Here is a 57098-nt window from a genome sequence, read left to right as displayed (position 1 = left end):
GGGGCCCTCGGCGAGCACGCGACCCTGCTGGAGCACCGTGACCTGATCGGCGAGGCTGCCGACCACGTGCATGTTGTGGTCGACGAACACGACCGTGCGGCCGACGGCGACGCGGCGCACGAGCTCGATCGTGCGACTCACGTCCTCGATCCCCATGCCGGCGGTGGGCTCGTCGAGCAGGAGCAGTCGCGGCTCGAGCGCGAGCGCGATGGCGAGCTCGAGCGCGCGCTTGCGGCCGTAGGCGAGCGCGCCGGCGGGCTCGTGCGCCTGGTCGGACAGGCCGACCTCCTCGAGGAGCTCGGCAGAGCGGTCGGCGAACCGGCCCATGAGGACGTCCGACCGCCAGAACTTCAGGCCCTGGCCCGTCGAGCTCTGCAGCGCGAGCTCCAGGTGCTCGGTCGCCGTGAGCTGGTCGAACAGGCTCGTGATCTGGAACGAGCGTGCGACGCCGAGGTGCGCCATCTTCTCGGGCGGCAGACCCGTGACGTCCTGGCCCGCGAGCGTGACCGTGCCCGACGACGGTGCGAGGAACCCGGTCAGGAGGTTGAACAGCGTCGTCTTCCCGGCGCCGTTGGGCCCGACGAGCGCGTGGACCGAGCCCTCCCGGACCTGCAGGTCCACGCCGTTGACGGCGGTGAACCCGCGGAACGACTTCGTCAGGCCCGACGTCGTGAGCAGGGCGCCGCCCAGCGACGGCCGATGATCAGCACGTGTGCTCGTGTGGTCCGCGTCGGCAGCCTTCACGCCACTCCACCTCCATACCGAGGCGCACCGTGCGCCATCGCCGTGTCCCGCAACGCTAGGGACCTGGGCAGCAGGCATACATGGGTCGTCGGGACATAGTCCAACCGAGGTCCATGGGCTCGACCACCATGTCCGGCGCGATCTCGCGCGATTCGCGCCGTATCTGCAGCCGGGGGGTGGGGAGCCCGCAGGCCCTACCCTGACGGGACCGACGCCGCCGGCGCCGGGTCGGTGGAGGGATGCGGGATGCGCGTCGGGATCGTCGGTCTCGGGGACATCGCGACCAAGGCGTACCTCCCGGTGCTCACGGCGACCCTCGGCGTCGTGCCCGTGCTGGTGACCCGTGACCCCGCCAGGCTCGCGGCGACAGCCGACCGGTACCGCGTCCGCGACCGGTTCCGCTCGGTCGACGAGGCGCTCGTGGCCGGCCTCGACGCGGCCTTCGTGCACACGCCGTCGCAGACGCATCCCGCGATCGTGACGACGCTGCTCGGTCACGGGGTGCCGGTGCTGGTCGACAAGCCGATCGCCACGGACCTGGCCTCGGCGCGCGAGGTCGTCGAGACCGCGACACGGCTCGGGGTCTCCCTGGCGGTCGGGTTCAACCGGCGCCACGCGCCCGCGATCCGTGAGCTCGCCGACTGGCCGGACCGCGACGTGGTGGTGCTCCACAAGCACCGCCAGCTCGCGCTCGGGTCGGCTCGCGCCATGGTCTTCGACGACTTCATCCACGTCGTCGACACCCTGCGGTTCCTCGTCCCGCGCGCTGACGGCGCGCTCGAGCCCGACGACGTGGAGGTCTCCGTCCGCACCGCCGACGACGGCTCGTGCCGGCGCGTCGCGGTCCGGTTCACAGGAGCCGGTCGGCTCGCGATCGGGGTCATGAGCTGGACCGCCGGGACGGCGCACGAGGGGCTCGACGTGATCGGGGACGGGCGGCGACGTCAGGTCGTCGACCTCGCCGACGTCGTCGACTTCGACGGCGGCGAGGTGGTCCGCCGTCGGGACGGCTGGGCGCCCGCGACCCGGCTGCGCGGGTTCGAGGCGATGTGCGACGCGTTCCTCACCGCCGTCCGGGACGGCCACCACCTCGACGCCACCGACGCGCTGCGCACGCACGAGCTGTGCGAGCACGTCGTGCGGCACGTCGAGCAGCACGCCGGCGCTCGGGGCACCGGCGGGACCGGTGGCACCGACCGCACCGGAGGGACCGGTGGCACCGACGGGATGGACGGCACCGACGGGACGTCGTGCCGATGATCCTCCCCGACCGCCCGGCATCGCCGCTGCCGGCAGCGCGCCGCTGCCGGCAGCGCGTTCCGGCCGTGCGTTCCGGCCGTGCGTTCCGGCCACGCGTTCCGGCCACGCGTTCCGGCCGCGGGTGGCGAGAAGTCGTCGGAGAGCGCCGCCGAGGTCGTCGTCGAACGGGTCGGCGTCGGTGGCCGCTGGGGCTCGTGACGCGGACAGCGCGGAGCAGGGACCTGGGTCCCAGGTGGACGGCAGTCCGGCGTGGTGCCCTGGGGGCATGGCCCTACCCGCGCACGTCCTCCCTCGCCCGCGCCGTGCACGTGCCGCAGCCGGTGCTCCCGTGCACGGTCAGGCACGGGGTCGACGACGCCGCGTCCGGCCCGCGATCCCGTCCGAGTCCGCGGTGCTGTGGACGCTGCACCGGGCCCTGGTCGACGACGCGTGCGCGTTCGAGACCTTCGTGGCCCCCGGCCCGGAGCCGGTCGACGGGACGGCCGGGTTCGTGCTCGTCTGCGAGGTGCGGGACGCCATCGTCGGCTACCTCTCCCTCGTCGAGGTCGACGGCTCCCGCTGGGAGCTGCGTGCCCTCGGAGTCACCCCCGAGCACCGCCGCACCGGCGTCGCGGCCGCCCTGCTCCACGATGCGCTGCGCCGGCTCCCGGCGAGCGTGTGCGGGCTCGAGGGCACCGCGCCCGACGAGCGGTCCGCCGCGTGGGCCGAGGCGCTCGGGTTCACCCTTGACCGGACGGGAGGGGCCGTTCGCGCGCGGGGCGACGTGACGCACCTGCGCGAGCGGACCTGACTCGACCGGCACGGTCACCGGCTGCGAGCGGGTCGCGCACGCACGAGCCGGTCGAAGCGTCCACGGTTCCCCGGTGACGCGGGCCGGATCCGCGCGTAGCGTCGTGGTCCGCGGCGCCACCTCCGACGCGCGCCGGTCGATGCAAGGAGGGCTGTCATGTCGCAGACGCCGGACCAGGGGGCGCAGGACGCCGGGGTCTCGCCGGGGAGCTCGCCGGAGCCCCGTGACGATTCGCCGGAGCCCCGTGACGAGTGGGCACCGAACCCGGATGACATCACCGACCCGCTTGCCGAGGCCGACGCGGGCACGACGGCGGGGGGGACGACGGCGGGGGGGACGACAGCGGCGGGGAATACAGCGGCGGGGACGACAGCGGCGGGGACGGCCGGCGCAGGGACGGCGGACCCGGCCGACGACGTGGACCTGCCCGATCCGCCCGTGGTCGAGCCCACGGACTGACGCGACGCCGGGCCTACCGACCGACGCGACGCCGGTGACCCGGCGAGGCGCGCCCGACCTCAGGCGTCGCGGGCCTGCTCGAGCACCTCGAGGATCGTCGGCACGAGCGCAGGGTCGCTGAGCACCCGGAAGTGCCCGGGCGTCGCGAGCTGGACGTTGGTCGCGCCGTCGAGCGCGCTCCCGCCGGGGATGTGCGGGTCGAACTGGCTCGAGATCGACGTGATGCGGGAGTTCACCTCGAGCTCGGCGGCGAGCCCCGCCAGCACCGTGTCCGTGGGGACGAAGGCGCGCACGGCGGCGAGCGGGACCCACCGCGCGTACGGCGAGCCCGCGAACGGGGTGTTGATCGTGACCATCGCCCGGATCCGGTGCTCCGGGTCGAGCCGGAGCATGGCGTACTTGCCGATGAGGCCGCCCTTGCTGTGCCCGACGACGACGACGTCGCGCAGGTCGGCCTCGGCGAGGTGCTCCGTGGTCAGCGCCGCCATGTCCGGGATGGTGCCGCGGTTGAACCCCAGCTTCTGGATCACGTGCACGTCGTGCCCGTGCCCGTGCAGCGCGCGGGCCAGCGGGCGCATGAACCGCCAGCTCTCGTAGACCCCCGGCACCAGCACGACCGGCGGGCGTACACCGCCCGACGGCACGCGGAGCTCCTGGGCCCCCCCGGGGACCACGAGCCCGACGACCTGCCACCACGTGACGTAGGCGTAGTCGGCGAGCCACCACCACGCGCGGCGGGCGAGGGTGGGCAGACGCCCGCGGCGAGCCGGCGTCGTCGTCGGCAGGACCGGGCGTCGGCGCGACGCGGCGGGCGACGCGGATCGTGGCCGCGGCGCCGTCGTCGGGCGCCGGAGCCGCCGGCCCACGGTCAGCAGGTCACGCCGCGGCACAGGTCCGCCACCACTGCCGGCTCGGTGTACATCGCGACGTGCCCCGAGTCAGGGACCTCGGCCACGCCGACGGTGGGCGCCGCCGCGGCCAGCTCGTCGAGCCAGTAGCGCGGAGCGATCGGGTCGTTCTCCCCGCGCACCAGCACCACGGGCGCGGTGGCATCACCCAACCGCTCGGCGAGCGGGTAGTCGAGCATGTGCGGCAGCGTCGCCGCGTACCGGCGCGGACCGCACCGCACGTAGTCCGCGGTGATCATCGCGTTGACCCGCATCGGCTCGTGGGCTCCGTCCTGCAGCAGTCGCATCCCCTGCCGCACCGCTGTGCGCTCGCGGGTGTTGGTGACGGGCCCGACGAGGACCCCGCGCGCCGCCGTCCCGGGGTGTACCGCGAGCAGCTCGGCCACGATCTGGCACCCCATCGAGTGCCCGACCACCACGGGGGCGACGAGGCCGTGCTCCGCGACGAGCGCAGCGACCACGCGAGCGTGCGCCGCGATCGACAGCACCTCCCGCGGTCGCGCGCTGCGGCCGAACCCGGGGAGGTCGGGGACGAGCACGTCCCCGACCTCCGCCAGCTCATCCGTCAGCGGACCGAAGTAGCGGCCCGACACGCCGATGCCGTGCACGAGCACGTACGCCGGCGCACCCGGCGTACCGGCTCTGGTCGCGACGACGTCGTGGCCCCCGGCGCGCGAGCGCACTGTCCGATGCCTGCGAGAGCTGTGCATGCAGGCAACGTACGGTCCGGGGCCCGGCGCCGCCGGTCGAGTGACGTCGTGGGCGCCGAGCGGGGTCCGGGCGAGTCGCCGGCCGCGCGTGGCGTGCCGCGACGGAGCGGCGCACGTCAGAGGCGCACGTCAGAGGCGCACGTCAGAGGCAGAGCCACACCCCGAGCCGGACCCTTCCATCATCAACGTCAGAGGCGCACGTCAGAACGGTGGCGGACCGTCCCGGTCGAACCGGGCACCAAGCGCGTCGGACCGTGGCGGATCGGCGTCGGGAGGCGGGCCGTGCGGACTCTCACGAGGAGGGGCACCTGGTCGCTCGGGCACGGCTCCCCCGAGCGGCATCGCGTGGGAAGGCACCACGGTGTCCCCGGCGAGGACGTGCCTGGCCTGGTCGGTGACGAGTCGGGCGGGGTCGGCGACGAGCCTGGCCTGGTCGGTGACGAGTCGGGCGGGGACGGCGACGAGCCTGGCCTGGTCGGTGACGAGCCGGGCGGGTTCGATCGGCACCGGCTCTCGAATGTGGGTGTGCCCGGTCGGCGCGGTCCACAGGGTCCTCCCGGTCGCGTCGTCACGGGTGACCGACCAGCCGGCGTGGGTCTTGAGTCGGTGGTGGTGGCGGCACAGCGCATGGAGGTTCTGCGTCGTCGTCTGCTCGGTACCGGCTGAGGCGCGCTCGTCGCTGCGCGCCGCTGAGACGTGGTCGAACGGGCGGATGTGGTCGAGGTCGCAGCGGGCCGCTGCGACGCGGCAGCCAGGGAAGGTGCAGGTGACGTCCCTGGCCAGCACGGTCGAGGTGAGGTCGGCCCCGGCACGGTAGCGGCGTGGTCCGATCCCGGTGAGCTGCCCGGTCGCGGGATCGGTGAAGATGCGCCGCCACGTCGCGTCGGTCGCGATCCTGCGAGCCATCGCGGCCGGAACCGGGCCGTACCCCGCGAGCTCGGCGGGCGTCTCGTCCAGGCCGAGCAACGTCGTCGCCGCCGCAGTGACCTGCAGGTGCGGGCGCCGCCCGTGCCGCGTGCGCAGCGGCGTCCCGACGTCGCCGCCGACGCCCGCCGGGACGACGCCGGTGTCGAGCACGTGACCGAGCACCCCCGTGAGCACGTCGGCGCGCCTGGCATCGATCCCGCGGGCGTCCTGTGGGGACGCGCAGCCCGCGACGGCGTCGAGCGCGGTGTACACGCACATCGCGTCGTCGGCCGGGAGGTAGGCGGTGAGCCATGCCATCGCATCCGGCGCAGGCGTCAGCCGTACGAACCGGTCGCTCGTCGCGCGCTGGTGACGCTTCGTGGCCGCCTCGGGGTCGGCGGCGAGCTCGAGCTGCCGGATCCGCGCCCGCAGCTGCGGGACCGTGAGCCCCGGGGCATCGGGGAGCAGGACGCGATGGGCGGCCCGCGCATCCGACACGTGGGTGCCCGGGAAGCCCTCGGACAGGACCGTGGCCTTGCGTACGTCGAGCGCGCCGGTCGCCAGCCCCGCGCGCAGCTCGGGCATCTCCTCCAGGTGCAGCGCCAGCACCACCTTCGCCTCGGCCGCGGCGCGGGTGACACCGAGCCGTGCGCCGACCTCGTCCACGACGAACTCGACACGTCCGGTGGCGGCGGAGCGCCGGTGGGCCAGCTCGGCGACGGCGGCGCTCTGCCGTCCGGCGACCCACGACCCCACCCGCTCCCACGCGGCGACCACCTCGACCAGCGCGGCGTCGTGCAGCTCGGCAGGGTCGAGCGCGATCAGGGTCTTGACCAGCTCGACGCCGGGCAGGTGCTCGTCGAGCAGCTCCGCGAGCGCGACGCCACGAGGGACCGAGCGGCCGCGGGCCGTCACAGCGGGATGGCCGACCCCCGTGGCCAACGCGCGCACCAGCTCACGGAACACCACGTCGAGGGGCGCCCCCGCGCGGCCCTCGACCGCGCGGCCCTCGACCGCGGACCCCGACCTCTCGCTCCCGAGGAACGCGTCCACGGACCGCGACGCGTCGGCGGACAGCGGCGCTTCGACGCCCACGTCGCCGTCGGACAGCGGCACATCGACGCAGCCGCCGCGTCGCACCTCAGCCCTCGATTCGAACACGTGTACGACTCTACGCTGCGCCACCGACATCACCCGGGCCCGGCGCACCTCGAGTGGCGGTCCTGGGGCTGCGGCGTAGCGTCGGACGCACCGGACGAGGAGGGGCTCCGGCCCGGCGACCCGGTCCACCGCGAGCCCGCGAGCCCGGGGGGTTGCGAGCCCGCGAGCCCGCGAGCCGATGACGCCGGCGGGCCGACCAGACGAAGCACACATGACGAAGCGCAACACGACGAGCACACCCGACGAGACACGGAGGTCACCGATGAGCGAGGACGCGACGAGGCCCGACGACGAGCTCGAGCCGATCCCCGAGACGCCGGTCGAGGTCCCCCAGGACGCCGACCTCCTCGAGCCGCGCGCGGACGACCTCGGCCTGACGGACCGGCAGGACGCGATCGACGGCACGGGGTTCGAGCTCGAGGAGGAGCGAGGATGAGCGAGCAGCCCGGGCCGCACCCTGACCACGAGCCCGAGGACGCGCCGTCGACCCCCGGATCCGACGGCGACGGCCCGGAACCCGGCTACACCTCGCCGTCGCAGCTGCGGCAGGAGGCCGGCCCGCGGCCGGGTCAGGAGACCGAGGAGACGGGCGCCGACGAGTAGCGCGGCACTGCCGGCCTCTGGGGGCACGTGTGCCGCTGTGGGAGGATCTGCCGCATGCCGCAGACGGCTCTCGACCTCCTCCGCCTCCTCGCCGAGGACGCCTCGGCGGACGCACTCGAGGAGCGCGCAGCCACCATCCAGGAGGTCGACCCCGAGACCGGCGCGGCCGCCCGCTCGCTCGCGCTGCGGGTCCGGACGGTCCTCGACGCGCGCCGGCGGCGCGAGGCGCAGCTCAGCGCTCTCGTCGACACCGCGCGCGAGCTCGCGTCGATGCGGGACACGCGCGGCGTGCTCGACGCGATCGTGCGTCGCGCGCGTGCGCTGCTCAGCACCGACGTCGCGTACCTGACCGTGCACGACCGCGAGGTCGGTGACACGTACATGCGCGCGACCGACGGCTCGGTCTCCGCGCACTTCCAGACCCTGCGCCTGCCGCTGGGGGCCGGGCTGGGCGGGCTCGTCGCGCAGACCGCACGCCCGCACTGGACCGCCGAGTACGCGCTCGACGAGCGCTACCGGCACACGACCGACATCGACACCGCCGTCGAGGAGGAGGGCCTGGTCGCCATCTGCGGCGTGCCGCTCCTGGTCGACGGCGACTTCGTCGGCGTGCTGTTCGCGGCCAACCGCGGCCCCCGCCCGTTCACGCCCGAGGAGGTGTCGCTGCTCGGCTCGCTCGCCGCCCTGGCCGCCGTCTCGCTGGCCCAGGCGGACGCCGCAGCGGATACCCGGGACGCTCTCGAGGCGCTGTCGGCTGCGCACGAGACCGTCCGGCGGCAGGCCGAGTCCGCCGAGCGGGCCGCGGCCGCCCACGACCGGTTCACGGAGATCGTGCTCGGCGGCGGCGGGGTCGACGACATCGCCGGGGCGCTCGCCGTGCTGCTCGGCGGCTGGGTCGTCGTGATCGACGCCGAGGGGCGACGGACCGCGACCCAGGGGACGCAGGCGCCGCTCGCACCGACCTCGGGCCCCGACCCGCTCTCGCAGGCCCCGGCGGTGCGCACCTCGGAGTCCTCGGGCCGGCTCGCGTCGGCCGACGGCGTGTGGGCCGCCGCCGTCACGGCGGCCGACGAGCGGATGGGGACGCTCGTGCTCGGCGGTCGCGGCCCGCTCGACGCCGGGGACCAGCGGACGCTCGAGCGCGCCGCGGTCGTGACCGCTCTTCTCCTGCTCTTCCGCCGGCAGTCCGCGGAGACCGAGCACCAGATGCGCACGGACCTCCTGGCCGACCTGCTCACGCAGCCCGAGGGCCGGCCGCAGGACGAGGCGACGCTCGCCGCGCGGGCCCGCGCGGTCGGGATCGACCTCACGGCGCCGCACGTGGTCGCCGTGTGCCACCCCGCGACCGGTCGGCCCCGCCGGAGCGTCGTGCTCGCGGCGGGCGCCGTCGTCGCCGGTGGCTCGCTGCTCGGCAGCGGGCCGGGCACCTCGACGCCGGGGTCCGTCGGCGGCGGCCTGGTGGCGGAGCACGCCGGCGACATCGTGGTGCTCGTGCGCGGCGAGGACGCCTCGGGCGTCGCCTCGCAGCTCGCGAGCAGGCTCAGCCACCAGGGCCCCGTGACCGTCGGCGCGGCGGGCCCCGTGACGCCTCGTGAGGGCCTGCGGCGCGCGTACGAGGAGGCGCGCCGGACCGCGGACGCGCTCGTCGCGCTCGGGACGCCCGGCACCGGCTCGACCGCGGCCGACCTCGGCTTCGCGGGCCTCGTCGTCGGCGGCGCTCCCGACGTCGGCCGGTACGTCGCCGACGTGCTCGGCCCCGTGCTCGACTACGACGCACGACGCCGCAGCGACCTGGTCGGCACGCTCGAGGCCTACTACGCCGCGGGGGCAAGCCCCAGCCGGGCCGCGAGCACGCTCCACGTCCACGTCAACACGGTGACCCAGCGGCTCGAGCGCGTCACGGGCCTGCTCGGCGCCGACTGGACCGAGCCGTCGCGCAGCCTCGAGGTCCAGCTGGCCCTGCGCCTGCACCGGCTCAGCCAGCGCGCCGCCTGATCCGACCCCAGACTGAGGCGGTGACCCCGCCCGACGCCACGCGCGACAGTGAGCGCCGCCCGCTCGCGCTGGTCACCGGGGCGACGGGCTACATCGGCGGTCGCCTCGTCCCCGAGCTGCTGGCCGCTGGCTTCGGCGTCCGGGCGATGGCGCGCCACCCCGAGCGTCTCGACGGCCGGCCCTGGCGGCCCGAGGCGGAGGTGGTCGCCGCCGACGCCCAGGACCCGGACCAGCTGCGGGCCGCGCTCGACGGTGTCGACGTCGCGTACTACCTCATCCACGCGCTCGGCTCGGGCCCGCGGTTCGAGGCCTCCGACCGTCGGACCGCCCGCGTCTTCGCGACCGCGGCGCGCGAGTCCGGCGTCGGGCGCGTCGTCTACCTCGGCGGCCTCCACCCCGAGACCGACGACCTCTCGCCCCACCTCGAGTCGCGCACGGAGGTCGGCGAGATCCTGCTCGCGAGCGGCGTGCCGACCGCGGTGCTGCAGGCCGCCGTCATCATCGGCTCGGGCAGCGCGTCGTTCGAGATGATGCGCTACCTGACCGAGCGACTCCCGGCGATGGTCGCGCCGCGGTGGCTCGACAACCGCATCCAGCCGATCGCCGTCCGCGACGTCCTGCGCTACCTGGTCGGCGCGGCCCGGCTGCCGGCCGAGGTCAGCCGCACGTTCGACATCGGCGGCCCGGACGTCCTGACCTACCGGCAGATGATGCAGCGGTACGCGGCCGTCGCGGGGCTGCCGGCGCGCGTCATCCGGACCCTGCCGGTCCTCACGCCGCGGCTCGCGAGCCTGTGGGTCGGCCTCGTGACCCCCGTCCCCTCGGGCCTGGCCCGACCGCTCGTGGAGTCGCTCATCCACGAGGTCGTGGTCAAGGAGGACGACCTGCGCCGGTACGTGCCCGACCCGCCCGAGGGCCTGCTGGGCTTCGACGCCTCGGTCGAGCTCGCCCTGCAGCGGGTCCGCGAGTTCGAGGTCAGCACGTCGTGGAGCTCGGCCGGCACGGCGGGCGCCCCGAGCGACCCCTTGCCCGAGGACCCCGACTGGGCCGGCGGCAGCCTGTACGTCGACGAGCGCGAGACGGTCGTCGACGCCTCGCCCGCTGACCTGTGGCGCGTCATCGAGGGCATCGGCGGCGCGCACGGGTGGTACTCGTGGGAGCTCGGCTGGGTCGCGCGCGGGCTGATGGACCGGCTGTTCGGCGGTCCCGGCCTGCGGCGCGGTCGCCGGCACCCGCACGAGCTGGCCGTCGGCGACGCGCTCGACTGGTGGCGCGTCGAGCGGATCGACGAGGGCCGGCTGCTCCGGCTGCGCGCCGAGATGCGGCTGCCCGGCCTCGCGTGGCTGGAGCTGGTCACGGACCGCGACGACGCGGGACGGACCGTCTTCCGGCAGCGCGCGATCTACCACCCGCACGGCCTGCTCGGCCAGGTGTACTGGTGGGGCGTCCTGCCGTTCCACGGCCTGGTGTTCGGCGGCATGCAGCGCAACATCGCCGCGGCGGCCCGGGAGGCAGCGCACGAGGCCGCGGGCGGGCGTCGCTGACCCGCGCTCAGGCGCGCGGCGTCCGCGGAGCGAGGGGGGCGGGCGGGACCTCGGCGTCGAGCAGGGCGGCCATCGCCCGCAGGAAGTCGACGACGGCGGCCCGCGCCTCGACCGGGACCCCGCCGGCGACCTCCGCCATCCGGGCGTGCATCCCCGCGAGCCGCTCGCGCACCTCCTGGTGAGCGTGGGCGGTCGGGACGACGACGAGCGACCGCCGGTCGGTCGGGTGCGGCGCGCGCGTGAGATGCCCGGACGCGGTCAGCCGGTGAAGCAGCTTGGTCGTCGAGGCGGTCGAGATCGCCAGGTGCGCGCTCAGCGCTCGCGGGGTCACCGCGTCGCCGCGTGCCTGGGCTGCGATCAGGAGCTGGAGCGCGTGGAGATCGGTGCCGTTCATGTCCATCTCGGCACCCAACCGGCGCCGCATCCCCGCGTCCGCGCGGCGGAACGTGCGGACCGCGGCGAGGAGGCCGACGATGGTGTCGTCCCCGATGTCGGGTTCGTACCAGTAGCCGCCCGGTTCCGGGCTGGTCGGGTCCATGCGGGGCATGCTAGCGTGAATCGCTAGCCTGGCTAGCAAAACACCTGTCCCGATGAGGAGTGGCCGATGTCGACACCCCCACGCCTCGTCGCGGACCACGTGGTCCTGGTGGATCCCGCGGGCGACCCGATCGGGACGGCGCCGCGTGCCACCGTGCACGGCACGCACACGCCCCTGCACCTCGCGTTCTCGTGCTACCTGTTCCGGGCCGACGGCCTGGTCCTCATGACGCGCCGGTCGCTCGCCAAGCGGACGTGGCCGGGCGTGTGGACCAACTCGGTGTGCGGCCACCCCCGGGTGGACGAGGACATGGCGGACGCCGTCGCGCGGCACGCGGCCCACGAGCTCGGTCTCGTGGTCGACGACGTCCGGACCGTGCTGCCGGGGTTCCGCTACCGCGCGGTGGACGCGGCCGGCGTCGTCGAGAACGAGATCTGCCCCGTCCACGTCGCGACCACCGACGGGTTGCCCGCGCCCCACCCCGACGAGGTCATGGACCTGCGCTGGGTCGAGCCGGACGACCTCGCGCGCGCGGTCGCCGCGGCACCGTGGGCCTTCAGCCCGTGGCTGGTCGAGCAGCTCGAGCAGCTGGCGCCGCTCGGCGGTCTGCGGGTGCTCGCCGCGGGAGCGGCGCGATGAGCCCGCCGGCGAGCGACGACGCGCTCACCCGGTACTTCGCCGAGGGGCTGGCCCGCTCGGTCCCCTTCGACCCCGACTACCAGCAGCTGTGGGCGAGCCTCGCGGAGGCGGGGTCCGGCGGGAAGCGGTTCCGGCCCGCGCTGGTCGCCGCGGTGTACACGTCGCTCGGCGGCACCGACAGCGAGCTGTGCGGGTGCGTGGGCGCCGCGATCGAGCTGCTGCACACCGCGTTCGTCATCCACGACGACGTGATCGACGGCGACGACGTGCGGCGCGGGCGGCTCAACGTGTCCGGCACGTTCGCGGCCCGGGCGCTCGCCGCCGGTGTCGCGCCCGACCGCGGTCGGGTGTTCGGACACACCGCCGGCATCCTCGCGGGCGACCTCGCGCTGGTCGGCGCGACCCGGCTCATCGCGCTCTGCGGCGCACCTGCGACCACGACCCGTCGGCTGCTCGACCTGCTCGACCACGCCGTCTACGTGACGGCCGCGGGCGAGCTCGCGGACGTCCGCCTCAGCCTCGGCGTGGGCGAGGTCTCGCTCGGCGACATCGTCACGGTCGAGGAGCACAAGACAGCCGTCTACTCCTTCGAGCTGCCGCTCCAGGCGGGCGCCATCCTCGCCGGCGCCGACGACGACGTCGTCCTGGGCCTGAGCGAGCTCGGCCGCCTCGTGGGCATCGCGTTCCAGCTGCTCGACGACCTGCAGGGCACCTTCGGGGACGAGGCGGTGACGGGCAAGAGCGCGCTCACCGACCTGCGCGAGGGCAAGGTCACGCCGCTGATCGCGCACGCGCGGACGACCTCGGTCTGGCCCGAGGTCGCGGCCTCGCTCGGGTCCCGCGACCTCACCGAGGCCGAGGCCGACGGTGTGCGCGCGCTGCTGGTCGCCGCGGGCTCGCGCCAGTTCGTCGAGGAGCTCGCCGACGCGTACGTCGACGCCGCGCTCGACGTGGCGACGCGGCTCGAGCTGCCGACCGCGTTCCTCGACTGGATCACGGCGATGACCGACGAGCTCACCGACCGGGCTGCCTGACGCGTGCCGCCCCTGCCCGGCCTCCCGCCCGCCGTCCCGTCCGCATCTCGGTCCGACGTCCCGTCGCTCTCCGTCGTGATCCCGGCCAAGGACGACGCCGTCGCGCTCGACCGCTGCCTGCGGCTCGTCGCCCGGCAGACCCACGCCCCGCTCGAGGTCGTGGTGGTCGACAACGGCTCGACCGACGCGACCGCCCGCGTCGCCGCCGCGCACGGAGCACGCGTGGTCCCCGAGCCGCGACCGGGCATCCCCGCCGCCGCGGCGACGGGCTACGACGCGGCGCGCGGCGACGTCGTCGTGCGCTGCGACGCGGACTCCGCCCCGCCGCCGGACTGGCTCGCCCGCGTCGCCGCCCGCATGAGCGCCGACCCGACGCTCGACGCGCTCACGGGCACCGGGTACTTCTACGACCTCCCGCGCTGGGCCGAGCCGGTGCTGCGGCGCGCCTACCTGGGCTCCTACTACGCCCTGGTGCACCTGGCCCTCGCGCACACCGCGCTGTGGGGCTCGAACCTCGCGTTCCGGCGGGCGACCTGGCACGAGGTCCGCCACCTCGTGCACCGGGACGACGCCGAGCTCCACGACGACATCGACCTCGCCTTCCAGCTCGGCCCGGCGCGGCGCACCGCCTACGACGGCGCCCTCAGGGTCGGCGTGTCCGCTCGGTCCCTGCGCGGCGGGGCCCAGCTGCGCCGCCGGTTCCGACGGGCGTTCCGGACGCTCGCGGTGAACTGGCGGGTCGAGCCGCCGTGGGAACGCTGGCGACGCCGCCTCGAGTAGACGCCGCCCCGGGCAGCAGCCGGGGGGGCCACGAGCATCGGTCTCGAGCTACCGCGTCGGCGGCGTCGGCGGCGTCGGCGTCCGCAGGAACCGGCGTACCGCTGCGTCGAACGCCGCGGGCTGCTCGACCATCGCGAGGTGCGGCGCGCCCGGCAGCACGACGAGCTGCGAGCCCGGGATCTGCGCGTGCAGCGCGCGGCCCACCTCGACCGGCGAGCGCGTGTCGAGCTCCCCGTAGAGCAGGAGGGTCGGCACGGCGATCGACGGCAGCACCGGACGCAGGTCGGCGGCCCCCATGGTCAGCGCCGCGTGCCGCATGCCGGCGGGGTGGAAGTCGGCCATGATCGCCGCGACCTCGTCCGCGGCCCCGGCGGGAGCCGCGTCGGTCAGGAGCCCGGGCAGCCAGTCGGGGATGAACGCCTCGGCGGGCAGCTCGACCTCACGCAGCACCTGGGCCACCCGCCGCTGCACCTCCTCGGCCGGGAGGGAACCCGCCCAGCCCGCGTAGGCGGACGCGAGCACGAGCGAGTCGACGGCCTCGGGGTGGCGCGACACGAGGTCCAGCGCGAGCATCGAGCCCCACGACAGACCGAGCACGTGCGCCGAGGAGAAGCCCAGCTCGGCCAGCAGCTCGACCGCGCACCGGGAGTAGTCGGCGGTCGTGAACCGGTCGGGCGGGTCGTCGGACGTGCCGCAGCCGGGCGCGTCCCACGCGAGCACCGTGAACTCGTCCGCGAGACCCTCGAGCTGGCGCGACCAGATCCGGCTGTCCTCGTAGGCGCCGTGGAGCAGCAGCAGCGCCGGGCCGCTGCCCGCGCGCCGGTAGCCGAGCCGCAGACCGCCGGCCGGTGCATGCCCGACCTCACCGACCGTCGCCATGCGCCCACGTTCTCACAGGGTGGGACCTAGGACCCTCGTGCTGCCAGAGGCCTCGCCCGACGCTGGGAGCAGTGGACCGATCGGCGGAGGTGGGACCCGTGCGAGCTCTCGTGGTGTTCGAGTCGATGTTCGGCAACACGCTGCACGTCGCGAAGGCGGTCGCCGAGGGGCTGCGCAGCTGGACCGAGGTGGACGCCGTCGAGGTGGGGACCGCGCCTGAGCTGCTCCACCCCGCGGTCAGGCTCCTCGTGGTCGGCGGGCCGACTCAGGCGTTCGGGATGAGCCGCCCGAGCACGCGCGCGGACGCGCAGCGGCAGTCGACCGTCCCGGTGCTGTCCGACGACATCGGGATCCGCGAGTGGATCGACGGGCTCCGCACGATGCCGGACGGCGTCGCCGTGGCCACCTTCGACACGAAGATCGCGATCGCCCGGCGGCTCGGCTCGGCGGCACGCGGCGCGCACGAGCGCCTCGCGGCACGGGGGTTCGAGCCGATCGCGCCTCCCGAGACCTTCTGGGTGCACGGCGTCCGTGGGCCGCTCGAGCCGGGAGAGCTCGACCGCGCCTGCGCGTGGGGCTCGGAGCTCGGCCGGCTGCTCCTGGGCGACCCGGCGCCGGTGCACTGACCCCGCCCGGGCGGTCCCGACCGCGGTCAGCTGCGGGCGCGGCCGACCAGGAGACGGTACGCAGGCAGGGACCGGCGCAGCATCACGAGCCCGACCAGCACGACGGGCACCTGGACGAGCAGGGCCATCGTGAACCCGGCGTCCGTGAAGCGGTCCGGCGTGCTCTCGCCGACCACGTCGAGCACCACGCCGATCCCGAGCACGACGACGAGCGACGACACGAAGCCGCCCATGTTGACCATCCCGGTCGCGAGGCCCAACGAGGACAGCGGGTTGGTCGCCCGCGCGAGGTCGAAACCGATCAGCGACGTCGGCGGCCCGCCGGCCAGCACGAGCGCCAGCACGAACAGGGTCCACGCGGGAGCGGTGCCGGGCCACGCGAGCACGACCGCCCACGCCACGACCTGCGCCGCCACGACCACGAGCACCGTGCGCAGCCGGCGGTGCGGGTGCCGGCTCGTGACGAGACCGATCAGCAGGCCGAACCCGACGCAGCCCAGCACGAAGACGCTGAGCGCGGCGAGGGCGAGGGGCGCCGAGAGCCCCTGGGACCGCGTCATGAACGGGAAGCCCCACAGGAGCGCGAACATGTACGCCGAGAACGGGGTCGTGAAGTGGACCCAGAACCCGGCCCGCGTGCCCGCGTTCCGCCACGTCCGGACCAGGACGCCCTCGACGTCGTCGGCCGAGAAGGTCGTCGTGCGGTGCGGCGGGGGTCCGCCGGCCGGGAGGTGCACCTCCACGACGTGGTGCCGCCGACCGTCACGCACGAGGAGCAGCGCGAGCGCCGCGACGAGGAGCGTGACCGACCCGGCGAGCACGAACGCGGTCGTCCAGCCGCGCGAGTGCACGACCCAGACGAGCGGGCCCAGGCTGAGGAGCTGGCCCAGCTGGCCGACCAGCCCCGTGAGCTGGGTGACGAGCCCGACCTGCGGCCCAGGGAACCAGGCGGGCAGGAGACGCAGCACGCTGATGAAGCAGAACGCGTCCCCGGTCCCGACCAGGACGCGCGCGGCGATCGCGGTGGGCACGTCGCCCGCGAACGCGATCGCGATCTGACCGGCACCCACCAGGGTGCACCCGATGGCGATCGCCTTGCGCGACCCCAGGCGGTCGATCGTGGCACCTGCCGGTACCTGCATCCCCGCGTACACCGCGAGCTGGAGCACGGTGAAGAGCGACAGGACCGAGGAGCTCGCACCGAAGCGCACCGCGGCCTCGACCCCGGTCGCGGAGAGCGACGTGCGCGCGAACACCGCGACGACGTAGCCCGCGACCCCGACCGCCCAGACGACCATCCCCCGGGCCGACGCCCGCTCGACCAGCGGCAGGGCAGGGCTCGACGTCACAACGGGACATCCTCCCACCGGGCGGGTGGGTTCAGCGCACGCCTCACCAGCCGCGGGACTCCTCGCGCCAGTCGGCGACCGTCTCCCGACCGTCGGTGACCGCGGCCGCCCCGGTCGACGCCTTCTCGCCGGCCGCCGCGAGCTCGCGCGACGCCTGCTCGCGCACGGCCTCGGCCACCGCCTCGGCGACCCGGGGGTCGAACACGCCCGGGATGACGAACGCGGCGTTGCGCTCGTCGTCGCTCACGACGTCGGCGATCGCCACCGCCGCGACCCGCAGCATCTCGTCCGAGATCCGCGACGCCCCGGCGTCGAGCAGGCCGCGGAACAGGCCCGGGAACGCGAGCACGTTGTTGATCTGGTTCGGGTAGTCGCTGCGTCCCGTCGCCACGACCGTCGCGTGCTCGGCGGCCTCGATCGGGTCGACCTCGGGGGTCGGGTTCGCGAGCGCGAACACCACCGCGCCGTCGTTCATCGTCGCGACGTCGTCGCCCGTCAGGATGTCCCCCGCGCTCACCCCGATGAACACGTCCGCACCCACGAGCCCCTGCCTGAGCGACCCCTGGAAGTCGGTCGGGTTCGAGCTCTCGATGATCGCGGCGCGGTGGGCGTCGCTCTTCTGCGCGCCCGAGTGCAGCGAGCCCCGCCGGTCGAAGCCGATGATGTCGCGCGCGCCCTGGGCGAGGAGCAGCTTGATGATCGCCGAGCCCGCGGCGCCGACGCCAGAGACGACGATCCGCACGTCCCCGAGGTCCTTCCCGACGACCTTGAGCGCGTTGATCATCGCGGCGAGCACCACGATCGCCGTGCCGTGCTGGTCGTCGTGGAACACCGGGATGTCGAGCTCGTCGCGCAGGCGGGCCTCGATCTCGAAGCAGCGGGGCGCCGAGATGTCCTCGAGGTTGATCCCCCCGTACACCGGGGCCATGGCCTTGCAGATCAGGATGATCTCCTCGACGTCCTTCGTGTCGAGGCAGACCGGCCAGGCGTCCACTCCTGCGAACGTCTTGAACAGCGCCGCCTTGCCCTCCATCACGGGGAGCGCGGCCGCAGGGCCGATGTCGCCCAGCCCCAGCACGGCCGTGCCGTCCGTCACCACCGCGACCGTGTTGCGCTTGATCGTGAGCCGCCGCGCGTCCTCGGGGTGGTCGGCGATCGCCATGCTCACGCGGGCGACGCCGGGCGTGTAGGCGCGGGACAGGTCGCGGCGCGTCTTGAGCGGCACCTTCGGGGTGACCTCGATCTTGCCGCCGAGGTGCATGAGGAACGTCGAGTCGCTCATCTTGAGCACCCGCACGCCCTCGAGCGCGTTGAGGGCGTCGACCACCCGGCCACCGTGGTCGGCGTCGACGGTGTCGCAGGTGACGTCGACGATCAGCGTGTCCTTGTGCGAGTGGGCGATGTCGACCCCCGTGACCGATGCCCCGGTGGCGGCCACCTCGTGGACGAGCTCGCTCGTCGCACGCTGCGTCGCAGGGGTCTCGACCCGCAGGGTGATGGTGTAGCTCGGGCTCGGGAGCGCCATGGTCGGTGTCTCTCTCTCGCGTGCGGCGCCCGGTGCGTCCTGCGCGCGGGCGGTCGTCCTGCTCGTGGTCGGTCGGAGCCCGGTGCGGCGCCCGGTGCGGCGACGACGAGGCTGGACACGTGAGAGCACGCGATCGCGAGCGGCACGAAGGTCCGACGGGTCGACCGGTCGGTCGTCCCGCGACGCATCATGACGGATCGAGGGCCTCGAGTCCGAGTCGGCGCACCGGTGCCGGGGTGCGCCGAGGCGTCAGGTGGTCGGGCAGCCGTCGCAGTGATCGGTGGCGGCCGGCTCGTCGACGACGTCCAGGAGGTCACCGATGCGCGTCACCTCGAGCAGGAACCGGACCTCGGGCGGCGGCCCCACGAGCCGCACGCGCGTGGAGTTCCTGATCGCGAGGCGGGCGAGGAACGCCCCACCCGTCGAGTCCATGAACGTCACCGCGCGTGCGTCGACCTCGATCGGCAGGCCCGGCCCCTCCGCCCGGGTCGTGGCCGCCCGCAGGTCCTCCGCCAGGTCCGTGTCGATCTCGCCGGCCAGCGTCACGCGCGTGCAGCCGGACCCCACGCTCACCTCGACCGACCCGCTGCGCCCGGCCACGATGCGCACGTGGCCCAGCAGCGCCGTCGGGGGCGGCAGCGTGCCGACCTCCGCACCGCGGCTCGGGCCGTGCCGCCGGATGCCGCTCTTCATCGATCGCCGCTCAGCGCGACCCGGACCACGTCGTCCGGCTCCTGTCCGACCGCCACCACCACAGCACCGTTGCCGTCACTCACGCCCCCACCCCCTGACGAGCCGGGACGACCATCTGGGGTGGTTCGTCCCGTGTGGGCGAACGTAGCCCAGGTGGTGGCGCGGAGGCCAGCACCGGGCGAACGGGTCGTCGCGCCGGGACGCGAGCGGTCCGCGCCTGCTGTGGCACCGCCTCGGGTCGGGGGGATAGGTTGCTGAGGTTGGACCGGGGATCTGCTGTGATCCCTCGAGCTCGCCCGGACTTGGGAGAGCGGGTCCGGACGCGAACTGTGCGCCGTCGCCCTGCCACCCCCACGCCGGAGCCGCTCGTGCCTGCGCCTCACCCTCACCCGCCCGTCCGGCGCGCCACCGTCCGGCGCGCCCCCGTGGTGCTCGCCGCCGTCGCGGTGCTGCTCGCTGCGTGCTCACCGTCGAACGGTGCGGCCGACCCGGCGCCGTCGGGCACCACGGGCGGGGCCGAGGCCGGCGCTGCGGCGGGTGGGTCCGGCTACCCCCTCACGCTCGACAACTGCGGCGTGGCCGTGACCGTCGAGGCGCCGCCCGAGCGCGTGCTGACGATCAAGTCGAGCACGCTGGAGATGATGCTCGCGCTCAAGGTCGGCGACCGCGTGGTGGGGGCCGCGTTCCTCGACGGCCCGGTGCCCCCCGAGCACGCCGCCGCGGCCGCCGACATCCCGGTCGTCTCGGAGAAGCTCCCGGGGCCCGAGGCGGTCCTGACGCACGAGCCCGACCTCGTCTACGCCGGCTGGGAGAGCAACTTCTCGGTCGAGGGCGCAGGTGATCGCGCCGCGCTCGCCGGTCTCGGTGTGCTGACGTACGTCTCGCCGTCGGCGTGCAAGGCCGCCGCCTACCAGCCCGACCCGCTCACGTTCGACGACGTCTTCGCCGAGATCACCGAGGCGGGCGCGATCTTCGGTGCCACGGAGGCCGCCGAGCGGCTCGTCGCGGAGCAGCGGGCGCAGCTCGCGGACGTGCCGGTCGACCGCGCGGGGCGCACGGCTCTCTGGTACTCCTCCGGCACCGACATCCCCTACGTCGGCGCGGGCATCGGGGCGCCCCAGATGCTCATGGACGCCGTCGGCCTCGAGAACATCGCCGGGGACGTGCGGGACACGTGGACGTCGTTCAGCTGGGAGCAGGTCGTGGCGGACGACCCGGACGTGATCGTGCTCGTCGACTCGACGTGGAACAGCGCCCAGAAGAAGATCGCGCAGCTCGAGGGCAACCCGGCGACCGCGACGCTCACCGCCGTCCGCGAGCGCCGGTACCTGACCGTGCCGTTCCCGGCCACGGAGGCCGGGGTCCGGAACGTCGCCGCGGCCCAGGACCTCGCCGCGCAGCTGGCGGCGCTGCCGGGCGGGCCGGGCCGATGACGCAGACCGTCGAGCCCGCGGCCACCGCCGTCCCGGCACGACGGCGCGCGGCCGAGCCGGCACGGCCCGACGCCGGGCGCTCCGGCGTCCCGACACCGGCGGTCTTCGCGGGGGCGGTCGCGCTGCTGGTCGCGTCGGTCACGCTCGCGGTGACGTTCGGCTCGGCGGACCTCGGTCCCCTCGACGTGTGGCGCTCGATCGCCGGGCACCTCGGGCTGGGCTCGTCGGTACCGGGCTCGTCGGGGCCGGGCTCCTCGGGGCCGGACTCGCAAGGACTCAGCGCGCTGAACGACGCCATCGTGTGGCAGCTGCGGCTCCCCCGGGTGCTCTCCGCGGCCGCCGTCGGCGCCGGACTTGCCCTCGCGGGTGCCGTCATGCAGAGCCTCACGCGCAACCCGCTCGCGGACCCCTACCTGCTCGGCCTGTCCTCGGGCGCGTCGCTCGGGGCGGTCAGCGTGCTCGTGCTCGGGCTCGGCGTCGTGCTGCCGCTCGCGGCGTTCCTCGGGGCGACCGCCGCGCTGCTCGCCACGCTCACGCTCGCCGGCGCGCTCGGCGCGCTGACGCCGACCCGGACCGTGCTCGCGGGGCTCGCGGTCGGCCAGCTGTGCGCGGCCGCGACGTCGTTCGTGATCTTCTGGTCGGCGACCGGTGACTCCTACCGCGAGATCCTCAGCTGGCTCATGGGCTCGCTCGGGGGCGCCACCTGGACGAGCGTGGTGATCAGCGTGGGCGCCGTGCTCGTGGTCGGGGTCGGCCTCGCGTCGACCGGGGGGACCCTCGACGCCTTCGCGTTCGGGGACACGGCCGCGGCCGCGCTCGGGATCGACGTGCGGCGGACGCGCTGGGTGCTGCTCACCGCGGTCGCGCTGCTCACCGGCGCGCTGGTGTCGGTGAGCGGGTCGATCGGGTTCATCGGGCTGATCCTGCCCCAGGCGACGCGCCTGCTCGTCGGGGCGCGGCACCGCGTGCTCCTGCCGCTGTCGGCGCTGCTCGGCGCGACGTTCCTGGTGTGGGCCGACACGGCGGCCCGCACGCTCTTCGACCCGCGCGAGCTGCCCGTCGGCATCCTCACCGCGTTCATCGGGGCGCCGGTGTTCGCGTGGATCCTCTGGCGCCGGCGTGGGGTGGCGGCGTGACGCTCCAGGTCGACCGGGCCCGGTGGGAGGTCGACGGCGCGCTGATCCTCGACGGGGTCGACGTCACCGTCCCGACGGGGTCCGTCGGCGCACTGCTCGGGCCCAACGGGTCCGGCAAGTCGAGCCTGCTGCGCCTGGTGGCGGGAGTGGGCGGCGCCGTCCCGTCTGCGCACGGCCCCGGGCGCACGTCCGGGGTGGTCACGCTCGCGGGCGCCGACCTGCGCGGCATGCGGCCGCGCGAGCGGGCGCGCCGGGTCGCCCTCGTCGAGCAGGAGGGCGCGAGCGACGTCGCGCTCACGGTGCGCGACGTCGTGATGCTGGGCCGCACGCCCCACCGGTCACGCTGGGCACCGGACTCCTCGCAGGACCACGCGGTCGTGGACCGCGCGCTGGCCGCCGTCGGGATGACGGGGTTCGCGCGGCGCGCGTTCCCGACGCTGTCGGGCGGCGAGCGCCAGCGCGTCCAGCTCGCGCGCGCCCTCGCCCAGGAGCCCGCGCTGCTGCTGCTCGACGAGCCCACGAACCACCTCGACGTCCAGGCGCAGCTCACCACGCTCGACCTGGTCCGCCGCTCCGCGCGCGCAGGGACCACCGCGCTCGTCGCGCTGCACGACCTCAACCTTGCCGCCGCCTGGTGCGACCACGTCGTGCTGCTCTCCCGCGGCCGGGTCGCGGCCGCGGGGGCCGTCGAGGAGGTGCTGACGCCCGACGTCATCGACCCGGTCTACGGCGTACGGACCACCGTGCTGCGGCATCCGGCGACGGGCCGGCCCGTCCTCACGTTCGCACCGGGGGCCCCGGCCGTCCTCGGCGCGCCCGGGGTCGCCGCCGTCGGGTAGTCGCCGACGTCGGGTAGAGGCGGGCTCAGGACCCCGGGCGCCGCGTCAGGGCGTGGAGGATCCGGTCTCGGGCGTCCCCACGGGGATCGGTCAGGTTGCCCATGAGTGCGAACGCCAGGCGCATCAACCCTGGACGGCTCAGCCCGTGCTGGGTCGCAGCGGCCATGACGGACGGGTGGTTCATCGCCTTGACGAACCAGCGCCCCAGGGCGAAGTACCCGCCGTAGGCATCGGCCAGCGCCCGGGGGTAGGACGTCAGCACCCGTTCGCGCTCGGACGCCCGCTTGCGGCCCAGGGCCTGGACCAGGACGTCCGCCGCGATCCTGCCGGACTCCAGCGCGTAGGCGATGCCCTCGCCCGTGTAGGGGTTCACCATCCCGCCGGCGTCACCGACCAGCATCAGCCCGGGAACGTAGTGCGGCGTGCGGTTGAAGGCGAGGGGCAGCGCGGCACCGGTGACGGGGGCGGTACGCGTGTCCTCACCGAAGCCCCACTCCCGGGGCATCGGCTCGAGCCAGCCGGCGAGCAGGGCGCGGTAGTCCACATGGCGGTTCACCCCCGGGGCGTTGAGCAGTCCCAGGCCGACGTTGCACGTGCCGTCCCCCATCCCGAACACCCAGCCGTAGCCCGGGAGGGCCCGGCCGGCCGGGTCGGTCAGCGTGAGCCACGTCTCGAGGTAGTCGTCCGAGTGGCGAGGGCTCGTGAAGTACGTGCGGGTGGCGACGCCCAGGGGCCGGTCCATGCGTCGGGACAGCCCCGCATCCAGGGACACCCGGCTCGAGACGCCGTCGGCCGCCACCACCACGGCGGCCCGCAGCTCGACGTCGTCACCATGGTCGCCGCCGTGCTCGCCGGCCGGGCCTGGCCCGCGGTGCCGGGTGCGCACCCCGATGACCCGCCCGCTCCGGTCGTCACGGACGAGTCCGACCGCTGACGTCGCCTGGTGCAGGTGCGCGCCCGCCTCGACGGCGCGGCGGGCCAGGGCGTCGTCCAGGCTCGCCCGGGATCGGACCAGCCCGTAGGACGGGAAGGAGACGAGGTCGGGCCAGTCGAGCTCGAGCCGGCCGCCGGTGGAGATCATGCGGATGCCTCGGGTGCGGGTCCAGCCGCCGCCGGAGTCCATGTCGACGCCCATCGCGAGGAGCGCCCGGACCGACCGGGGGGTGAGGCCGTCCCCGCAGACCTTCTCCCGCGGGAAGGTGTCCTTCTCCAGGAGGAGCACCTCGAGCCCGGCCTGCGCCAGGGCCAGGGCGGTGCTCGAGCCTGCGGGCCCGGCTCCCACGACGATGACGTCGGCCTCGCGGGCCTGGGCCTGGACAGACGGGCCGGACGCCGGGGCGACCGCGCGGCTGCCGGCGTCCTGCGCTCCGGTCCCGTCCGTGCGGTCGCCCGCCGAACCAGGCTCCCGCGCGTTCCGTCCAACTCCGGGCCGACCCGTCATGATTGTCCCTGCCACCTCGTTGGTCTGCGGTGACGCGAAGGGGCCGAGCCCCTCGCCCGCACGTACCCCCTGGGGGTATAAGAGGACGCTAGCACGTCGACGCGGGTCCCGGCAGGCGCGCGACGATGAATATTCGGTGTACACCCAGGACCCGGGGCACGCGGCCTGGCACGTGCTCGCGGCCGCGGTCCTGCTGGTGCTGTCGCCCGTCGCCGGGCGCCGGACGGGTCAGCCGCCGAACAGGCCACCCAGCCCGCCGCCGCCGCTGCTCCCGGACGAGGCCTGGTGACCGCCGCTGACGACGGACTCGCTCGGCTGGACGAGCACGTACCCCTGGCCGCCGAACGCCATCTGGAACGTCTCGCCGGTGCCGCCGCGGACCAGGGACTTGAGGCCGCCGGTGTCGACCCGGATGTCCATCGTGACGCCCGACGTCCACAGCACGACCGCCTGCGCGTCGCCGAAGGTCGGGGCGGACGCGACGTCGAGCGCGACCGGCTCCCCCTTGGTGGTGATCGCGACGTAGCCGGTACCGCGGAGCGAGACGTTGTAGAGCCCGCCCGTCATCGCGCCACCGCGGGCCTGCAGGCGGTGGATGTCCCACTCGATCGAGGAGGAGAACGCGAGGACGTTGGCGCCGTTGACGGAGACCAGGTCGTTCTCGAGGTAGATCACCTGGATCTCGGCGGCCTCGTCGGCGACGAAGAGCTCACCCTGGCCGGCCGCCTGCATCATGTCGACGCCCTCGCCCGTGACGGCGGCCTTGAACATCTTGCCCAGGCCGCCCGAGCCCTTGTTCTCGAACCGGACGTCACCCTGGTAGGCGACCATCGACCCGCTCTTCGCCCAGACGGGTCCGTAGCCCATCTGGATCTTCAACAGCTTCTTGTTCTGGAGCGAGAACGGGTCCTGGGAGGCGTTCTCCCGGAAGTCCTGGAACAGCGAGCCGTGGATGGGCATGGCCGGTCGTCTCCTCGTGTGTCGTGGCATCCGGGGTTCGAGCCGATCGGACCCTATCCGCGCAGCGCGCGCGTGCGTAGTGTTTCGCCGGGCGAACGCGTCGCCCCACGGGGGCCGGCCGGAGGAGTGCGCATGGGTTTCCTCGACAAGGCGAAGGCGGCCGCGACCGACCTCGCCGCCAAGGCCGACACCGCGCTCGGCAGCGCGGGGCTCGGCGGCCCGGGCGCAGCGAGCAGCGGCGGCGACGCCGAGCGGTACTTCCGCGACCTCGGCGTCGTGGCCTACCTGGAGTCGACGGGCCGGCCCGTGGGCCCGGGCGATCGCGAGCGCGTCACCGCCGCGCTCCGGGAGCTCGAGCAGCGTGGGTCGCTCCGGTCGTTCACGCTGCACACCGCGACACCGCCCCCGCCGGGATCAGCCGGCGGCTCCGCCTTCCCCCCGCCGCCCGCGGGAGCCACGCCCCCGCCCCCGCCGTGCGCCGGCGGGAGCGACAGCTCCTGATCGTCAGCTGTCCAGGCTCGCGGCGGCCGGTGCCGGCTGCTCGGCGCCGATGCGCAGGGCCGCCACCAGGTCCCGGTAGAGCGCGTCGGACTCGAGCAGCTCGGCGTGCGTGCCGCGCGCGCGGACCCGGCCCGCCTCCATGACGAGGATCGTGTCGGCGTCGATCACCGTCGAGAGGCGGTGCGCGACCGTGACCACCGCACCGCGCGTGGACAGGTCCCGGATGCAGTCGTGGATCGCCGACTCCGTGAGCCCGTCGACCTGCGCGGTCGCCTCGTCGAGCAGCAGCACGTCGGGCGCCCGGAGGATCGCGCGGGCGAGCGCGATCCGCTGGCGCTGGCCGCCCGAGACGGACGACGACGTGAGCGACGTGTCGAGGCCGTCCGGCAGCGCGTCGAACGCGTCGTCGAGCCGGACCGCCGCGAGGACGGTCGCGAGCTCCTCCTCCGACGCCTCCGGGTAGGTGAACAGCAGGTTGTCGCGGATGGTCCCCGGGACGATCGGGGTCTCCTGCTCGACGTACGCGAACCGCGACCGGAGCGCGTCGTGGCTGAGCTCGCGGAACGGCCTGCCGTCGAGCAGCAGCTCGCCGGACTGCGGCTCGAGGAAGCGCAGCAGCAGCGAGAACACCGTCGTCTTGCCGACGCCCGACGGCCCGACGAGCGCGGTGTGCCCGTGCCGGGGCACGGTGAACGAGACGCCGCGGACCGCGGGCTCGGCGTCGGGCCCGTAGGCGGCGACGACGTCGCGCAGCTCGACCACCGGGACGTCGTCGCGCCGCTCGCCCACGACGACGCCCTCGCCCGGCCGGACCACCGGGACGGCGTCGTCCGCCGCGTCCCTCCCCGTGGCGGGAGCCCCGCCGCCGTCCTCGCTCTCGAGCTGCGTGACCTCGCGGATCCGCGCGGCCGCGGCGATCCCGGACTGGAGCTGCGTGACGCTCTGCGTGAGCTCGCTGATCGGCCCGACGATGTTGAACGCGTACAGCAGGAACGCGATGAGGCTCGACACCGGCAGCAGACCCTCGGAGACGCGCCAGGCGCCGAGCCCGAGGATCACGATGATCGCGAGCTGCACGCCGCCCCACGAGATGGTCCAGGCGATGGCGGTCGTGCGGACGGCGTTGACGGAGTGGTCGCGCGCCGCGCGAGCGTCCACCAGGATGCGGTGCGCCTGACGCTCCTCGGCACGGCTCGACTTGACCGTCCGGACGGCGCGGAGCGTGCCCTCGAGCGTGCCGCCCAGGCGCCCGACCGCCTCCTGCGCGGCCTGCTGCGACGTCGCGATCCCGGGCAGCAGGAGCCCCATGAGGATGCCGACGACGACGATCGCGACGACCGTCGTCCCGAGCAGCACCAGGTCGAGCACCGCCATGAGGACCAGGGTGCCCACGAGTGCGACCGCACCGTTGACCAGGCTGACGATGCTCGACGACGCGGCCTCCCGCAGCAGCACCGTGTCCGACGTCGTGCGGGTCACGAGCTCACCCACGGGCTGCCGGGTGACCGCCGGCACCGTCGCCCGCAGGAACCGCCCGACGAGCGACTCGCGCGCGTCCATGACGATGCGCTCGGCGATCGTGCCCATGAGGACCCACTGCACCAGGCCGACGACCGAGCCGAGCACCAGCAGCACGACCAGCACGACCACCGGTCGGGTCAGGGCTCCCGGCTCGGCGAGCGAGTCGAGCACCCACTTGGTGACCATGGGCGTCGCGAGACCGAGCGACGTGGTCAGGAGGGCGAGCAGCAGACCGACCCCGAGGGCGTGCCGGTGCGGACGCGCGAAGCCGAGCAGGATCCGCAGGCGCTCGCCGCGCGGGCCGGCGGGCGCCGCGGTCACGGGCCCGGGCGCCGACGAGGGTGACGAGGAGGGTGACGAGGAGGGCGTGGCCATGGTGCCCAGTCGATCACGCCGACGTGCGCTCGCCGAGGGGCGAGGAGCGGGGCGCTGCAGACGCCGCGACGCGTCGGGCAGGGTGGACACGCCCGCCGGGCGGGGCGTTAGCGTTCGGGGTTGGGCGCCATCGGCGTCGCCGTCGTCGAAGGAGGCACGTGAGCACGCTCGAGATCGACCACGTCAGCAAGTCGTACGGGACGCTCCGTGCGCTCGACGACCTGACCTTCGACGTCCGAGCGGGTGAGATCTTCGGGTTCGTCGGCTCGAACGGCGCGGGCAAGACCACGGCGATGCGGATCATGCTCGGCGTCCTCGCCGCCGACTCCGGCTCGGTCCGCTGGAACGGGACAGAGCTCGACCTCGAGGCCCGACGCTCGGTCGGCTACATGCCCGAGGAGCGCGGGCTGTACCCGAAGATGAAGGTCGGCGAGCAGCTCGAGTTCCTGGCCGGGCTGCACGGGATGAGCCCGACCCAGGCGCGTGACGCCGTCGTCCGCTGGACCGACCGGCTCGGCGTCGGCGGGCGACGCGGCGACCACGTCGAGAAGCTCTCGCTCGGCAACCAGCAGCGGGTCCAGCTCGCCGCCGCGCTCGTGCACAACCCCGCGGTCCTCGTGCTCGACGAGCCGTTCTCGGGCCTCGACCCGGTCGCGGTGGACGTCATGAGCGCCGTGCTGCGCGAGCGTGCCGCCGCCGGCGTGCCGGTCATCTTCTCGTCGCACCAGCTCGACCTCGTCGAGCGCCTGTGCGACCGCGTCGGCATCGTCCGGAGCGGGCAGATGGTCGCGCTCGGCACGATCGACGAGTTAAGGACGACCGACCGGCCCCAGTGGCTGCTGGACGTCGGCGCCGAGCCCTCCGGAGTGCTGGCACGGCTGGCCGAGGTTCCGGGCGTGACCGCGCGCGTGGCGCCCGGGCGTCCCCACGCCGTGCTCGCGACCGCCGCCCCGGGCACCCCGCCCGAGGTCGGGCAGCAGGTGCTGCGGGAGTCGCTCGCCGTCGGCCCGGTCCACGAGTTCACGCCCGTGCGGCCGTGCCTCGCCGACCTGTTCCGCGGCGTCGTCTCGGCCGAGCACGACGCCGAGCCCACCGCGGTCGCGCCGGCCTTCGCGGAGGTGGCCCGGTGAGCAGCAACGTCGTGTGGATGGTCGCGAGGCGCGAGATCAAGACGCGCATGCTGACCAAGTCCACCATCATCTCGATGGCCGTGATGCTGGTGGTCATCGTCGCGGGCATCTTCGTGCTCGACTACTTCGCGACCCGGGACGCGCACGCGCCGGCGAGCAAGGTCGGCGTCGCGCAGAGCGTCTCGGCGCTCGAGGAGCACCTCGAGGTCGCAGCGGCGCAGCAGGGGCTCGACCTCGAGCTCGTCGCCCTGGCGGACGACGCCGACGCCGAGGAGGCGCTCACCGCGGAGGGTGACGACGCGCTCGAGGCCGTGCTGTCCGGCGATCCGGCGTCCCCCGAGATGCTGGTCGCCGAGCAGCCGGACGACGCGATCCAGCAGGCGGTCTCCACAGCGGTGCGGTCCTACGTCGTGAACGAGCAGGTGACGGGGCTCGGCGGGAACCCCGCGGCGTTCGAGGAGGCGCTCGCGAGCGCGGTGCCGCAGGTGCGGTCGATCGAGCCGGAGGACAGCCCCGACCGCTTCGGACCCGCCTACGTGGTGTCGATGGTGATGATCAGCCTGCTGCTCTTCGCGCTCATCGGCTCGGGGTCGATCATCGCGATGGGGGTCGTCGAGGAGAAGACGTCGCGCGTCGTCGAGATCCTGCTCGCGACGATCAAGCCCACCCAGCTCCTCGCGGGCAAGATCCTCGGCATCGGCATCTTCGGCATGTTCCAGGTGGTCCTCCTCGGCGGTGCCGCGGTGGGCGGGGTCGCCGCGACGGGCCTGACGCGCAGCCTCGAGGTGGACCTGGGCGCGTCGCTCGCGCTGCTGGTCCTGTGGTTCCTCATCGGGTACGCGATCTTCGCGCTGCTCTTCGGCGGGTTCGCCGCGCTGGTCTCGCGGCAGGAGGAGATCGGGTCGGTCACGACGCCGCTGATGTTCCTGCTGTTCGTCCCGTACTACCTGACCATGTTCATGGTCCCGTCCGACCCCGACAGCACGATGGTGCGCGTCCTGTCCCAGATCCCGGTGTTCGCGCCGTTCATGATGCCGGTGCGCAACGCGTTCGGGGCGCTGAGCGGCTGGGAGCTCGGGCTGTCGCTGGCCATCAGCCTCGCCACCATCCCGCTGCTGGTGTGGATCGCGGCCCGCGTGTACCAGCGCGGCGTGCTCCACACCGGCGGCCGGATGAAGCTGGGCGACGCCCTCAAGGCCGGCAGGTCCTGACGCGGTCCGGTCCTGACGCGGTCCGGGAGACCGGCGCTGCGGCGTCGGTCCCGGCCGGGCGGCTGGTCACCGCGGCGTGATCTCGTGCGGGTCCGCGCGCGTGGAACAGCCCACTCGCGTCACCCCGCGCGGTCCCGTCCGCGAGTTCGCTGGTCCGGAGTCGAGTTCGCTGATCCGGATCAGCGAACTCGAGACCGCACCAGCGAACTCGCCGCGGCGCGGGGTTCGGGAGGACGCGGCGGCGGCGTCGGCGGGGTCCCGCCGCGTCACGCGTCGGGAGCTCCGAGGGCCGTGCGCAGGCTCTCGAGGGCGGCCGGGACCGCCGCGTACCAGATGTTGCTGCCGCGTCGCTCGCTCGTCACCAGGCCCGCCTCGCGCAGGATCCGCAGGTGGTGGCTGACCGTGGGCTGGCTCTTGCCGACCGGCTCCACCAGGTCGCACGCGCAGACCGCGCCGTCGGCGCTCGTCGCGAGCAGGCTCAGCAGACGGAGCCGGACCGGATCTGCGAGCGCCGCGAAGCGGCGCGCGAGCTCGGCTGCGTCCGACGCCCCGAGCACCGACGCCCGCAGCGGCGTGCAGCAGTCCTGCACCGCAGGCTGCGGGATCACGGGGAGCAGCCGGCCGGGTGTCACGATCGGAGACCTCCTCATATTGACAGGTGTCGATCTCTGCGTAGAGTCTGCCACATATCGACATGTATCAATATCGAGCTCGCGAACGCCGGACCGAAGGACCCCCACCATGCCGACCACCACTCGTCCCGGGCCGACCGAGACCTCGCCCGCCCTGCCCGTCGTCGTCATCGGCGCGGGGCCCGTGGGGCTCGCAGCCGCGGCCCATCTGCGTGACCGCGGCCTCCCCTTCGTGGTGCTCGAGGCGGGGACGCAGGTCGGCGCGTCGGTCCGCGAGTGGGCGCACATCCGGACCTTCACTCCGTGGCAGCACCTCGTCGACCCGACGGCCGAGAAGCTCCTCGCGCCCACCGGCTGGACGCGGCCGACGACGCCGGTCCCGCCCACCGGCGGTCAGCTCGCCGAGCAGTACCTCGAGCCCCTCGGGGCCCTCCTCGCCGACGACGTGCGCCTGCGCCACCGCGTCGTCGCGCTCACGCGGGACGGGCTCGACAAGAGCCGGACCGTGGGGCGCGCGGAGCGGCCGTTCCTGGTGCGCGTCTCCGACGACGCCGGGCGGACCCGTGACCTGCCGGCGCGCGCGGTGATCGACGCGACCGGCACGTGGGAGCGCCGCAACCCGCTCGGCGCCGGGGGGCTGCCTGCGCGCGGCGAGGAGGACGCGGCCGAGTTCCTCGTCGGCCCGCTGCCGGACGTGCTCGGCCGGGACCGCTCGCGGTTCGCCGGCAAGCGCACCCTCGTCGTCGGGGGCGGGCACTCCGCCGCCAACACCCTGCTCAGCCTGGGACTGCTCGCCCGGGAGGTGCCGGGCACGCAGGTCGTGTGGGCCATCCGCGGCACGGACCCCGCCCGCGTCTACGGCGGCGGTCCCGCGGACGAGCTTCCCGCGCGCGGGCGTCTCGGCACCGACCTGCGCGGCCTGGTCGGCTCGGGTGCCGTCGAGCTCGTCACCGGCTTCGCGACGACGGCGATCGAGGTCACGGGCGACACGGTCGCGGTCGTCGGGACGACCGCCGCCGGCGAGCGCCGCATCGAGGGCCTGCACCAGGTCGCGGCGGCGACCGGGTTCCGGCCCGATCTGTCGATCCTGTCCGAGGTCCGGCTCGACCTCGACCCTGGCCTGGAGGCACCGCGCCGGCTCGCGCCGCTGATCGACCCGGCGTTCCACAGCTGCGGCACCGTGCCGCCCCACGGCCACCGCGACCTCGCCCAGCCGGACGACGGGTTCTACGTCGTCGGCATGAAGTCCTACGGGCGCGCGCCGACGTTCCTGATCACGACCGGGAACGAGCAGGTCCGGTCGGTCGTCGCGGCGCTCGCCGGCGACCTGGCCGCGGCCGACGAGGTCCAGCTGGTGCTGCCCGAGACCGGGGTGTGCTCGGTCGACGCGACCGGCACGGACACGGGCGGCACGGGCACGGGCGGCACGGGCACGGGCGGCACGGGCACGGGCGGCACGGGCGGCGCTGCCGGCTGCTGCGGGGCCAAGACCGGCCTCGACGGGCTCACCGTGCCGGCCGAGGCGCACCAGGCCCGACCGGCGGGGACGCCGGCGCGGGGCTTCGCGACCGGGCTCCCCGGCGGTGGACGCCTCGCCGAGCTCGCGGTGACGGAGGTCGGCGCGAGTGGCAACGGCGTCGGCAGCGGCGCGGCGAGCGGCTGCTGCTCCGGTTGACCGGGCGGCGGGCGCTTCTGTGCGATCGCCGACTCGGCGGCTCGTCAGGCTCGGCGGCTCGTCAGGCTTAGCGGCTTGCCGACTCGGCGGCTCGCTGGGCCAGGCGGCTCGCCGTGCCCAGCGGCTCGCCGTGCCCTGCGGCTCGCTAGGCTCCGCGGGTGGACAGCACGCTCGCGGATGGACCGCGGCCCGGCGTCGGCCCCGATCCCGCCGTCGGCCCCGGCCCCGGCCCCGGCGCCGGCGACCGCCCGCTGCGGAGCGACGCCGCGCGCAACCGCGACCGCATCGTCACCGCCGCTCGTGAGCTGTTCGCCTCACGCGGCCTCGGCGTCGGGCTCAACGAGGTCGCGCACCACGCGGGGCTCGGTGTCGGGACCGTGTACCGGCGGTTCCCCGACAAGCAGGTGCTGGTCGACGCGGTGCTCGAGGAGCCGCTGCGGCAGATGCGGGCCGTGGCGGTCCAGGCCGAGGGGGCCGAGCGCGCGTGGGACGGCCTCACGCTGCTGCTCAGCGAGGGGGCTGCGCTGCTCACCGCCAACCTCGGGCTGCGGGACGTCGCGCTGAGCCCCGACGGCGACGAGCCCACCGTGTCGGCGCTCCGGGCCGACCTGGCACAGGTCAGCGACCGGCTGCTCGTGCGCGCGCGCGAGGAGGGCGACGTGCGCCCGGGGGTCACGGGCGACGACATCGCCGTCCTGTTCTGGATGCTCAGCGAGCTCGCCGAGCACAGTGCCGAGGCGCGGCCGGACGCGTACCGCCGCTACCTCCAGCTGCTCACCGACGGCCTGCGCAGCGGGCCCGGGCGCGAGGAGCTGAGCGCGCCCCTGGACCGCGCCGAGGTCGCGGAGATCAGCAGGCGGTGGGCCGGGCGCTGAGCGGTCACGACGGCCCGGCCGCGCCACCTCGCGAGGGCACGACGGCGGCCCCCTGACCCGCGTCGTCGTGCTGTGCGTGGTGCGCGCGCTCGAGCCGGGCGCCCTCGACGTCGACGTCCGGCAGGAGGCGGTCGAGCCAGCGGGGCAGCCACCACGCCGCATCCCCCGCGAGGTGCATCAGGGCCGGGACCAGCAGCATCCGCACGACGAACGCGTCCACCAGCACGCCGAACGCGAGCCCGAAGCCCATCGGCCGCACGATCGCGGTGTGGGAGAACACGAACCCGCCGAACACCGCGATCATGATGATCGCGGCCGCGGTCACCACGGCCCGGCCCGCGTGCACCCCCTCGGTGACCGCCCGACGCGCGGGCGAGCCGTGCGCGTACGCCTCGCGCATGCCCGACGTCAGGAACAGCTGGTAGTCCATGGCGAGGCCGAACAGCACGCCCACCAGGATGGTCGGCAGGAAGCTCAGCACGGGCCCCGGGGAGTGGACGCCGAACAGGCCGCCGAGCCAGCCCCACTGGTAGATCGCGGTCACACCGCCGAACGCCGCGAAGACGGACAGGACGAACCCGGCCGTCGCGATCAGCGGCACCACGATCGACCGGAACACCACGACGAGGATGACCAGCGACAGGCCGATGACGACGGCGAGGTAGACCGGCAGCGCGGCGTCGAGCTTCTGCGAGATGTCGATGTTGCCGCTCGCCGCGCCGGCGACGGCGAGGACGACCTCGGGCTCGTCGGGGACCGTCAGGCCGCGCAGCGTGCGCACGAGCTGCTCGGTCGACTCGCTCGTGGGCCCGTCCACGGGAACGACCTGGAACGACGCCAGGTCCCCGCCCCTCGAGACGCCGATCGGCGCGACCGCGGCGACGTCGTCCAGCGCGCCCACCGCCTGGGCGATCTCGACCTGGACCCCGAGGAGGGCCGGCTCGTCGAGCCCGGCCGGGAGGTCGGCGACGACGAGCAGCGGACCGTTGACGCCGTCGCCGAACTGCTCGGCGATGGTCGCGTACGCGCGGTACTGGGTCGAGTCCTCGGGCTCGGACGAGCCGTCCGGGAGCCCGAGCCGCATCGACAACGCCGGCAGCGCGATGACGGCGAGCAGCACCACGCTCCCGACGACGCTCAGCACGGCGCGCGCCGCCGACATCGGCCGCAGGTCGGTGTGCGGGGTCACGGGCGCCGCGGCCCGCTGCCGCCGCGGGAGCACGCGGCGGCCGACGAGCCCGAGCAGCGCGGGCGTGAGCGTGATCGCGATGAGGACGGCGATCGCGACGCAGGCCGCACCGACGGACCCCATGAGGCCCAGGAACGGGATGCCGGTGACGTTGAGCGCGAGGAGCGCGATGACGACCGTGGCGCCCGCGAAGACGACCGCGTTTCCCGAGGTCCCGTTGGCGAGACCGATCGACTCGTGCACCTCGGCGCCCTGCCGCAGCTGCCGGCGGTGCCGGTTGAGGATGAACAGCGAGTAGTCGATCCCCACCGCGAGGCCGAGCATGACGCCGAGGATGGGCGTCACCGAGACCATCTCGACCGTGCCGGACAGGGCGAGCGAGCCGGCCGCCCCGATCCCGACGCCGATCAGCGCCGTGAGCAGCGGCAGCCCGGCGGCGACCAGCGTGCCGAGCATCACGAGCAGCACGATCCCGGCCACGGCCACGCCGACCACCTCGGCCACTCCCCCGAGGTTCGGCACGCCGGACACGAGGTCGTTCGCGAAGTCCACCTCGACGCCGTCGACGGGCGCCTCGTCGATCGCCTCGCGCACCGCGTCCCTGCTCTCGGCGGGCACCTCGAGCTGGGGCACGTCGAACAGCACCGTGCCGACCGCGGTCGAGCCGTCATCCGACACCATCCGGATGCCGTCCGCGAGCGCGAGCAGCGCGGCGCCGTCGGCGGCCTGCGCGGCCTGGAGCTCGAGCTCCTCGACGCCCTGGTCGAGCTGCCGCTGCTCGGCCTCGAGCTGCGGCTCCGCCTGCGCGAGCAGACCCGCCGCGGCGGCCTGGGCACGCGCCGCGTCGAGCTGCGCCTGGCCCGCCTCGAGCTGCCGGCGTGCGACGTCGAGCTGCCCCTCGGCGTCGGCGAGCTGCTGCTCCTGGGCGGCGCGCTGCTGCTCGGTCGCGAACGGGTCGACGACGGAGGCCACGCCCGCGGCGTCGCCCGCCCCCGCCAGCGCGTCGCTGATCGCCGCCCGCTGCGCAGCCGACAGCGGCGTGCCGTCCGACGTCCGGAAGACGACGGTGCCGGTACCGCCGCCGACCGAGTCGAACTCCGCCTCGAGGCGGTCGGTGACCTCGGCGGTCGGCGTGCCGGGGATCGTGATCGACGAGCTCAGCGCGCCGCCCCACGTCAGGTACGCGGCGCCGGCGACCACCAGGGCCGTGAGCCACACGCCGACCACCAGCCACGCACGACGGGCGGAGAACCGGCCCACCCGGTAGAGCAGCTCTGCCATGACGTACGTCTCCTCAAGAGGGTGCCTGGGGTCTGCAGACGCCGGCGCGGAAGCGCCTGGCGGGGCCACAAGGGGATTCGATCTATCCGGATCGTTATCCTACGCCGATCCGGGCGGCCGTCATCCGGATGCTCGTTCAAGTCGCCTCGGGTCACGTCGCGTACCCCACCGGCCCGACGGCGTGCGCACCGAAGCGAGTTGTCAGGCCGAGCGCGTGCCCAGCCGCGCGCTCGGCCTGACACGTCGGTGGGGACGCCCGTCGACAAGCGGGTTGTCAGACCGAGCGCGTGCCCAGCCGCGCGCTCGGTCTGACACCCACCGCGCCGGACGAGCACGAGCCGCCCGTGCAGCTTGGACCCGTGGACGTCCGCGTGGAGCTCGCCCGCGGCGGCGGGGTCGTCCGTCCCGTACGGCTCCCAGGTCCCGCGGTCCCAGACGATGACGTCGCCGCCGCCGTACTCGCCCGCGGGGATGACGCCCTCGAAGTCCTCGTACTCCATCGGGTGGTCCTCGACGTGGACCGCCATCCGCCGCGCCTTCGGGTCGAGCGTCGGGCCGCGCGGCACCGCCCAGCTCACCAGGACGCCGTCGACCTCGAACCGCAGGTCGTAGTGCAGGCGGCGCGCGCGGTGGCGCTGGACCACGAACCGGCGCTGCTTGCCGGCCACCTGCCTCACCGCCCCGGGCCTCGACCCCGCCCGACCGGGACCCGGCCGTTCCCGCGGTCCCCCCAGGTTCGCCGATCCGGGCGTACGCCGCGCCTCGACGGCTACAGCGCGACCTCCCCGGCGTACACCAGCCGCGGCACGGGCGCCGGGGGCAGGCCGGGCGTGGTCGGGTCGGCGTCGAGCAGCTCGTGCTCCTCGACGAGCACGCGCCAGGTCGTCACGTCGCCGCCGGGCCGCTGCAGCGCCGGGTACCCCGCCGTCTCCCCCGCGGGAGTCCCTGCGCCCTGGGGCAGCACGACCGAGCCGGTCCAGGTCGCCCGGAAGCCGCCGGCTTCCTCGACGTCGACCGCCAGCAGCAGCGACGACGAGACCGTCTCCCACTCCAGGTCACCGGCCCCCTCCGGGCGGCGCTGCACCGTCGCGCGCACGGTCCGGGACTGCTGCAGGCGCATCGCGCGGTGCGCCGCCGCGCCGGTCGGGCTGTCGGCGCTCAGCTGGTCGCCCGGCGGCTCGGCCGTCGAGCGCGGGTCCCAGCGCAGCCAGCCGACGACCCCGGTCAGGGTCACCTGCACGTGCTCCGGGCCCGGTCGGCTCACCGTCAGCGTCCGGGTCGGCAGCGGCTGGACCCAGCTCGTCAGCGCGACCGGCGACAGCGTGCAGCCGTCGATCGCGGAGGGCTGGTACCGCGCGACCGCGAGCCGCACGAACGGCCACAGCGCAGAGGTCGGGTGGACGGCGACGTCGACGAACCAGCGACCTGACGCCTCGTCGTACTCCGGCCGGTACCCCAGCACGCGCACGGCCGGGCGCCCCGCCACGTCGCGCAGCGGGACGGCCGCGGCGACCGCGACGGGGTTGCCCGGCGCGTCGGGCCACCCTCGGTCCCGCCCGCCGGACACCTCGCCGGCGAGCGGCGGCCGGATGCCGACGCCCTCGGCGGCGCCGGTCTCGACGGCGTCCAGCAGCAGGTGGTCCAGGGTGAGCAGCGGCGGGACGGTCGGGTCCGAGGTCGCCCCGCCGTGCTGGACGACCGGGTCCGCTGCCCACAGGCTCGTCGCGCCGTCGGGCGCCTGCACCGCCTTGGCCCGGCGCTCCCACGTGCCGTCCGGGAGCTGCACCCACTCGTGGGTGTCGAAGACAAGCACGCCGAGCAGCTCGCCGTCGCCCGAGGAGAACCACGGGCGGGCGAGCCAGATCCGCACGCCGGAGCGTCGCACCTGACGCCACGCGAACGGCTCGTCGGGCTCGCTCCCCTCCTCCCAGCGCAGCAGCGGCACGGCGTCGAGCACGAGCGGCGCGGCCGGGCGCGCGGACGACGGGATGTCGAGGACCACCGGCTCGCCCGCGAGCGCCGCGTCGTCGGCCGCGGGCACCTGCGCGGGGTCGAACAGCTCCGCGAACCGCGTCGTGCCGCTCGGCACGTACGTCACGCGGCGGTGGTGCGTGTCCTCGAACGTCTGCAGCATCCGGTGGAACGCCACGCCGCCGAGCGCCTGGGCGAGCGCGCCGGTCGGCAGGTAGTCGTACAGGAAGAGCACCCCCGTCCGCTCGCGCTCCCCGACGGGCGAGCGGACGACGACGTCGGACCGGGTCACCTCCTGCGGACCCGCAGCCGCGAGGTCGTCCACCTGCTCGGTCCAGCTCGCGCGCACGACGAGCAGGTCCGTGCTGGACCCGTGCACGTCGACGAGCCCGGTGAAGGCCGCGACCGCGCGATTGGGCGGACGCAGGAACAGGCTCAGGTCGACCAGCCGCGGCGGCCGGACCGGCGCGGGCACCGCGTGCACGAGCCGCACGTCGACCGAGGGCGTGAGCCACCAGGTCCACCCTGACACCGCCGCCCGCTGCAGGGCCGCCGCGGCGACGACCTCGTCGGTCGTGTAGCCGTCCGCGGGGTCGACGACGCTGGCCAGGTGCGAGCGCCACAGCCCGAACCGGTCCAGGGCGGCGAGGTCGACGGTGCTCGAGAGGGCGACGCGCACCTGCTCGCCGGGCGGCAGCGCGACCCGGACCTCGTGCCCGACGACGCGCGCGCCGAGCGCGTCGCCGCGCTCGACGACGATCCGCAGCGGCTGCAGCGACGGCCACGCGCCGGGGTACGGCACCGTGACGGCCTGCAGCGCGCGCGGCTCGGGCAGCGCGTGCGGCGCGCCCGCCTCGTAGAACACCAGCGAGATCCCGGCGGCGTACGGGTCCGGCAGGTACGGCAGGCGCAGCGCCTCGGTGCCGTGCACCACGTACTGGCCCTCCCCGACGGGCCGGCCCCGGTCGGCGGTGATCTTGTCGAGCGTGGCGCGGCTGTCCGAGCCCGTGTCCGCCCCCGGCCGGTCGAGGAGCGCGACGCCGGGCTGCTCGTCGGTCGCCCTCGGGTCCGTGAGGCTCGGCACGCGCTGGTCCAGGAGCGTGCCCCGCTCGGCCAGCGCCACGGCGTACAGGCGCCGGATCTCGGCGGTGTCGCCCGTGCCGATCGCGGCGTCGAACAGGCCGGCGGCCTCGGCCTCGAGCTGCGTCGCCTTGGGCGGCGCCACGTGGCGCTCCGCCGTCGGTCGCGCGTCCGCGCCCGGGCCGTCCACGATGCCGCTGCGGACGACCAGGTGCCCGAGCTGCTCGCCGGTCCCGAGCTCCTCGCGGGCGACGAGGGCGGGCGCGGGCACGGGCTCCCACCGCAGGTACGGCCGTGGCGTCGTGACGACGGCCCGCCTGAGCAGCCGTAGGTCGTCGGGGAGCTGCAGGTCGTCGTTCCGGCCGAGCCTGGCGAGATCGCGTGCGTCGACCCGCAGCTGCGGCCGCACGCGCAGGCTCTCGCGCGACTCCGCGAGCACGCGTGCCGCCGTCCCGACGGCCGCGAGCGCGCGCTGCGCGGCCGGCGCGGGCGGCTCGCTCGCCACCGCCCGGGCCACGAGGTCCTCGACGGCCGCGTCGACCCGGTCGTCGCCCGACCGCAGCTCGACGGGCAGCGGGTGGGCGACGGGGCTGGCGACGCGCTCCTGGGCCGCACGCAGGTGCGCGACCACCGCGGCGCGGCGCGCGCCCGCGACGCCACCGCGATCGCGTCGCTCGTACGCGGCGCGGAGCCGGTCCAGGTGCGCGCGGGCGGCCTCGAGCGCCCTCGCGTCGGGTTCGACCAGGGGCGGCCGTCGCCGCGCCGGGACCTGCGGCACGGAGTTGCCCGCGAGGTCGACGGCGAGCACCCGGAAGCTGTACGACGTCCCGTACCGCAGCCGCGGCAGCGACCGCGGCTCGACCCGCGACGAGACGTGCGCGCCGTCGACCGGCGGGTCGGGCGGGGCGTCGACCACCACCTCGGTCGCGCCGTCCGGCCCGGGCGGCTCGACGTGCACGATGGTCTTCCCCGGCCGCGGCGCGGACAGGCTCCAGCCGTCCCAGCCCGCGACGACCTCGTGCAGGTAGTACCCGGGGGCGCCGTCGGGCACGCGGTTGAGCGCCGAGAGCTGCAGGAACCCGACGTCCGCGGCCTCCTCGAGGACCGGGACCCCGCCCGGCTCGCCCGTGACCGTGACGAGCCGCCGGTGCAGGCTGTGCCACTCCCGCGTCCGGTCGTCCCACACCTCGACCCGGATGCCACGCACCAGGTCGTCGAGCAGCAGCTCGCGCGTGCCGTCGTCGACCGCGAGCTGCTCCGCCTGCTGCACGCGGGCCCGCAGCTGGGCCGCCCGCTCCCGCCGGGCGAGCGCGAACCCGGTGGCGCGCAGCGTGCCGGGGGCGGACGTCGCGGGGTCGCCGTTCGCCTCGCTCGCGTACTGCCGCGCCAGGTTGCGCGCGTGCTGGTCGAGCTTGAGCCCGGAGGCGTCCGGGTCGGCGTCGAGCACCACCCACTCGTCGTCGCCCAGCGGCAGCGCGCCGCCGACCCACGCGTCGCTCGACCGCGCGGCGAACACGACGTCGTCCACGACGACCGCCGTCCGCCGCGCCGGGAGCACCTCGACGTCGGGGTGCGTCGAGGCGAGCGTCACGCTGACCCACGTCGCGCCGGCGAGTGCCGCCCGGGCGCCCGCGGGGTCCAGCCCGTCCAGCACGACGTCGACGGCGAGGCCGAGCCTGCGCAGCAGGGCCGGTGTGGAGCCGAACGACCCGATCCGCGCGTGGAAGTCGTGGTCGGGGCGGTCCGGACGCGGCGTCGGCGGGGCGTCGGGGTCCGGCTCCTGGCGCGGGGTCTGCTGAGGCTGCTCGGGCCGCTCGTAGTACCGCCGCATCGCGTGGGCGTCGACGAGGAGCTGGAGCTGCGGGTCGGCGGACAGGTCCTGGCCGACGAGGGCGTCGAGCCGCTCGGTCACCCGCCGGTCCGCCTCGGGGTCGTCCAGCAGCACCTGCACCGGCGACGGCTCGTCGTCGATCCTCGACTGGTACACGGGCAGCGGCGGGAGGTCGTGCGTGCGCCCCGGCCGGAGGTCGCCGGTGTCGGTCAGGGGACCGATGGTCGTCAGCGCGTCGCGCAGCCGCCGGCCCGGGAGCTGCAGGGCGCGGCGCGCTCGCGCCGGGGCGTCGCCCAGCAGCCGACGCAGCGGGCCGTCCGGGTCCAGACCTGCGAGCGTCTCGAGCAGCCCGGCGGCCACGGGGTCGCCCGTCAGGCCGGGCCGGCGGGCCGGCGCGGCGGTGATCGCCGCGACGTGCAGGTCGACGGCGTGGTCGCTCAGGCGGCTGGCCGGGTTGGTGCGCCACGTCTCGTCGGACACCGCGGGTGTCGGGAACGCCCGGACCGCGGTGGTGGGCGGCAGCACCGCAGCCCACGCGGCGGCGTCGGGCACGGTGTCGGGCATGGTGACCACGCGCAGCGGCAGGGCTGCGTCGGGGTCGAGCGACGTCCGCAGCGTGAAGGTGCAGCCCGCGAGGGTGCCGACCCAGTCGGCCGCGGCGGGGAAGTCGGAGAGAATGGCGCCTGCGCCGACGAGCTTGTGCGTGACGAAGACGGTCAGCTGGAACGGCGCGTCGTCGGCCAGCGAGTGCGGCAGCGCGGTCGCGAGGACGGTGGCGGGCATCGGGTCTCCTGCCTCAGGCCGGCACGGGGGCGAACGCGTCGCAGTACGTGGCCCAGTCGGCGTTCGTGCCGTCGTCGTCCGGGGGCATGACCTGGTAGAGCGTCGGGTCACCCTTCGAGCCCGCGAGCTTGCGCTCGACCGTGATCTCGACGGAGGCGGAGAAGAACAGCACCTCGACCTCGACGACGAGCGACGCGCGGCCGATCAGCTTGCCGGTCTGGAAGTGGTAGGTGAGCGAGAGCTCGAGCGTGATCGACGCGCTGACCAGGCCGAGCACGTCGACCTCGCCGCGGATCCGGAAGTACGCGGTGAGCAGCCCCTTGTCCGCCTCGAGGCGCAGGTAGACGCCGACCGCGATCGACACCGAGCCCGACGCCACACCGAGGTCGACCGACAGCGACGCGGCTGCCTCGAGCCCCAGCTCGAGCAGGACGAGCCCCTTGGGCGACGCCCGCAGCACGAGCCACCCGCCGCCGCCGATCGCCATCACGGTGAGCCGGAACGGCGCGTCCTTCGCGCAGAAGTAGAACCCGACCGTCATCGCGTCGCCGAGGAACGGCACCCGGGCATCGGCGCCCAGCGCGATGTTCTCGAGGCTGAAGACGCCGATCGACACGTTGGGCAGCGCGAGGTCGAAGCCCGCCGTGACGCCGTCGGGCGCGACGTCGACGTAGGGCGGGTCCGAGAACCCGTCGAACGGGATGAGCTCACGCAGGCGGTCGACGAACGACAGCGGCCCGAGGAACCCGATCCCGCCGAAGACGACGTCGACCTCGGGCTTGCCCGCCGAGCCGGCGTGGAAGCCGATCCGCCGGAACATCAGCTTCATGAGGCCGGCGGGCCCGTCGCCGATCAGGTTGAGGTCGACGTCGACGATCTCCGCGACGACGTCGACGGCCGGCGGAGCGCTCGCCGACGCCCGGACCTCGACGTCGACGTGCAGCGCGTGGGCGTCCTTCGGCCTGAAGACGTTCGGAGCGCCCGCCATGCCCCACGGCCTGATCGAGGGCCGCCACCGCAGCCGAGCCGTGACCTGTCCGCCCACCGCCCCCTGCAGCAGCTGCGCCAGCCCGGCGGCGTCCTTCGCGAGGTCGGTCAGCGTCGTCAGCGTCTGCACCGGCTTGGTCAGGGCGGACCGCACCGCGGCGGGGACACCGGGCAGCCCGATCGCCGTCAGGAGGGGCTCGAGCTCGCCCGCGAGCGCGACGGCGGCCGCGCTCACCGCGCCTGGGTCGCCCGGCAGCCCCTGGACGGCCGCGAGTAGCGCGTCGAGCCGGGTCGCGAGGGTCGCGGCGCGTGCGTCGAGCTCGTCCTCGGCGCGCTGCGCGACGGCCTTGGCGCCCGCGTGCGCCGCGCTCGCGACCTCCTGCGCGAGCCGCGCCTGCGCGTCGTCGAGCGCGGCCCGCAGGCGCAGCGCCTCCGTGCGCAGCTTCGTCACGGCGTCGAGCGCGTCGGACACGAACGCGGGTGCCTCGTCGAGGCCCGCGGCGTCGAGCAGGTCCAGCAGGCTGAACAGGCCGAACAGCTTGGGCATCGCCCCCGACAGGAACGAGGCCGGGTCGAACGCGCCGGCGTCGAACGGCGTGGGCGCGTCACCGCTCACCCCGACCGCGCCCAGCGCACGCGAGACGCCCTGGACGGACAGGTTGGGCGCGACGAACCCGCCGGACCGGTCGGACCCGCTGGTGAAGTCGACGGCGGGCGGCAGGCTCTTCAGCGCCAGGACGAGCTCGCCCGCGTTGGGCGTCCCGGGCACCGGGGCGGCGTCGACGGCGCGCGTCGGCAGGCCGTGCGCGAGGTAGGGCTTCGCGAGCACGAGGTCGACGGCGGGCGCCTGCGGCGCGAGGTGCCGCATGGCGGGCACGACGCCCCGCAGCTCGGTGAGGAACGGCCGCGACGTCACCGCGCCGGTGTCGATCTCGCCGTCGAAGACCAGGTGCGCGACCTCGACCGAGGTGTCCCCCGCCTTGACGGGCGGCGCGACCGCGAGCGTCTGGCCCCGGCCCGGGATCGCGCGCACCGGGAAGTACCGTGCCGACGCCACGTCCGCGTGGAAGACGAAGGTCTGAGGCCCGTCCTTGCCCGCCTGGACGAACAGGAGCGGCGCCGCCCACGCCCGCGTCCCGCCGCCCCGGTCGACCGTCGTGAGCGTGAACGGGAACGGGACGCCGTTGCGGGTCGGCACGAACGGCTGCTGGTCCTCGGGCGGCTTGTCGATGTCCGGCGTGACCAGCGGGCTCACGGTGACCTGCCCGAACGGGTTGTCCCGGTCGGTCGGCGGGTAGGTGCGCGTCGGCTGGCGCAGGATGATGAACCAGCGCTGCCACAGGTAGGCGACCGGATCGTCCCGGTGCTTGATCTCCCGCTCGGTGACCTTCACCAGGAAGCACCGGTGCCCGAACGGGAAGAGCAGCCCGGGGTAGGCCACGCGGACGTAGGCGTCACGGCCCATGAAGGCCTGGTGCCGGTAGTCGACGACGGTCGACGGGAACTCCCACGACTGCTTCCAGTCGAACCACGCGCCGAGGCTCGAGAGCTCGAGCCTCGTGGCCTCGAGCGGGGTGAGCGCGTTCGCGGGGTCACCGCCGTGCGTCTGGGCGACGATCGCGGTGCGGTCGAACGGGACGAGCGGCTGGTCGAAGGTCGGCGGCGGCAGCTCGCCGTCGCGGGTCCAGAGCGCGCGCACGATGCGCTGGTCGGCGTCGTCGTCGTCGAGGCCGCCGTCGTCCGTCCGGACGGTCAGGTGCGTGCGCCACAGCTCGACCCGGTCACGCGGTCCCTTCGGGCTGGTCTCGTGACGGAACGCGCCGCGCGCGCTCGGCGAGACGATCAGCCGGTAGGGCGCCTCGATCGCGGTCTCGAGCTCGCCCGGCGGCTCGATGCCGAGGTCGCCCGCCTCCCCCGCGGGCGTCGCGGCGGCCGAGACGCGCAGGCGCAGACCGGGCAGCGCCCCGAGCACGCCCTCGAGCGAGTACGCCAGACGCGTGCCCTCGGGGAGCTCGAACACGAGCCGGCTCGGCCCCGCCGCGACGTGGCTCGAGGGTCGGGGCGGGGGCGTCGGCGGGGGTGGCGGGCTCGGGGGCGACTGCGCCCCCGCCTGCCAGACCTCCTCGCCGAGGTGCTGCGGCGGGAGGTGGACGACGAGCGAGGCGTCCGGTCCGGCCACCAGCTCGGCGCCGCCGTCGGTCGCCTCGAGCGTGCATCCCGGGGCCTGGAGGCGCAGGTCGACCAGGTCGCGCGTGCGCAGGAGGCGGGCGTCGACCTGAGGCCGCTCGTCCTGCCGGACGTCGTCGGGCTGGCCCATGGGGCACCGTCCCTCTACGCGCACGCCCGTCGGCGGGTCCGCTTCGAGGGGGTATGTGCGTCTTGGGAGGATCATCCCGCCCTGCGACCCGCTCTGGCAACGGTCGTCCGCGCCGACCGACCGCGCTACCCGGGACGACGCCGCGAGTCGAGCCCGGCGTCACGGCTGCGGTCGGTCGGCGCGACCGTCCCTGGCGTCAGCAGCAGCGCTCACGCGTGAGCAGGACGCGCCACAGCTCCGGTCCCTCGGCCAGGTACTCCCACGCGATCTGCCCCGGCTGCTCGGCGTCGAGCTGGTACCGCAGCGGCTTCGGGTCGTGGTCGTTGACGAGCACGAACGCCTCGCCGGGCACGAGCGCCGCGACCGTGGCGAGGATCCGCTCGTGGCGCTGCGCGGGCGGGAGCGGGCGAACGTCGAGGTCGGTGGGCTCGACCTCGGGCTTGCGCGTGATCGCCACCGTGTCGTCCGTCGCCTGCCCGGCGGTCGACCGCCCGGCGGTGTCGTCACAGCCGCATCCGCCGCACGCGCAGCCCTCGGCCTGCTCGTCGGCGCCGACCTGCTGCTCGACGGTGTCGGTCGTCGGGGTCGCGGGGGTCGTCGGTGTCGTGGTCATCGTGGTCTCCTCGATCATGGTGCGGATGGGTGGTGGTGCGACCGCTCAGGGGCGGACAGCGAGGGTCCCCCGGGCGCCGCGCTCGGCGTCGACCACCAGGTGGGACACGAAGGGGTAGGTGCCGGGCTCGGAGAAGGACAGCTCCACGAATCCGCCCTGCGCGGGCGCGAGGGCGAGCGACTGCGCGCCACCGGTCCCGTCGCCGGGTCCGCCGGCCGCGCCGGGTCCGCCGGGTCCGCCCAGCAGGTAGGCGCCCTCCGCGAACACGGTGTCGAACTGGCCCCCGACGACGTGGAACGACGTCGGCCGGTTCGGCCCGGCGTCGAGCACCCAGAGGCGCACGCGCTCGCCGACCCGCGCGGGCAGCGGCGTGCGGTCGTACTGGTTCGCGTAGCCGTTGAAGACGACCGCGTCGGGGCGTTCGGCGCCGATCTTCGTCGCGTCCGCGATGCCGCCCTGCTCGCCGAGGTAGAGCTCGGACTGGACCAGGAGGTACTCGCGGTCGACGCGCGGCAGGTCGGGCGGGTCGATGATCACGGCCCCGAACATCCCGTTGGCGATGTGCAGCGACATCGGCGAGGTCGAGCAGTGGTACGTCCAGATGCCCGCTCGGGTCGCGGTGAACGTGTACGTCAGCGACTCCCCCGGCTCGATCGTGCGTGTCACCTCGTCGGGCGCGACGGCGCCGGCGTGGAAGTCGATCGAGTGGCCGAGCGACCCGTCGTTCCGGAGCGTCACCACGAACGTGTCGCCGACCTTCCCGCGGAGCGTCGGCCCGGGCGTCGTGCCGCCGAACGTCCACAACGCCTGCCGCGCACCGGGCGCGACCTCGCGCTCGACCTCGGTGACGTCGAGGGTCACGCGGTGGGTCGTGCCCGCCGGCGCCTGGGCGAGCGCGGGGTCGTACGGGCGGACGTCGTCGGCGGGGTCGCCGCGCAGGTCCATCGCGTCGGCCGCCGACGACGCGACACCCGCCGACCCAGCCGCACCACCGTCCGCATCGCCGGTCCCGCCCTCGCTCGCCGACGCCGCGCCGTCGCCCCCGCCGCGGACGACGACGTCGAAGAGCATGCCCATCTGCCGGTGTCCCGCCACGGAGCACCAGCCGTCGAGGGCGCGTCCGACCACGCCGACCTCGACCCGCACGGTCGCGCCGGGAGCCATCCGCCCGGACGACGCCCCTGAGTCGAGCACCAGGTCGTGCACCGCCGTGTCGACGTTCGTCACCACCAGCACCAGGCTGTCGCCCGCGTCGACCGTCACGCTCGACGGCTCGAAGCGCATGTCGCGCGCCTCGACCTCGACCTCGACCACGCGCCCGGTCGCCGCGGCCCCCGCGGCCGACGACGTGCCAAGCCCGGCAGCGGCCGGGTCCGCTGCGACGGCACCGGCGACGACCAGGGCGAGCGCTGCGGCGGCCGCGACCGTCGGACCCATCGGCCGGCGGGGCTCCGGTCGCCGCCGGGCCGTCGCGAGGTCGGCCACCGGCACGAGCGTGGGACCGCCCTGCGCCGCCCGGGCCCGGCGTCGGGACACGACGACGGCGCGCACGAGGAGCACGGGCGTCGCGACCAGGGCGCCCAGCACGAGCATCGACGTCCCGACCCGGACCAGGCTCGGGACCGGGGCCACGAAGAGCGCGAGACCGCCGTTGACCAGCAGCAGCCGGGCGCCCGCGCCCCGCTCGAGCACCGCCATCGCGGCACGGACGGCTGACGGGCCGCCGCCGAGGATCATCGGACCGAGGTGCGCGAGCGCGCCGAGCAGGACCTGGGCCGTGAACCCGACGGCGAGCGGAGCGATCAGTCCGGCGAACCTGGCATGGGCGACGTCCCACGACGGCGCGGTCGCGAGACCGACGCTCCACGTCGCCACCGCGAGCCCGAGCCACACCACCCCGAGCCCCACCGACTGCGCGGCGAACGTCGTCGGCGGACGGTCCCGCGCCCCGGCTGCCCACGGCCACGCCACGCGCACGAGGCCGACGAGGTAGAGCGCGATCCCCGCCCCCGCCACCGGCAGCGACCCCGAGGCCGTCCCCGCGAGCGTCGTCGTGAGCGCGAGCACGAGCACGACCAGGCCGTGCGTGCCGGCCCGCGCGGCGTCTGGGTGCAGCTGGACGCGCAGCATCGTCGGCCAGAGCGTCACGAGCGCGCCCACCACGGTCAAGCCGACCCAGCCCAGCAGCATGACCGTGACGTGCGCGACGTAGGCGCGGGACGCGAGCTCGCCGGTCAGGTCCGGACGCGCCAGCAGCGCGCCGAGGCCCGCGCCGACCGGCAGCGCGACTCCCGAGGCCACGAAGTAGCGGGCGGTCCACCCGAGGCGCACGCCGAGGGCGCCGCGGCCCTGGGCCACCAGCGTCCCGGCGTGCCACAGCGCCGCCGTGCCCACGGCGGTCGCGCCCCCGACGACGGCGGGCCAGGTCCCGGTGAGCAGGCCCGCGACCACCGCCAGGGCGCCCGCGTTGTGCAGCGCGAGCCGCGCCGCCTGTGCCCGGTGCCCCCCGGGGAGCGGACGGCGCCGGACCGCCTCCGCGAAGTGCGCGCTCCAGATGAGGATGGCCGTGCTCGCCGCGCCCAGGAGCAGCAGGTGGAGCATGAGCCACGTCGCCTGCGGGACGGCGCGGTGACCGGCCGCGACGACGGCCGCCGCGACGAGCCACGCGACCACGATGGCGTTGACCCGCAGGTGCCACCGGCCCCTCATCGGGCCGTCTCCAGCTCGACGGACCCGACCTCGGCGCGCGCAGCGGCCACGGCCGGGGCCGCTGCACGCGCCGAGGTCGTGGCCGCAGCGGGGGCGGTACGGCGCGGCGCGCGACCGAGCCGGCCGGCACCGCCGCCCCGGACCGACGACCAGACCGCGAGCGCCACGAACAGCAGCACAGCCACGATGTTGAGCGCGCCCCCCACCTGGAGCGCCCACTGCTCGCCGCGAAGGTCGCCGCCCACGACCCGCAGCGCGAGCGAGCCGTGCAGCAGGACGACCGGGCCGTAGAACGCGCGGCGGAACGGCAGCGCCCGGCCGATCACCGCCGGCAGGATCACGGGCGCGTGGGCCATGATCATCGAGACCGTGAAGCCCAGGAACACGCTGTGGACCACGGCGTCGTAGGCCGGGCCGTCCGCGACCGGCCCGAGCAGGAGCCACGTCGCGCCCGCGACCGCGAGCCAGGCGTAGCCCGCGAGCAGGCACCACGCCATGAAGCGCGGCAGCCCGGTGGACCGCACGGTGCGTCGGGCGACGTCGTGCCGCACCAGCCAGGCGACCAGGCCGAGCAGGGCCGCACCGAGGGCCGGGTGCGCGACGCCGGGCCAGAGCGGCGCGGCCACGACGGCGGCGAACAGCGTGGCGGCGACGGCGCCCATCGCACGCTCCGCCCGGCTGCCGGGCCGACCGACGCGCGCGAGCTCGAGCCGCTCCCCCGCGATCGTCAGCACGAGGAAGCCGACGAACCAGGGCAGCACGACGGGGACCGGGGCGCCGCCCCACCACAGCAGCGCGGACCCGGTCGCGAGCACGGCGCCGAGCACCTGGACGCCGAGCGCGAGTGACTCCTGCCGCCGCCACAGCGCGGCGTAGACCGCGAGGAGGGCACCCGTGCCGGCGACGAGGAGGCCCTGGCCGACGACCAGCGGGACCGGCGCCAGCAGGAGGACCGCGCCGAGCGCCGTCGTGCCCGGTGCGGTGAAGCCCCACCACGTCCGCAGCGCGACCGCCCGCTCGAGGGCGATCACCGTGCCGACGAACCCGAGCACGAGGAGGCCGCCGTGGACCTGGGGCAACCGCTCGGTGGTCACGGGGGCCGGAAGCCCCAGCAGGAGGAGCGCCGCGTCGAGGCCCGCGAGGAGGGCGAGACCCGCGGGCAGCAGGAAGGCCAGGCGGGCGGGGTTCCTCACCACCCGACCGTAGGCACCGGCACGCGGGAGCGGCCCCGGACCTTGGTCCCGGGTCCTGCGTTCCGGGTCCGCGCTGGCCAAGCCGGTGCCACCCGGCGTGCCCGACGGCGACTACGCCGCGTGCGATGACATGGCCGCCGCCGGGGTGGCGGGCTCGGACGACGTGTCCACGACCCACCTGACCACGGCCGACCGGTGGGGCAACGTCGTCGCGTACACGCTCACGATCGAGTCGACGGGCGGCAACGGGATGGTCGTGCCCGGGCGCGGCTTCCTGCTGAACAACGAGCTCACCGACTTCAACTTCACCGGCACGCAGGGCGACGCGCCCGACCCGAACCTGCCGGGTCCGGGCAAGCGGCCGCGCAGCTCGATGGCCCCCACCATCGTGCTGATGGAGGGGAAGCCCCTGCTCGCCGTCGGCTCACCGGGCGGATCGACCATCATCACCACGGTCCTGCAGGTCCTGATGAACCGCCTCGACCTGGGGATGGGGCTCCCCGAGGCGATCGCCGCACCGCGCGCGACCCAGCGCAACACGGCGGCGGTCCAGGCCGAGCCGGGCTTCCCCCGCACGGGCCTCCAGGCGCTCGGGCACACCTTCAGCGACAACCCGGAGATCGGGGCGGCCACCGGGATCGAGTTCCTGGGCGACGGCTCGCTGCTCGCGGCGGCCGAGCCGACCCGGCGCGGTGGCGGGAGCGCCGGGGTCGTCGACCCGAGGAGCTGACCCGCCAGCGGGTCGGTGCGCCGCGCCCGCTCAGTGCGCCGCGGCGCCCTTGCGGCGCGGGATCAGGTGCATGATCGCGACGACCACGGCGCCGACGACGAGCCCGACGAGCGCGGACGCGAGCGTGTCCGTCAGCCACGCCAGGAAGCCGCCGATGCCGGCCACGCCGTGCACCGCCTCCCCCGCACGAAGCACCAGGTCGTAGAGCCCGGGCCAGCCGAGCTCGTCGACCCCGACCAGCAGGATGTGGCCGCCGACCCACAGCATCGCCACGATCCCGACGGTCGACAGCACCGCGAGCACCTTGGGCATCGCCCGCACGAGGAACCGGCCGGTGGCCGCGAGCGCGTCGTTCCGTCGCTCCGCCAGGTTCAGCCCGATGTCGTCCATCTTCACGATGAGCGCGACGACCCCGTAGACCAATGCCGTGATGCCGAGGGCGACGACGGCGAGGATGACGGCGCGCGAGACGAACGGCTCGGCGGCGACCTCGTTGAGGGCGATGACCATGATCTCGGCCGAGAGGATGAAGTCGGTGCGGATCGCGCCGCTGACCATCTTCTTCTCGATGTCCTCGCCCTGGACGGCGGCCGGCAGGGGCGTCTCCTGCCTCGACGTCTCCTGGGTGCCGTGCTTGCCGCGCCCGGTGACCAGCTCGTAGAGCTTCTCGGCGCCCTCGAAGGCGAGGTACGTGCCGCCGACCATGAGGATCGGCGTGAGCAGCCACGGCAGGAACTGACTCAGCAGGAGGGCGGCCGGAAGGATGAACAGCAGCTTGTTGCGCAACGAGCCGACGGCGATCCGCCGGATGATGGGCAGCTCCCGCTTCGGGCTGAAGCCGTGCACGTAGCGAGGCGTCACCGCGGTGTCGTCGATGACGACCCCGGCCGCCTTCGCGCTCGCGCGACCCGCCGCCGCGCCGACGTCGTCGACCGACGCCGCCGCGAGCTTCGCGAGCGCCGCGATGTCGTCGAGCAGCGCGGCCAGTCCGGCGGCCATCAGCGGTGCCCCGCCCGCACCGCGTGAACGTCAGGCGTGGCACGCACCGGCGGTCTGCTCTCACTCGTCACGCCGCAAGGGTAGGGCGGCGGGACCGTCGGTGCGCGCGGGTTCGGAACTCACCCGGTCGCGTCACTTCCCCGCGCGCTTCGTGGTGGCACAGTGGCGAGGCACGCGAACCTACCCCGTCCGCACCGCAGCACCGGAGTCCGCCATGAGTCAGCTCGAGCCCTACGCCGGTGGTCGCACCCCCTCCGGGCCCCCGCACCCCGTGGGTGGCGCCCATCCCGTCGCCGCCTACCGACAGCCGCACACGCAGGTGGTGACGGACCAGCGCCCGGTCAGCGGCGCCCTCGTCACGGTCGCGTGGGTGGTCGCCGTCGTCACCGCTCTGTACATGCTGCCGTGGGCCGTCGCAGCGACCCGCGGCAAGGCGAATCACGGGACGATCGCTCTCATCAACGCACTGCTCGGCTGGAGTTTCGTCGGCTGGGTCGTCGCACTCGTCATGGCCTGCCAGGCGCACCAGGTGGTCAGCGCGCCGATGTCGGTCAACATCATGGTGGCCCAGCAGTTCTCGGGGCACGCCCAGCCGCACACGACCGACTTCCCACCGGCCGGCTGGTACCCGTCTCCCGACGGCGCCGGCCAGCAGTACTGGGACGGCGGCTCCTGGACCGGCCACCGCGCCCCATGAGGTCGCCGCGGCGACACCTCAGACCGTGGCCCCGACCTCGCGGAGCGCGGGCAGCGCCCGCTCGAGCATGTCCGACGTCGCGGTGAGGCTGATCCGGAAGTTCTCGGGCCGCCCGAACACGGTCCCCGGCAGGACGTAGACCCCGCGCTGGGCCAGCGCGGCGGCGAACGCGACGGAGTCGCCGCCCGGCGCCGTTCCCCACAGGTAGAAGGTGCCCTCGGGCACGGTGAGCCGGTACCCGGCGTCGGTCAGGGCCGAGACGGTGCGGTCGCGCCGTCGCGTGAGCTCGGCCAGGTCGATCGACACCGACTCGAGCGCCGGCGCGGCGTACTGCATGAGCGCGTCCGGGAAGCCCCAGCCCATCGCGAGCTGCAGCGGGAGCAACACGCCGCGCAGCGCGTCGCGGTCCGCCGCCGGGATCAGCGGGGAGAGCGCGAGGTAGCCCAGCCGCTGCCCAGGGGCGAGCAGCACCTTGCCGTAGCTGTAGTCGACCAGCGTCCACGCGTAGCAGGCGGCCGGGCTGGTGAACCCGGTGCCGTCGAAGCGGATCCGCCGGTAGGGCTCGTCCGACAGCAGCCAGATCCGGCGGCCGTGGCGGGCCGACGCCTCCTCGAGGACCGCGGCCAGCTCGACCAGCCGGTCGCGTCCGTAGACCCGGCCGGTCGGGTTCGCCGGCGAGTTCACCACGACCATGCGGGTGCGGGGCGTGATCGCGCGCGCGATCGCCTCGACGTCCAGGTCGAACGTGTCGGGGGCGAGCGACGCGACGACGGGCACCATGTCGGCCGCGCGCAGCATCGGCGCGTAGAACCAGCCGGGCTCGGGGATCACGACCTCGCTCCCGGCGTCGGCCACGAGCCTGAAGGCGAGCGCGATGGCGCCGAACGCGCCCTGCGTCATCGCGATGTCCGCGGGCTCGACGTCCAGTCCGAGCTCGGCGCGCAGGCCGGCGGAGATCGCCTCCTGGGCGGGCGCCTGGCTCGACTTGTACGCGAACCAGTCCTCGGCACGCGGCTCGAGGTTCGCCCGGATCGCGTCGACGAGGGCGGGCAGCGGCATCTCGTGCGGGTCGCCGAAGGTGAGGTCCACGACGTCGGGCCTGTCGCCCATCGCGCGCAACGAGAGGAAGAACGACGTCACCGGCTCGATCGCCGCGCTCGCCGCCCTGGCCCGGTCCGACAGCTCCATGTCGACACCCTTCTCGTGAGGCACGCGCCCGCCCGCGCCGGCGTGCGCTCCCATGATTCACCCGCGCCCTGGTGAGCGGGAGTCCCCGCCGGACGCTCGTGCGCGGTTGCCGGGCCGCGTGGCGCGGGCCATCATCACGGGACGTGGCCGCCGGGCCGCGTCGCCGGGACCGCGCCGCGCGAGACGGGCGCACGGGCGTGGCTCGACCGAGGACGGCTGACATGCTCCTGGGCACCGAAGAGTCGTACTGGCTGCACACCGCTCCCGGGCCTACCTACCCGACGCTGGAGGCGGACGTCGAGGCCGACGTCGCCGTCCTGGGTGCGGGGATCGCCGGCATCTCGGTCGCGTGGGAGCTGGCGGCCGCGGGGTACCGGGTGGTGCTGCTCGAGTCGGACCGGATCGCCGCGGGGGTCACGGGCCACACGACCGCGAAGCTCTCGTCCCTCCACACGCTGCTCTACGGCAAGCTCCGCGGCGCGTTCGGGGCCGAGGCCGCTGCCCTCTACGCGCGGTCCCAGCAGGACGCCGTGGAGCGGGTCGCGGCCGTCTCGGCCGAGCTCGGGATCGACTGCGACCTCGAGCGTGTCCCCGGCTACACGTTCGTCGAGGGCGTGGACCAGCTCGACGACATCGGCGACGAGGTCGTCGCGGCGTCGGAGGCCGGGCTGCCGGCGACCTACGTCTCCGAGACCGGTCTGCCGTTCCGGGTCGCCGGGGCGGTGCGGGTCGAGGACCAGGCCCAGTTCCACCCGCGCACGTACCTGCTCGGCCTCGCCGAGGACCTCGTCCGCCGCGGCGGCCGGATCTTCGAGCACTCGCGCGCCGTGGACCTGACGGAGGGCGACCCGTGCCGGGTGACCACGGAGAACGGCTCCGTCGTGACGGCCGGGCACGTCGTGGTCGCGACGCACTACCCGGTGTTCGACCGGGCGATGCTGTTCACGCGGCTCGATCCGGTGCGCGAGGTCGTGGTCGCGGCGGCCATCCCCGCCGCCGACGACCCTGGCGGCATCTACATCACCCCCGAGCAGAACACCCGCTCCGTCCGCACGGCCCCGTACGACGACGGCCGACGGCTGCTCATCGTCACCGGCGAGCACTTCACGCCGGGCACCGCGGAGCAGGGTGAGGTGGCCGAGCGCTACGAGCGCCTGATCGCCTGGACGCGGGAGAAGTTCCCCGCCGCCGAGGTCCTCTACCGCTGGGCGACGCAGGACAACAGCACGACCGACCAGCTGCCCTTCGTCGGGCCGTTCCACCCGGGCGCCCGGAACGTCTACGTCGCCGCCGGGTTCGGTGGCTGGGGGATGAGCAACGGCGTCATGGCCGGCCGGCTGCTGGCGGCGACCATCGCCGGGCAGACGCTGCCCTGGACCGACCTGTACGACCCGCGCCGCCTGCACCTGCGCCAGGAGGCCGGTCCGCTCGCGACGTTGCAGGGCACCGTGGCGCGGCACTTCGTGGGCGACCGGCTGCGTCGGTCCGACGTCGACTCCGTGGAGGAGATCGCGCCCGGCGCCGGTGCGGTGCTCAAGGTCGAGGGGAAGCGCTGCGCCGTCTACCGCGACGACGCCGGTGCGCTGCACGCGGTCTCGGCGCGGTGCACGCATCTTGGCTGCCTCGTGCACTTCAACGACACCGAGGTGGCCTGGGAGTGCCCGTGCCACGGCTCGCGCTTCGCGGTCGACGGCGCGGTCCTCCAGGGCCCCGCGAACCGTCCGCTCGACCGGGTGGAGCTGGATCCGCCGGCGGGGTGAGACGAGGCGAGGTGCGCGGCCGGGGCCGCGTCGTCGGGCCCTATCCGCGTCCCGGCCATCTCGGTACGGTCAGCAGCAGCGAGACCGCGACGGCGCGCGTCGTGGTGAGCGTCGGTGAAGGGGGTGCTTCCACGGTGCACGTCAACGAGGTGGTCAGGCGCAAGGGCGGGACGGTCGTCACCATCGAGCCGGGGCGGAGCGTGCGCGAGCTGCTCGGGCTGCTGGCCGAGCACCGGATCGGTGCGGTGGTGGTCTCGGCCGACGGAGCGCGGGTGGACGGGATCGTGAGCGAGCGGGACGTCGTGCGACGGCTGCACGCCGACGGCGACCACGTCCTGGACGGCACGGTGTCGCAGATCATGACCGCCGAGGTCCACACGTGCGACCCCGACGACCGGATCGACGAGCTCATGACCGTCATGACCGAGCGCCGGATCCGGCACCTGCCCGTGGTCGCGGACGGCCGCCTCGCCGGGATCGTGAGCATCGGCGACGTCGTCAAGCAGCGGATCGCCGAGGTGCAGGACGAGCGCGACCAGCTGACGACGTACATCACGGGGCGGCCGCAGACAGGCTGACGCGCATGAGGGGTTGCTCGTGCGGGTGACCTACCGCCGTCCGACGGTCGGGTCACCCCGACCGGTGCTCGGGGTCGTTCTCCTGACGTCGCCGCCACCGGTGGCATGCGTGTGCCGCCGCACCCCCACACCGGGCTGCAGCCGGCGCGTGAGATCAGGCACCACGGCGAGGTCGGGTGGTCACCGGAACAGGGGTTTCCCGCCGACGTGCGGGCGTCCGGGGCAGGGCGATTGCCAGCGCGGGGGGTCAGCGGAAGACTCGTGCGAACCCAGGACCGCGAGGAGGGCCCTCATGGCAGACAACACCTACAAGGTCACCGAGATCGTCGGCACGTCGCCGGACGGTATGGACCAGGCGATCCGGAACGGGATCGAGAAGGCGAGCCAGACGCTGCGCGGCCTCGACTGGTTCGAGGTCAAGGAGGTTCGCGGCATGATCGACGACGGCCGGGTCGGGCACTTCCAGGTGCTGCTCAAGGTGGGCTTCAGGCTCGATTGAGACGCGCCACCGAGAACCGCTCGACCGGCCCGCCCGGCCGGGCCGGCCTCGCGCGGCCCGACGCGGCACGGACGGGTCCGCGCCGCGTCGGTGCGAGGCTCAGGCGGCCACCGGGGTGAAGTCGCCGGCGCGCACCGACTCCATCGCCTTGGTCCACGTGACGAGCTGGTCGAGCATCGGCTCCACGCTCGCGGCGGCCGGCTCGGTCGGGGTGAACACCGAGAAGTTCTCGAAGTCGGTGAACAGCGACATCAGAACCGCGTTGCGGACGTGCGCGACCTGCATCTCGGACAGGATGCCGCGCAGGTGCTCGACCGCGCGGGCCCCGCCGGCCGAACCGTAGGAGACGAAGCCGGCCGCCTTGTTGGTCAGCTCGGGCGAGAGGTAGTCGAGCGCGTTCTTCAGCGCGCCGGTGATCGAGTGGTTGTACTCGGAGACGACGAACACGAAGCCGTCGAACTCCGCCATCTTCGCGGACCAGGTCTGGCCCTCGGCCGACTGGGCGGGGCCCCACGACGGCGGCGTCGCCTCCTGCCACACCGGGAGGTCGAAGTCGGCGATGTCGACGATCTCGAACTCGGCGTCGGGCCGCTGGTCGGCGATCGACTTGACCCAGTGGGCGACGTTCAGGCTCTGCCGTCCGGGGCGCATGCTGCCGGTGACGATGGCGATCTTGGTCATGGACTCCCTCTCACTCTGACGTGGGGCCGGTGATCGACCCCTCCGGCTGGTCTAACTAGATGAACTGTCAACTAGTTCCCTCGGGCGCTGTGACGTCGCGCACGTGCTAGGAAGGGACGACCAGCGCCGAGGGATCGAGGAGCACTCGTGGCCATCACGATCGCGCAGAACATCGTGGCCGTGCTGAGGGCGAACGGCGTCGAGCGGGTGTACGGCATCGCGGGCGACTCCCTCAACGGCCTCACGGACGCGGTGCGCAGGGACGGGTCGATCGAGTGGGTGACGACCCGCCACGAGGAGGCCGCCGCCCTGGCAGCGACCGCCGACGCCGAGCTCACGGGGCGGCTCGCGGTCTGCGTCGGCAGCGGCGGACCAGGCAACCTCCACCTCATCAACGGCCTCTTCGACGCGGCCCGCAGCCGCGTGCCGGTGCTGGCGATCGCCGCCCACATCCCCAGCAGCGAGATCGGCAGCGGCTACTTCCAGGAGACGCATCCCCAGGAGCTCTTCCGCGAGTGCAGCGTCTACGCCGAGCTCGTCGCCGACCGAAGCAGATGCCGCGCGTCCTCGAGATCGCGATGCGCTCCGCGCTCGAGCAGCGGGGCGTCGCCGTCATCGTGCTGCCCGGCGACGTCGCCCTGGCCAGGGCCGTGAACGAGCGCACGGTGGTCGTCTCACCCACCCAGCCACGGGTGGTCCCGTCCGACGGCGAGCTGCGGAGGGCCGCGGCCATCCTCAACGCCGGCCGGCGCACCACCATCCTGGCCGGCGCCGGCGTGGGCGACGCGCACGACGACGTCGTCGCCCTCGCCGACCGCCTGGCGGCCCCGATCGTCCACACCATGCGCGGCAAGGACCGCATCGAGTTCGAGAACCCCTTCGACGTCGGGATGACCGGGCTGCTGGGCTTCGCCTCCGGCTACCGCGCCATGGACAGCTCGGACACCCTGCTCATGCTCGGGACCGACTTCCCCTACCAGCAGTTCTACCCCCAGGACGCGAAGATCATCCAGGTCGACCTCCGAGGCGAACAGCTCGGACGACGCACCCCGCTCGACCTGGGGATCGTCGGCGACGTCGGCGAGACCGCACGCGCGCTGCTCCCCCTGCTGGACGGAGACAAGAACCGCGACCACCTCG

At 74.8% G+C, this 57098-nt stretch carries 46 protein-coding genes and 2 pseudogenes (2 of these 48 running past the window's edge); 25 read left to right on the top strand and 23 right to left on the bottom strand.

Translation table 11 applies throughout. The annotated features are described in order from the left end of the window. Nucleotides 1-744 carry the 5' portion of an ATP-binding cassette domain-containing protein gene (locus HIR71_RS02515; RefSeq protein ID WP_311836036.1) on the bottom strand. Its footprint begins 66 nt before the window's first position, so the window shows 744 of its 810 coding nt (coding positions 1-744); its start codon is at nucleotides 742-744; the stop codon falls past the left edge of the window. Between the two features lie 246 nt (nucleotides 745-990). Between HIR71_RS02515 and HIR71_RS02510 the strand changes: the two genes are divergently transcribed. The 3 genes from HIR71_RS02510 to HIR71_RS02500 all read left to right on the top strand — a co-directional run bounded on the left by HIR71_RS02510 (nucleotide 991) and on the right by HIR71_RS02500 (nucleotide 3253). Next, nucleotides 991-2004, top strand: coding sequence for a Gfo/Idh/MocA family protein (locus HIR71_RS02510; protein WP_169323085.1), 1014 nt, complete (start codon nucleotides 991-993; stop codon nucleotides 2002-2004). Nucleotides 2005-2332: 328 nt separating this feature from the next. After that, nucleotides 2333-2794: a GNAT family N-acetyltransferase gene (locus HIR71_RS02505; RefSeq protein ID WP_169323084.1), complete on the top strand. Its 462-nt coding sequence runs from the start codon at nucleotides 2333-2335 to the stop codon at nucleotides 2792-2794. 156 nt (nucleotides 2795-2950) lie between these two features. Next, nucleotides 2951-3253 (top strand): hypothetical protein, encoded by a 303-nt coding sequence (locus HIR71_RS02500; RefSeq protein WP_169322868.1) that lies wholly within the window; start codon nucleotides 2951-2953, stop codon nucleotides 3251-3253. A gap of 59 nt (nucleotides 3254-3312) precedes the next feature. Here the strand turns inward: HIR71_RS02500 and HIR71_RS02495 are convergent, their stop codons facing one another. From HIR71_RS02495 to HIR71_RS02485, 3 genes are all read right to left on the bottom strand, one after another. After that, nucleotides 3313-4143, bottom strand: coding sequence for an esterase/lipase family protein (locus HIR71_RS02495; RefSeq protein WP_311836035.1), 831 nt, complete (start codon nucleotides 4141-4143; stop codon nucleotides 3313-3315). After that, nucleotides 4122-4871, bottom strand: a complete 750-nt coding sequence (locus HIR71_RS02490; protein ID WP_169323082.1) for an alpha/beta fold hydrolase — start codon at nucleotides 4869-4871, stop codon at nucleotides 4122-4124. The genes HIR71_RS02495 and HIR71_RS02490 overlap by 22 nt, the downstream gene beginning before the upstream one ends. A 201-nt stretch (nucleotides 4872-5072) precedes the next feature. Then, nucleotides 5073-6938 (bottom strand): HNH endonuclease signature motif containing protein, encoded by a 1866-nt coding sequence (locus HIR71_RS02485; RefSeq protein WP_169323080.1) that lies wholly within the window; start codon nucleotides 6936-6938, stop codon nucleotides 5073-5075. Between the two features lie 262 nt (nucleotides 6939-7200). Here HIR71_RS02485 and HIR71_RS02480 point away from each other — a divergent pair, with 262 nt between their 5' ends. The 4 genes from HIR71_RS02480 to HIR71_RS02465 are packed head-to-tail and all read left to right on the top strand — an operon-like array spanning nucleotide 7201 to nucleotide 11080. Then, nucleotides 7201-7374, top strand: a complete 174-nt coding sequence (locus HIR71_RS02480; RefSeq protein ID WP_169323078.1) for a hypothetical protein — start codon at nucleotides 7201-7203, stop codon at nucleotides 7372-7374. Continuing rightward, on the top strand, nucleotides 7371-7541 hold the full coding sequence (locus HIR71_RS02475; protein ID WP_169323076.1) for a hypothetical protein: 171 nt from the start codon (nucleotides 7371-7373) through the stop codon (nucleotides 7539-7541). Before HIR71_RS02480 ends, HIR71_RS02475 begins: the two co-directional genes overlap by 4 nt. Nucleotides 7542-7595: 54 nt before the next feature. After that, a complete protein-coding gene (locus HIR71_RS02470; protein WP_169323074.1) occupies nucleotides 7596-9536 on the top strand; it encodes a helix-turn-helix domain-containing protein in 1941 nt (646 codons plus the stop codon). Nucleotides 9537-9556: 20 nt separating this feature from the next. Continuing rightward, nucleotides 9557-11080, top strand: a complete 1524-nt coding sequence (locus tag HIR71_RS02465) for an SDR family oxidoreductase (protein WP_311836034.1) — start codon at nucleotides 9557-9559, stop codon at nucleotides 11078-11080. 7 nt (nucleotides 11081-11087) lie between these two features. On the opposite strand, the gene HIR71_RS02460 is transcribed toward HIR71_RS02465, so the two are convergent. After that, on the bottom strand, nucleotides 11088-11618 hold the full coding sequence (locus HIR71_RS02460; protein ID WP_169323073.1) for a MarR family winged helix-turn-helix transcriptional regulator: 531 nt from the start codon (nucleotides 11616-11618) through the stop codon (nucleotides 11088-11090). A gap of 66 nt (nucleotides 11619-11684) precedes the next feature. Between HIR71_RS02460 and idi the strand changes: the two genes are divergently transcribed. From idi to HIR71_RS02445, 3 genes are read left to right on the top strand one after another with little or no spacing between them, the layout of a single operon-like run. Next, complete coding sequence (gene idi / locus HIR71_RS02455; protein ID WP_169323069.1) at nucleotides 11685-12257, top strand: isopentenyl-diphosphate Delta-isomerase; 573 nt, start codon at nucleotides 11685-11687, stop codon at nucleotides 12255-12257. Continuing rightward, nucleotides 12254-13291, top strand: coding sequence for a polyprenyl synthetase family protein (locus HIR71_RS02450; RefSeq protein ID WP_169323067.1), 1038 nt, complete (start codon nucleotides 12254-12256; stop codon nucleotides 13289-13291). The genes idi and HIR71_RS02450 overlap by 4 nt, the downstream gene beginning before the upstream one ends. A 3-nt stretch (nucleotides 13292-13294) precedes the next feature. Continuing rightward, nucleotides 13295-14071, top strand: coding sequence for a glycosyltransferase family A protein (locus HIR71_RS02445; RefSeq protein ID WP_311836033.1), 777 nt, complete (start codon nucleotides 13295-13297; stop codon nucleotides 14069-14071). Between the two features lie 48 nt (nucleotides 14072-14119). On the opposite strand, the gene HIR71_RS02440 is transcribed toward HIR71_RS02445, so the two are convergent. Beyond that, nucleotides 14120-14950: an alpha/beta fold hydrolase gene (locus HIR71_RS02440; RefSeq protein WP_169323065.1), complete on the bottom strand. Its 831-nt coding sequence runs from the start codon at nucleotides 14948-14950 to the stop codon at nucleotides 14120-14122. Nucleotides 14951-15048: 98 nt separating this feature from the next. Here HIR71_RS02440 and HIR71_RS02435 point away from each other — a divergent pair, with 98 nt between their 5' ends. Next, nucleotides 15049-15576: a flavodoxin family protein gene (locus tag HIR71_RS02435; RefSeq protein WP_169323063.1), complete on the top strand. Its 528-nt coding sequence runs from the start codon at nucleotides 15049-15051 to the stop codon at nucleotides 15574-15576. Between the two features lie 26 nt (nucleotides 15577-15602). On the opposite strand, the gene HIR71_RS02430 is transcribed toward HIR71_RS02435, so the two are convergent. The 3 genes from HIR71_RS02430 to HIR71_RS02420 all read right to left on the bottom strand — a co-directional run bounded on the left by HIR71_RS02430 (nucleotide 15603) and on the right by HIR71_RS02420 (nucleotide 19143). After that, nucleotides 15603-16925, bottom strand: coding sequence for an MFS transporter (locus HIR71_RS02430; protein WP_169323061.1), 1323 nt, complete (start codon nucleotides 16923-16925; stop codon nucleotides 15603-15605). A 43-nt stretch (nucleotides 16926-16968) separates the two neighbouring features. After that, entirely contained in the window at nucleotides 16969-18450 is a 1482-nt protein-coding gene (locus tag HIR71_RS02425) for an NAD-dependent malic enzyme (protein ID WP_169323059.1), read from the bottom strand. A gap of 249 nt (nucleotides 18451-18699) precedes the next feature. Next, nucleotides 18700-19143: an STAS domain-containing protein gene (locus HIR71_RS02420; protein WP_169323057.1), complete on the bottom strand. Its 444-nt coding sequence runs from the start codon at nucleotides 19141-19143 to the stop codon at nucleotides 18700-18702. A gap of 368 nt (nucleotides 19144-19511) precedes the next feature. Here HIR71_RS02420 and HIR71_RS02415 point away from each other — a divergent pair, with 368 nt between their 5' ends. Genes HIR71_RS02415 through HIR71_RS02405 form a run of 3 tightly spaced genes read left to right on the top strand, consistent with a single transcriptional unit; the run spans nucleotide 19512 to nucleotide 22551 of the window. Then, the gene (locus HIR71_RS02415) at nucleotides 19512-20576 is read left to right on the top strand and encodes a putative F420-0 ABC transporter substrate-binding protein (protein ID WP_311836032.1); all 1065 of its coding nucleotides are present in this window, start codon (nucleotides 19512-19514) and stop codon (nucleotides 20574-20576) included. Further along, nucleotides 20573-21712, top strand: coding sequence for a putative F420-0 ABC transporter permease subunit (locus HIR71_RS02410; RefSeq protein ID WP_169323055.1), 1140 nt, complete (start codon nucleotides 20573-20575; stop codon nucleotides 21710-21712). Before HIR71_RS02415 ends, HIR71_RS02410 begins: the two co-directional genes overlap by 4 nt. Then, nucleotides 21709-22551: an ABC transporter ATP-binding protein gene (locus HIR71_RS02405; RefSeq protein WP_169323053.1), complete on the top strand. Its 843-nt coding sequence runs from the start codon at nucleotides 21709-21711 to the stop codon at nucleotides 22549-22551. Before HIR71_RS02410 ends, HIR71_RS02405 begins: the two co-directional genes overlap by 4 nt. A 25-nt stretch (nucleotides 22552-22576) precedes the next feature. On the opposite strand, the gene HIR71_RS02400 is transcribed toward HIR71_RS02405, so the two are convergent. Together HIR71_RS02400 and HIR71_RS02395 are read right to left on the bottom strand one after the other, a co-directional pair. After that, complete coding sequence (locus tag HIR71_RS02400) at nucleotides 22577-23992, bottom strand: geranylgeranyl reductase family protein (RefSeq protein ID WP_169323051.1); 1416 nt, start codon at nucleotides 23990-23992, stop codon at nucleotides 22577-22579. Between the two features lie 228 nt (nucleotides 23993-24220). Next, nucleotides 24221-24952: an AIM24 family protein gene (locus HIR71_RS02395; protein WP_169323050.1), complete on the bottom strand. Its 732-nt coding sequence runs from the start codon at nucleotides 24950-24952 to the stop codon at nucleotides 24221-24223. A gap of 132 nt (nucleotides 24953-25084) precedes the next feature. Between HIR71_RS02395 and HIR71_RS16355 the strand changes: the two genes are divergently transcribed. After that, nucleotides 25085-25453, top strand: a complete 369-nt coding sequence (locus tag HIR71_RS16355; RefSeq protein ID WP_211373680.1) for a hypothetical protein — start codon at nucleotides 25085-25087, stop codon at nucleotides 25451-25453. Between the two features lie 3 nt (nucleotides 25454-25456). On the opposite strand, the gene HIR71_RS02385 is transcribed toward HIR71_RS16355, so the two are convergent. Then, a complete protein-coding gene (locus HIR71_RS02385) occupies nucleotides 25457-27349 on the bottom strand; it encodes an ABC transporter ATP-binding protein (RefSeq protein WP_211373679.1) in 1893 nt (630 codons plus the stop codon). A 158-nt stretch (nucleotides 27350-27507) separates the two neighbouring features. Between HIR71_RS02385 and HIR71_RS02380 the strand changes: the two genes are divergently transcribed. Both HIR71_RS02380 and HIR71_RS02375 read left to right on the top strand, forming a co-directional pair. Further along, entirely contained in the window at nucleotides 27508-28479 is a 972-nt protein-coding gene (locus HIR71_RS02380; protein ID WP_169323048.1) for an ABC transporter ATP-binding protein, read from the top strand. Continuing rightward, complete coding sequence (locus HIR71_RS02375; RefSeq protein ID WP_169323046.1) at nucleotides 28476-29690, top strand: ABC transporter permease; 1215 nt, start codon at nucleotides 28476-28478, stop codon at nucleotides 29688-29690. Before HIR71_RS02380 ends, HIR71_RS02375 begins: the two co-directional genes overlap by 4 nt. Nucleotides 29691-29956: 266 nt before the next feature. On the opposite strand, the gene HIR71_RS02370 is transcribed toward HIR71_RS02375, so the two are convergent. Next, a complete protein-coding gene (locus HIR71_RS02370) occupies nucleotides 29957-30322 on the bottom strand; it encodes a metalloregulator ArsR/SmtB family transcription factor (RefSeq protein ID WP_311836031.1) in 366 nt (121 codons plus the stop codon). Nucleotides 30323-30431: 109 nt separating this feature from the next. On the opposite strand from HIR71_RS02370, the gene HIR71_RS02365 reads away from it, so the two are divergent. Continuing rightward, nucleotides 30432-31997 carry an FAD-dependent oxidoreductase gene (locus tag HIR71_RS02365; RefSeq protein ID WP_169323042.1) on the top strand — a complete coding sequence of 522 codons (1566 nt, stop codon included), beginning with the start codon at nucleotides 30432-30434 and terminating at the stop codon, nucleotides 31995-31997. Between the two features lie 158 nt (nucleotides 31998-32155). Continuing rightward, nucleotides 32156-32872 (top strand): TetR/AcrR family transcriptional regulator, encoded by a 717-nt coding sequence (locus HIR71_RS02360; protein WP_169323040.1) that lies wholly within the window; start codon nucleotides 32156-32158, stop codon nucleotides 32870-32872. Between the two features lie 4 nt (nucleotides 32873-32876). Here HIR71_RS02360 and HIR71_RS02355 read toward each other — a convergent pair whose 3' ends face one another. From HIR71_RS02355 to HIR71_RS02325, 7 genes are all read right to left on the bottom strand, one after another. Next, nucleotides 32877-35342 (bottom strand): MMPL family transporter, encoded by a 2466-nt coding sequence (locus tag HIR71_RS02355; protein WP_169323039.1) that lies wholly within the window; start codon nucleotides 35340-35342, stop codon nucleotides 32877-32879. Further along, complete coding sequence (locus tag HIR71_RS16640) at nucleotides 35237-35986, bottom strand: DNA polymerase ligase N-terminal domain-containing protein (RefSeq protein WP_311836047.1); 750 nt, start codon at nucleotides 35984-35986, stop codon at nucleotides 35237-35239. Before HIR71_RS16640 ends, HIR71_RS02355 begins: the two co-directional genes overlap by 106 nt. Before the next feature lie 125 nt (nucleotides 35987-36111). Continuing rightward, on the bottom strand, nucleotides 36112-41007 hold the full coding sequence (locus tag HIR71_RS02345; RefSeq protein WP_169323037.1) for a hypothetical protein: 4896 nt from the start codon (nucleotides 41005-41007) through the stop codon (nucleotides 36112-36114). Nucleotides 41008-41020: 13 nt separating this feature from the next. Further along, nucleotides 41021-44311: a hypothetical protein gene (locus HIR71_RS02340; RefSeq protein WP_169323035.1), complete on the bottom strand. Its 3291-nt coding sequence runs from the start codon at nucleotides 44309-44311 to the stop codon at nucleotides 41021-41023. Nucleotides 44312-44507: 196 nt separating this feature from the next. Next, entirely contained in the window at nucleotides 44508-44924 is a 417-nt protein-coding gene (locus HIR71_RS02335) for a DUF2249 domain-containing protein (RefSeq protein ID WP_169323034.1), read from the bottom strand. 45 nt (nucleotides 44925-44969) lie between these two features. Then, complete coding sequence (locus tag HIR71_RS02330) at nucleotides 44970-47633, bottom strand: multicopper oxidase domain-containing protein (RefSeq protein WP_169323032.1); 2664 nt, start codon at nucleotides 47631-47633, stop codon at nucleotides 44970-44972. Next, on the bottom strand, nucleotides 47630-48826 hold the full coding sequence (locus HIR71_RS02325) for a hypothetical protein (protein WP_211373678.1): 1197 nt from the start codon (nucleotides 48824-48826) through the stop codon (nucleotides 47630-47632). Before HIR71_RS02325 ends, HIR71_RS02330 begins: the two co-directional genes overlap by 4 nt. A 70-nt stretch (nucleotides 48827-48896) precedes the next feature. On the opposite strand from HIR71_RS02325, the pseudogene HIR71_RS02320 reads away from it, so the two are divergent. Further along, nucleotides 48897-49556, top strand: a pseudogene (locus tag HIR71_RS02320) (gamma-glutamyltransferase); the annotation flags it as partial. 30 nt (nucleotides 49557-49586) lie between these two features. Here the strand turns inward: HIR71_RS02320 and HIR71_RS02315 are convergent. Next, nucleotides 49587-50555 carry a DUF808 domain-containing protein gene (locus HIR71_RS02315; RefSeq protein WP_169323030.1) on the bottom strand — a complete coding sequence of 323 codons (969 nt, stop codon included), beginning with the start codon at nucleotides 50553-50555 and terminating at the stop codon, nucleotides 49587-49589. 214 nt (nucleotides 50556-50769) lie between these two features. Between HIR71_RS02315 and HIR71_RS02310 the strand changes: the two genes are divergently transcribed. Continuing rightward, the gene (locus HIR71_RS02310; protein ID WP_169323028.1) at nucleotides 50770-51252 is read left to right on the top strand and encodes a superinfection immunity protein; all 483 of its coding nucleotides are present in this window, start codon (nucleotides 50770-50772) and stop codon (nucleotides 51250-51252) included. 18 nt (nucleotides 51253-51270) lie between these two features. On the opposite strand, the gene HIR71_RS02305 is transcribed toward HIR71_RS02310, so the two are convergent. Further along, nucleotides 51271-52440 carry an aminotransferase class I/II-fold pyridoxal phosphate-dependent enzyme gene (locus HIR71_RS02305; protein WP_169323027.1) on the bottom strand — a complete coding sequence of 390 codons (1170 nt, stop codon included), beginning with the start codon at nucleotides 52438-52440 and terminating at the stop codon, nucleotides 51271-51273. Nucleotides 52441-52661: 221 nt separating this feature from the next. On the opposite strand from HIR71_RS02305, the gene HIR71_RS02300 reads away from it, so the two are divergent. The 3 genes from HIR71_RS02300 (at nucleotide 52662) to HIR71_RS02290 (ending at nucleotide 55277) form a co-directional block, all read left to right on the top strand. Then, on the top strand, nucleotides 52662-54200 hold the full coding sequence (locus HIR71_RS02300; RefSeq protein ID WP_169323025.1) for an FAD-dependent oxidoreductase: 1539 nt from the start codon (nucleotides 52662-52664) through the stop codon (nucleotides 54198-54200). A gap of 134 nt (nucleotides 54201-54334) precedes the next feature. Further along, entirely contained in the window at nucleotides 54335-54778 is a 444-nt protein-coding gene (locus tag HIR71_RS16635) for a CBS domain-containing protein (protein ID WP_169323022.1), read from the top strand. Nucleotides 54779-55070: 292 nt separating this feature from the next. Continuing rightward, nucleotides 55071-55277, top strand: coding sequence for a dodecin (locus tag HIR71_RS02290; protein WP_169323020.1), 207 nt, complete (start codon nucleotides 55071-55073; stop codon nucleotides 55275-55277). Nucleotides 55278-55376: 99 nt separating this feature from the next. Here the strand turns inward: HIR71_RS02290 and HIR71_RS02285 are convergent, their stop codons facing one another. Further along, nucleotides 55377-55958 (bottom strand): NADPH-dependent FMN reductase, encoded by a 582-nt coding sequence (locus HIR71_RS02285; RefSeq protein ID WP_169323017.1) that lies wholly within the window; start codon nucleotides 55956-55958, stop codon nucleotides 55377-55379. Nucleotides 55959-56105: 147 nt separating this feature from the next. Here HIR71_RS02285 and poxB point away from each other — a divergent pair. Then, nucleotides 56106-57098, top strand: a pseudogene (gene poxB, locus HIR71_RS02280) (ubiquinone-dependent pyruvate dehydrogenase); it runs 734 nt beyond the window's last position.

Origin of the sequence: Cellulomonas fimi (assembly GCF_012952065.1) — a bacterium.
Lineage (GTDB): Bacteria > Actinomycetota > Actinomycetes > Actinomycetales > Cellulomonadaceae > Pengzhenrongella > Pengzhenrongella fimi_A.
Note: the sequence above shows the minus strand (reverse complement) of the source record. Positions and strands in the feature narration are given on the sequence as shown.

What these genes read in the sequence shown, in the direction of transcription:
- HIR71_RS02510 (WP_169323085.1), top strand. Translation starts at nt 991, where the DNA reads ATGCGCGTCGGGATCGTCGGTCTCGGGGACATCGCGACCAAGGCGTAC.
- HIR71_RS02500 (WP_169322868.1), top strand. Translation starts at nt 2,951, where the DNA reads ATGTCGCAGACGCCGGACCAGGGGGCGCAGGACGCCGGGGTCTCGCCG.
- HIR71_RS02490 (WP_169323082.1), bottom strand. Translation starts at nt 4,871, where the DNA reads ATGCACAGCTCTCGCAGGCATCGGACAGTGCGCTCGCGCGCCGGGGGC.
- HIR71_RS02480 (WP_169323078.1), top strand. Translation starts at nt 7,201, where the DNA reads ATGAGCGAGGACGCGACGAGGCCCGACGACGAGCTCGAGCCGATCCCC.
- HIR71_RS02475 (WP_169323076.1), top strand. Translation starts at nt 7,371, where the DNA reads ATGAGCGAGCAGCCCGGGCCGCACCCTGACCACGAGCCCGAGGACGCG.
- HIR71_RS02470 (WP_169323074.1), top strand. Translation starts at nt 7,596, where the DNA reads ATGCCGCAGACGGCTCTCGACCTCCTCCGCCTCCTCGCCGAGGACGCC.
- HIR71_RS02460 (WP_169323073.1), bottom strand. Translation starts at nt 11,618, where the DNA reads ATGGACCCGACCAGCCCGGAACCGGGCGGCTACTGGTACGAACCCGAC.
- idi (WP_169323069.1), top strand. Translation starts at nt 11,685, where the DNA reads ATGTCGACACCCCCACGCCTCGTCGCGGACCACGTGGTCCTGGTGGAT.
- HIR71_RS02450 (WP_169323067.1), top strand. Translation starts at nt 12,254, where the DNA reads ATGAGCCCGCCGGCGAGCGACGACGCGCTCACCCGGTACTTCGCCGAG.
- HIR71_RS02440 (WP_169323065.1), bottom strand. Translation starts at nt 14,950, where the DNA reads ATGGCGACGGTCGGTGAGGTCGGGCATGCACCGGCCGGCGGTCTGCGG.
- HIR71_RS02425 (WP_169323059.1), bottom strand. Translation starts at nt 18,450, where the DNA reads ATGGCGCTCCCGAGCCCGAGCTACACCATCACCCTGCGGGTCGAGACC.
- HIR71_RS02420 (WP_169323057.1), bottom strand. Translation starts at nt 19,143, where the DNA reads ATGAAGAGCGGCATCCGGCGGCACGGCCCGAGCCGCGGTGCGGAGGTC.
- HIR71_RS02410 (WP_169323055.1), top strand. Translation starts at nt 20,573, where the DNA reads ATGACGCAGACCGTCGAGCCCGCGGCCACCGCCGTCCCGGCACGACGG.
- HIR71_RS02400 (WP_169323051.1), bottom strand. Translation starts at nt 23,992, where the DNA reads ATGACGGGTCGGCCCGGAGTTGGACGGAACGCGCGGGAGCCTGGTTCG.
- HIR71_RS02395 (WP_169323050.1), bottom strand. Translation starts at nt 24,952, where the DNA reads ATGCCCATCCACGGCTCGCTGTTCCAGGACTTCCGGGAGAACGCCTCC.
- HIR71_RS16355 (WP_211373680.1), top strand. Translation starts at nt 25,085, where the DNA reads ATGGGTTTCCTCGACAAGGCGAAGGCGGCCGCGACCGACCTCGCCGCC.
- HIR71_RS02385 (WP_211373679.1), bottom strand. Translation starts at nt 27,349, where the DNA reads ATGGCCACGCCCTCCTCGTCACCCTCCTCGTCACCCTCGTCGGCGCCC.
- HIR71_RS02365 (WP_169323042.1), top strand. Translation starts at nt 30,432, where the DNA reads ATGCCGACCACCACTCGTCCCGGGCCGACCGAGACCTCGCCCGCCCTG.
- HIR71_RS02355 (WP_169323039.1), bottom strand. Translation starts at nt 35,342, where the DNA reads ATGGCAGAGCTGCTCTACCGGGTGGGCCGGTTCTCCGCCCGTCGTGCG.
- HIR71_RS02345 (WP_169323037.1), bottom strand. Translation starts at nt 41,007, where the DNA reads ATGCCCGCCACCGTCCTCGCGACCGCGCTGCCGCACTCGCTGGCCGAC.
- HIR71_RS02340 (WP_169323035.1), bottom strand. Translation starts at nt 44,311, where the DNA reads ATGGGCCAGCCCGACGACGTCCGGCAGGACGAGCGGCCTCAGGTCGAC.
- HIR71_RS02335 (WP_169323034.1), bottom strand. Translation starts at nt 44,924, where the DNA reads ATGACCACGACACCGACGACCCCCGCGACCCCGACGACCGACACCGTC.
- HIR71_RS02330 (WP_169323032.1), bottom strand. Translation starts at nt 47,633, where the DNA reads ATGAGGGGCCGGTGGCACCTGCGGGTCAACGCCATCGTGGTCGCGTGG.
- HIR71_RS02315 (WP_169323030.1), bottom strand. Translation starts at nt 50,555, where the DNA reads ATGGCCGCCGGACTGGCCGCGCTGCTCGACGACATCGCGGCGCTCGCG.
- HIR71_RS02310 (WP_169323028.1), top strand. Translation starts at nt 50,770, where the DNA reads ATGAGTCAGCTCGAGCCCTACGCCGGTGGTCGCACCCCCTCCGGGCCC.
- HIR71_RS02305 (WP_169323027.1), bottom strand. Translation starts at nt 52,440, where the DNA reads ATGGAGCTGTCGGACCGGGCCAGGGCGGCGAGCGCGGCGATCGAGCCG.
- HIR71_RS02300 (WP_169323025.1), top strand. Translation starts at nt 52,662, where the DNA reads ATGCTCCTGGGCACCGAAGAGTCGTACTGGCTGCACACCGCTCCCGGG.
- HIR71_RS02290 (WP_169323020.1), top strand. Translation starts at nt 55,071, where the DNA reads ATGGCAGACAACACCTACAAGGTCACCGAGATCGTCGGCACGTCGCCG.
- HIR71_RS02285 (WP_169323017.1), bottom strand. Translation starts at nt 55,958, where the DNA reads ATGACCAAGATCGCCATCGTCACCGGCAGCATGCGCCCCGGACGGCAG.